The sequence below is a fragment of the Nonomuraea sp. NPDC049152 genome (assembly GCF_040648355.1).
Lineage (GTDB): Bacteria > Actinomycetota > Actinomycetes > Streptosporangiales > Streptosporangiaceae > Nonomuraea.
The window spans coordinates 113,735-169,212 of record NZ_JBEZDO010000022.1 but is presented as its reverse complement, the minus strand read 5'-3'; the positions used below and the strand labels follow the sequence as shown (position 1 = coordinate 169,212).

Annotated in this window: 54 protein-coding genes and 2 pseudogenes (2 of these 56 running past the window's edge); 36 read left to right on the top strand and 20 right to left on the bottom strand. The window is 70.8% G+C overall.

Annotation, left to right across the window (positions count from 1 at the left end; genetic code table 11):
* A protein-coding gene (locus AB0B45_RS33925; protein ID WP_358138898.1) for an alpha/beta hydrolase crosses the window boundary here: on the bottom strand, positions 1-489 show its 5' end (the start). Its footprint begins 1,332 nt before the window's first position; 489 of the gene's 1,821 nt are visible here — the first part of the coding sequence; it begins with the start codon at positions 487-489; its stop codon lies off the left edge, out of view.
* Positions 490-514: 25 nt separating this feature from the next.
* Between AB0B45_RS33925 and AB0B45_RS33920 the strand changes: the two genes are divergently transcribed.
* Both AB0B45_RS33920 and AB0B45_RS33915 read left to right on the top strand, forming a co-directional pair.
* The gene (locus tag AB0B45_RS33920; RefSeq protein WP_358138896.1) at positions 515-1,681 is read left to right on the top strand and encodes a pyridoxal phosphate-dependent aminotransferase; all 1,167 of its coding nucleotides are present in this window, start codon (positions 515-517) and stop codon (positions 1,679-1,681) included.
* A gap of 58 nt (positions 1,682-1,739) precedes the next feature.
* Entirely contained in the window at positions 1,740-3,203 is a 1,464-nt protein-coding gene (locus AB0B45_RS33915; protein WP_358138894.1) for a serine/threonine-protein kinase, read from the top strand.
* Here AB0B45_RS33915 and AB0B45_RS33910 read toward each other — a convergent pair.
* Positions 3,166-4,089, bottom strand: coding sequence for a LysR substrate-binding domain-containing protein (locus AB0B45_RS33910; protein WP_358138892.1), 924 nt, complete (start codon positions 4,087-4,089; stop codon positions 3,166-3,168). The genes AB0B45_RS33915 and AB0B45_RS33910 overlap by 38 nt on opposite strands.
* A 116-nt stretch (positions 4,090-4,205) precedes the next feature.
* On the opposite strand from AB0B45_RS33910, the gene AB0B45_RS33905 reads away from it, so the two are divergent.
* Both AB0B45_RS33905 and AB0B45_RS33900 read left to right on the top strand, forming a co-directional pair.
* Complete coding sequence (locus tag AB0B45_RS33905) at positions 4,206-4,757, top strand: peroxiredoxin (protein ID WP_358138890.1); 552 nt, start codon at positions 4,206-4,208, stop codon at positions 4,755-4,757.
* The gene (locus AB0B45_RS33900) at positions 4,754-5,290 is read left to right on the top strand and encodes a carboxymuconolactone decarboxylase family protein (RefSeq protein ID WP_358138888.1); all 537 of its coding nucleotides are present in this window, start codon (positions 4,754-4,756) and stop codon (positions 5,288-5,290) included. The genes AB0B45_RS33905 and AB0B45_RS33900 overlap by 4 nt, the downstream gene beginning before the upstream one ends.
* Before the next feature lie 13 nt (positions 5,291-5,303).
* Here the strand turns inward: AB0B45_RS33900 and AB0B45_RS33895 are convergent, their stop codons facing one another.
* Complete coding sequence (locus tag AB0B45_RS33895) at positions 5,304-5,978, bottom strand: TMEM175 family protein (RefSeq protein ID WP_358138886.1); 675 nt, start codon at positions 5,976-5,978, stop codon at positions 5,304-5,306.
* Between the two features lie 34 nt (positions 5,979-6,012).
* Positions 6,013-6,660: an alpha/beta hydrolase gene (locus AB0B45_RS33890; protein ID WP_358138884.1), complete on the bottom strand. Its 648-nt coding sequence runs from the start codon at positions 6,658-6,660 to the stop codon at positions 6,013-6,015.
* A gap of 461 nt (positions 6,661-7,121) precedes the next feature.
* On the opposite strand from AB0B45_RS33890, the gene AB0B45_RS33885 reads away from it, so the two are divergent.
* On the top strand, positions 7,122-7,601 hold the full coding sequence (locus tag AB0B45_RS33885; RefSeq protein WP_358138882.1) for an SRPBCC domain-containing protein: 480 nt from the start codon (positions 7,122-7,124) through the stop codon (positions 7,599-7,601).
* Here the strand turns inward: AB0B45_RS33885 and AB0B45_RS33880 are convergent.
* Complete coding sequence (locus tag AB0B45_RS33880; protein WP_358138880.1) at positions 7,565-10,687, bottom strand: BTAD domain-containing putative transcriptional regulator; 3,123 nt, start codon at positions 10,685-10,687, stop codon at positions 7,565-7,567. The two genes, AB0B45_RS33885 and AB0B45_RS33880, sit on opposite strands and share 37 nt — an antisense overlap.
* Positions 10,688-10,788: 101 nt before the next feature.
* Between AB0B45_RS33880 and AB0B45_RS33875 the strand changes: the two genes are divergently transcribed.
* Positions 10,789-11,688 carry a carbamate kinase gene (locus AB0B45_RS33875; RefSeq protein WP_358138878.1) on the top strand — a complete coding sequence of 300 codons (900 nt, stop codon included), beginning with the start codon at positions 10,789-10,791 and terminating at the stop codon, positions 11,686-11,688.
* Positions 11,689-12,780, top strand: a complete 1,092-nt coding sequence (locus AB0B45_RS33870) for a ring-opening amidohydrolase (protein ID WP_358138877.1) — start codon at positions 11,689-11,691, stop codon at positions 12,778-12,780.
* Positions 12,781-12,856: 76 nt separating this feature from the next.
* On the opposite strand, the gene AB0B45_RS33865 is transcribed toward AB0B45_RS33870, so the two are convergent.
* Entirely contained in the window at positions 12,857-13,291 is a 435-nt protein-coding gene (locus AB0B45_RS33865; RefSeq protein ID WP_358138875.1) for an RpiB/LacA/LacB family sugar-phosphate isomerase, read from the bottom strand.
* Between the two features lie 4 nt (positions 13,292-13,295).
* Entirely contained in the window at positions 13,296-14,159 is an 864-nt protein-coding gene (locus AB0B45_RS33860) for an NAD(+)/NADH kinase (RefSeq protein ID WP_358138873.1), read from the bottom strand.
* Between the two features lie 202 nt (positions 14,160-14,361).
* On the opposite strand from AB0B45_RS33860, the gene AB0B45_RS33855 reads away from it, so the two are divergent.
* The 10 genes from AB0B45_RS33855 (at position 14,362) to AB0B45_RS33810 (ending at position 22,452) form a co-directional block, all read left to right on the top strand.
* Entirely contained in the window at positions 14,362-14,910 is a 549-nt protein-coding gene (locus AB0B45_RS33855; protein ID WP_358138871.1) for an SseB family protein, read from the top strand.
* Between the two features lie 92 nt (positions 14,911-15,002).
* Positions 15,003-15,635: an A24 family peptidase gene (locus tag AB0B45_RS33850; protein WP_358138869.1), complete on the top strand. Its 633-nt coding sequence runs from the start codon at positions 15,003-15,005 to the stop codon at positions 15,633-15,635.
* A 43-nt stretch (positions 15,636-15,678) separates the two neighbouring features.
* Positions 15,679-16,860: a chorismate synthase gene (gene aroC / locus AB0B45_RS33845; protein ID WP_358138868.1), complete on the top strand. Its 1,182-nt coding sequence runs from the start codon at positions 15,679-15,681 to the stop codon at positions 16,858-16,860.
* Positions 16,857-17,357, top strand: coding sequence for a shikimate kinase (locus AB0B45_RS33840; RefSeq protein WP_358138866.1), 501 nt, complete (start codon positions 16,857-16,859; stop codon positions 17,355-17,357). The genes aroC and AB0B45_RS33840 overlap by 4 nt, the downstream gene beginning before the upstream one ends.
* Entirely contained in the window at positions 17,354-18,424 is a 1,071-nt protein-coding gene (gene aroB, locus AB0B45_RS33835) for a 3-dehydroquinate synthase (protein WP_358138864.1), read from the top strand. The genes AB0B45_RS33840 and aroB overlap by 4 nt, the downstream gene beginning before the upstream one ends.
* Entirely contained in the window at positions 18,421-18,852 is a 432-nt protein-coding gene (gene aroQ / locus AB0B45_RS33830) for a type II 3-dehydroquinate dehydratase (protein ID WP_358138862.1), read from the top strand. Before aroB ends, aroQ begins: the two co-directional genes overlap by 4 nt.
* A gap of 9 nt (positions 18,853-18,861) precedes the next feature.
* Positions 18,862-19,626, top strand: a complete 765-nt coding sequence (locus AB0B45_RS33825; RefSeq protein WP_358138860.1) for an SGNH/GDSL hydrolase family protein — start codon at positions 18,862-18,864, stop codon at positions 19,624-19,626.
* A 330-nt stretch (positions 19,627-19,956) separates the two neighbouring features.
* Positions 19,957-20,532, top strand: a complete 576-nt coding sequence (locus tag AB0B45_RS33820) for an NAD(P)H-dependent oxidoreductase (RefSeq protein WP_358138858.1) — start codon at positions 19,957-19,959, stop codon at positions 20,530-20,532.
* Positions 20,533-20,632: 100 nt separating this feature from the next.
* Positions 20,633-21,616, top strand: a complete 984-nt coding sequence (locus AB0B45_RS33815; protein ID WP_358138856.1) for an ATP-binding cassette domain-containing protein — start codon at positions 20,633-20,635, stop codon at positions 21,614-21,616.
* Entirely contained in the window at positions 21,613-22,452 is an 840-nt protein-coding gene (locus AB0B45_RS33810; protein ID WP_358138854.1) for an ABC transporter permease, read from the top strand. The genes AB0B45_RS33815 and AB0B45_RS33810 overlap by 4 nt, the downstream gene beginning before the upstream one ends.
* 205 nt (positions 22,453-22,657) lie before the next feature.
* On the opposite strand, the pseudogene AB0B45_RS33805 reads toward AB0B45_RS33810, so the two are convergent.
* Both AB0B45_RS33805 and AB0B45_RS33800 read right to left on the bottom strand, forming a co-directional pair.
* Positions 22,658-22,828: pseudogene (locus AB0B45_RS33805) on the bottom strand (DUF664 domain-containing protein); the annotation flags it as partial.
* Between the two features lie 36 nt (positions 22,829-22,864).
* The gene (locus AB0B45_RS33800; RefSeq protein WP_358138852.1) at positions 22,865-26,545 is read right to left on the bottom strand and encodes an AAA family ATPase; all 3,681 of its coding nucleotides are present in this window, start codon (positions 26,543-26,545) and stop codon (positions 22,865-22,867) included.
* A 22-nt stretch (positions 26,546-26,567) separates the two neighbouring features.
* On the opposite strand from AB0B45_RS33800, the gene AB0B45_RS33795 reads away from it, so the two are divergent.
* Positions 26,568-27,137 carry an MOSC N-terminal beta barrel domain-containing protein gene (locus tag AB0B45_RS33795; protein ID WP_358138850.1) on the top strand — a complete coding sequence of 190 codons (570 nt, stop codon included), beginning with the start codon at positions 26,568-26,570 and terminating at the stop codon, positions 27,135-27,137.
* A complete protein-coding gene (locus tag AB0B45_RS33790) occupies positions 27,138-27,470 on the top strand; it encodes an MOSC domain-containing protein (RefSeq protein ID WP_358138927.1) in 333 nt (110 codons plus the stop codon).
* A 40-nt stretch (positions 27,471-27,510) separates the two neighbouring features.
* Here the strand turns inward: AB0B45_RS33790 and AB0B45_RS33785 are convergent, their stop codons facing one another.
* Positions 27,511-29,472, bottom strand: a complete 1,962-nt coding sequence (locus tag AB0B45_RS33785; RefSeq protein ID WP_358138848.1) for an ATP-dependent DNA helicase — start codon at positions 29,470-29,472, stop codon at positions 27,511-27,513.
* A 322-nt stretch (positions 29,473-29,794) separates the two neighbouring features.
* On the opposite strand from AB0B45_RS33785, the gene AB0B45_RS33780 reads away from it, so the two are divergent.
* Positions 29,795-30,937, top strand: coding sequence for a hypothetical protein (locus AB0B45_RS33780; RefSeq protein ID WP_358138846.1), 1,143 nt, complete (start codon positions 29,795-29,797; stop codon positions 30,935-30,937).
* A 99-nt stretch (positions 30,938-31,036) separates the two neighbouring features.
* On the top strand, positions 31,037-32,605 hold the full coding sequence (locus AB0B45_RS33775; RefSeq protein WP_358138844.1) for a Na+/H+ antiporter: 1,569 nt from the start codon (positions 31,037-31,039) through the stop codon (positions 32,603-32,605).
* On the opposite strand, the gene AB0B45_RS33770 is transcribed toward AB0B45_RS33775, so the two are convergent.
* Positions 32,606-32,863 carry a UBP-type zinc finger domain-containing protein gene (locus AB0B45_RS33770; RefSeq protein WP_358138842.1) on the bottom strand — a complete coding sequence of 86 codons (258 nt, stop codon included), beginning with the start codon at positions 32,861-32,863 and terminating at the stop codon, positions 32,606-32,608.
* Positions 32,864-32,975: 112 nt separating this feature from the next.
* On the opposite strand from AB0B45_RS33770, the gene AB0B45_RS33765 reads away from it, so the two are divergent.
* From AB0B45_RS33765 to AB0B45_RS33735, 7 genes are all read left to right on the top strand, one after another.
* Complete coding sequence (locus AB0B45_RS33765; protein ID WP_358138840.1) at positions 32,976-33,752, top strand: ABC transporter ATP-binding protein; 777 nt, start codon at positions 32,976-32,978, stop codon at positions 33,750-33,752.
* 170 nt (positions 33,753-33,922) lie between these two features.
* Positions 33,923-34,672: an ABC transporter ATP-binding protein gene (locus AB0B45_RS33760; protein WP_358138838.1), complete on the top strand. Its 750-nt coding sequence runs from the start codon at positions 33,923-33,925 to the stop codon at positions 34,670-34,672.
* A complete protein-coding gene (locus AB0B45_RS33755) occupies positions 34,669-36,513 on the top strand; it encodes an AMP-binding protein (protein WP_358138837.1) in 1,845 nt (614 codons plus the stop codon). The genes AB0B45_RS33760 and AB0B45_RS33755 overlap by 4 nt, the downstream gene beginning before the upstream one ends.
* Positions 36,510-37,397, top strand: coding sequence for a branched-chain amino acid ABC transporter permease (locus AB0B45_RS33750; protein ID WP_358138835.1), 888 nt, complete (start codon positions 36,510-36,512; stop codon positions 37,395-37,397). Before AB0B45_RS33755 ends, AB0B45_RS33750 begins: the two co-directional genes overlap by 4 nt.
* A complete protein-coding gene (locus AB0B45_RS33745) occupies positions 37,394-38,578 on the top strand; it encodes a branched-chain amino acid ABC transporter permease (protein WP_358138833.1) in 1,185 nt (394 codons plus the stop codon). The genes AB0B45_RS33750 and AB0B45_RS33745 overlap by 4 nt, the downstream gene beginning before the upstream one ends.
* Before the next feature lie 48 nt (positions 38,579-38,626).
* Positions 38,627-39,886, top strand: coding sequence for an ABC transporter substrate-binding protein (locus tag AB0B45_RS33740; RefSeq protein WP_358138831.1), 1,260 nt, complete (start codon positions 38,627-38,629; stop codon positions 39,884-39,886).
* 39 nt (positions 39,887-39,925) lie between these two features.
* The gene (locus AB0B45_RS33735) at positions 39,926-40,312 is read left to right on the top strand and encodes a hypothetical protein (RefSeq protein WP_358138829.1); all 387 of its coding nucleotides are present in this window, start codon (positions 39,926-39,928) and stop codon (positions 40,310-40,312) included.
* On the opposite strand, the gene AB0B45_RS33730 is transcribed toward AB0B45_RS33735, so the two are convergent.
* Positions 40,309-41,217 carry a DUF3500 domain-containing protein gene (locus AB0B45_RS33730; protein ID WP_358138925.1) on the bottom strand — a complete coding sequence of 303 codons (909 nt, stop codon included), beginning with the start codon at positions 41,215-41,217 and terminating at the stop codon, positions 40,309-40,311. The genes AB0B45_RS33735 and AB0B45_RS33730 overlap by 4 nt on opposite strands.
* Positions 41,218-41,278: 61 nt before the next feature.
* Here AB0B45_RS33730 and AB0B45_RS33725 point away from each other — a divergent pair, with 61 nt between their 5' ends.
* Both AB0B45_RS33725 and AB0B45_RS33720 read left to right on the top strand, forming a co-directional pair.
* Positions 41,279-41,611, top strand: coding sequence for a DUF202 domain-containing protein (locus tag AB0B45_RS33725; RefSeq protein ID WP_358138827.1), 333 nt, complete (start codon positions 41,279-41,281; stop codon positions 41,609-41,611).
* A 2-nt stretch (positions 41,612-41,613) separates the two neighbouring features.
* On the top strand, positions 41,614-41,955 hold the full coding sequence (locus AB0B45_RS33720; protein WP_358138826.1) for a DUF202 domain-containing protein: 342 nt from the start codon (positions 41,614-41,616) through the stop codon (positions 41,953-41,955).
* On the opposite strand, the gene AB0B45_RS33715 is transcribed toward AB0B45_RS33720, so the two are convergent.
* The gene (locus tag AB0B45_RS33715; RefSeq protein WP_358138824.1) at positions 41,952-42,776 is read right to left on the bottom strand and encodes a hypothetical protein; all 825 of its coding nucleotides are present in this window, start codon (positions 42,774-42,776) and stop codon (positions 41,952-41,954) included. The genes AB0B45_RS33720 and AB0B45_RS33715 overlap by 4 nt on opposite strands.
* A gap of 132 nt (positions 42,777-42,908) precedes the next feature.
* On the opposite strand from AB0B45_RS33715, the gene AB0B45_RS33710 reads away from it, so the two are divergent.
* Complete coding sequence (locus tag AB0B45_RS33710) at positions 42,909-43,220, top strand: hypothetical protein (RefSeq protein WP_358138822.1); 312 nt, start codon at positions 42,909-42,911, stop codon at positions 43,218-43,220.
* 59 nt (positions 43,221-43,279) lie between these two features.
* Here the strand turns inward: AB0B45_RS33710 and AB0B45_RS33705 are convergent, their stop codons facing one another.
* The 3 genes from AB0B45_RS33705 to AB0B45_RS33695 are packed head-to-tail and all read right to left on the bottom strand — an operon-like array spanning position 43,280 to position 47,345.
* Positions 43,280-45,100 (bottom strand): ABC transporter ATP-binding protein, encoded by a 1,821-nt coding sequence (locus tag AB0B45_RS33705; protein ID WP_358138820.1) that lies wholly within the window; start codon positions 45,098-45,100, stop codon positions 43,280-43,282.
* Positions 45,097-46,863 (bottom strand): ABC transporter ATP-binding protein, encoded by a 1,767-nt coding sequence (locus AB0B45_RS33700; RefSeq protein ID WP_358138818.1) that lies wholly within the window; start codon positions 46,861-46,863, stop codon positions 45,097-45,099. Before AB0B45_RS33700 ends, AB0B45_RS33705 begins: the two co-directional genes overlap by 4 nt.
* Before the next feature lie 23 nt (positions 46,864-46,886).
* Positions 46,887-47,345: an anthrone oxygenase family protein gene (locus AB0B45_RS33695; protein WP_358138816.1), complete on the bottom strand. Its 459-nt coding sequence runs from the start codon at positions 47,343-47,345 to the stop codon at positions 46,887-46,889.
* A 234-nt stretch (positions 47,346-47,579) separates the two neighbouring features.
* Between AB0B45_RS33695 and AB0B45_RS33690 the strand changes: the two genes are divergently transcribed.
* Positions 47,580-48,878, top strand: a complete 1,299-nt coding sequence (locus AB0B45_RS33690) for a HAMP domain-containing sensor histidine kinase (RefSeq protein ID WP_358138814.1) — start codon at positions 47,580-47,582, stop codon at positions 48,876-48,878.
* 21 nt (positions 48,879-48,899) lie between these two features.
* Positions 48,900-50,321, top strand: a complete 1,422-nt coding sequence (locus tag AB0B45_RS33685; RefSeq protein ID WP_358138812.1) for a pyridoxal-dependent decarboxylase — start codon at positions 48,900-48,902, stop codon at positions 50,319-50,321.
* 23 nt (positions 50,322-50,344) lie between these two features.
* On the opposite strand, the gene AB0B45_RS33680 is transcribed toward AB0B45_RS33685, so the two are convergent.
* Positions 50,345-51,460: a ferritin-like domain-containing protein gene (locus AB0B45_RS33680; protein ID WP_358138810.1), complete on the bottom strand. Its 1,116-nt coding sequence runs from the start codon at positions 51,458-51,460 to the stop codon at positions 50,345-50,347.
* Positions 51,461-51,539: 79 nt separating this feature from the next.
* Here AB0B45_RS33680 and AB0B45_RS33675 point away from each other — a divergent pair, with 79 nt between their 5' ends.
* Positions 51,540-52,184, top strand: a complete 645-nt coding sequence (locus AB0B45_RS33675; protein ID WP_358138809.1) for a TetR/AcrR family transcriptional regulator C-terminal domain-containing protein — start codon at positions 51,540-51,542, stop codon at positions 52,182-52,184.
* A 47-nt stretch (positions 52,185-52,231) separates the two neighbouring features.
* On the opposite strand, the gene AB0B45_RS33670 is transcribed toward AB0B45_RS33675, so the two are convergent.
* On the bottom strand, positions 52,232-52,765 hold the full coding sequence (locus AB0B45_RS33670; RefSeq protein ID WP_358138807.1) for a lytic transglycosylase domain-containing protein: 534 nt from the start codon (positions 52,763-52,765) through the stop codon (positions 52,232-52,234).
* A 302-nt stretch (positions 52,766-53,067) separates the two neighbouring features.
* A pseudogene (locus AB0B45_RS33665) lies at positions 53,068-53,355 on the bottom strand (transglycosylase SLT domain-containing protein); the annotation flags it as partial.
* A 301-nt stretch (positions 53,356-53,656) separates the two neighbouring features.
* On the opposite strand from AB0B45_RS33665, the gene AB0B45_RS33660 reads away from it, so the two are divergent.
* Complete coding sequence (locus tag AB0B45_RS33660; RefSeq protein ID WP_358138805.1) at positions 53,657-54,142, top strand: glutathione peroxidase; 486 nt, start codon at positions 53,657-53,659, stop codon at positions 54,140-54,142.
* Positions 54,139-54,537: a YchJ family metal-binding protein gene (locus AB0B45_RS33655; RefSeq protein WP_358138803.1), complete on the top strand. Its 399-nt coding sequence runs from the start codon at positions 54,139-54,141 to the stop codon at positions 54,535-54,537. Before AB0B45_RS33660 ends, AB0B45_RS33655 begins: the two co-directional genes overlap by 4 nt.
* Here AB0B45_RS33655 and AB0B45_RS33650 read toward each other — a convergent pair.
* Positions 54,503-55,478, bottom strand: partial view of a LacI family DNA-binding transcriptional regulator gene (locus tag AB0B45_RS33650; RefSeq protein ID WP_358138802.1) — the 3' portion only. The gene runs 68 nt beyond the window's last position; 976 of the gene's 1,044 nt are visible here — the last part of the coding sequence; its start codon lies off the right edge, out of view — the gene reads right to left on this strand; it ends in the stop codon at positions 54,503-54,505. The two genes, AB0B45_RS33655 and AB0B45_RS33650, sit on opposite strands and share 35 nt — an antisense overlap.

Below are 55,478 nucleotides of genomic sequence, written 5' to 3'. Positions count from 1 at the left end.
CAGCATGGCCGAGACGGTCTCGGGACAGCCGAGCGTGGGCTTGGAGTACCTGCTGCCGCGCTGCTCCAGGGTGACGACGTCGCGGTCGGGGAAGATCGACGCCAGGTAGCCGGTGAGCTGGATGGAGGACGAGGCGGGACCGCCGCTCATGTACACGACGGGGTCGCCCGCGGGGTTGCTCGCCTTGTGGACGGCGAAGCCCACCCTGACGGTCTTCGCCTGGTCGCCGTCCCGCCGCTCGGGCGCCACCAGGAAGCCGCACCTGGTCCCGGCGGGCATCTCGACGGGGCACGCCCTCTCCTCGACCGGTACGGCTCCGGCCCCGGCTCCGGCGAATGGCCCGGAATCTGCCCCGGCGGCGGCCCCGGTGACGTCATCGGTGACGACTTCGGCGACCGCTTCGGTGACGGCTTGGGCGGCCGGGAGGGCGGCGGGGAGGGTGCTCGGGGAGGACACGAGCGCGAGAGCGAGAGCGACCCGGGTGATCACGCCTTGAGACTAATAGTGTGGCCTCGTGAGCGATCCCCTTGTTTCCCGAATGCGACAGTTCGGCACCACGATCTTCGCCGAGATGAGCGCGCTGGCCGTACGGACCGGATCGATCAACCTGGGGCAGGGATTCCCCGACACCGACGGCCCGCCCGCGATGCTCGAGCGCGCGGTGGAGGCCATCAGGTCGGGCGCCAACCAGTACCCGCCTGGACCCGGGGTGCCCGAGCTGCGGCAGGCCGTGGCCGAGCACCGGCGGCGGCACTACGACCTGGCCTACGACCCCGACGGCGAGGTGCTGGTCACCGTGGGCGCCACCGAGGCGATCGCGGCCTCGGTGCTGGCGCTTTGCGAGCCAGGGGACGAGGTGATCGCCTTCGAGCCCTACTACGACTCCTACGCCGCCTCCATCGCGCTGGCCGGGGCCAGGCTGGTCGCGGTCACCCTGCGACCCGTGCAGGGGCGTTTCACCTTCGACCCCGACGAGCTGCGCGCCGCCGTCACGCCGCGCACCAGGGCGATCCTGGTCAACTCGCCGCACAACCCGACGGGCACCGTGTTCACCGCCGAGGAGCTGGGCCTCATCGCCGAGCTGTGCCAGGAGCGCGACCTGGTCGCGATCACCGACGAGGTGTACGAGCACCTGACCTTCGACGGCGTCGAGCACATCCCCATGGCCACGCTGCCGGGCATGCGCGAGCGCACCGTGATGATCGCCTCCGCGGGCAAGACGTTCTCTGTGACGGGATGGAAGACCGGCTGGGTGTGCGCGCCGCCCGAGCTGGTGCGGGCCGTCCAGACCGTCAAGCAGTTCCTGACCTTCACCGCCAACGGGCCGTGGCAGCTCGCCGTGGCGTACGGCCTGCGCGAGGAGCTCGACTGGGTCGCCGATCTGCGCGCGGGGCTCGAGGGCAAGCGCGACAGGCTGATGAGCGGGCTGGCGGCGGCCGGGTTCGAGGTGCTGAAGCCTGCGGGCACCTACTTCGTGCAGACCGACATCAGGCCGCTGGGCTTCACCGACGGCCTGGAGCTGACCAGGCGGCTGCCCGAGCTGGCCGGGGTGGTGGCGATCCCGACCCAGGTCTTCTACGACCACCCCGACAGGGGCCGCCACTTCGTCAGGTTCGCCTTCTGCAAGAAGGACGAGGTCATCGACGAGGCGGTGACGAGGCTCAAACGGCTGGGAGCGTAGCCCCGCGCCCGGCGTCCACCCCGTCACGGGCCGGCCGTTCAACGCTTAAGGTGGTGCCGTGCCGCACCCCGAGGAGTTAGGCCCCTACCGGGTGACAGGGCTGCTCGGCCAGGGCGGGCAGGGGTCGGTCTACCTGGGCCTCGCGCCCGAGGGCGGTAGGGTCGCGATCAAGATGTTGCGCGATCCGGTCGACACCGCGGGCGACGCGCACCGGCGCTTCCTGCGCGAGGCGGACGCGGCCAGGCGGGTGGCGGTCTTCTGCACCGCCAAGGTCCTCGACGTCGGCGCGACCGAGGACGGCCAGCCGTACATCGTGAGCGAGTACATCCCCGGACGCTCGCTGCACGAGCTGGTCAGGTCGGAGGGCCCGCGCACGGGCAGCGGCCTGGTACGGCTGGCGGTGGCGACGCTGACCGCGCTGTCGGCCATCCACCGGGCGGGCATCGTCCACCGCGACTTCAAGCCGGGAAACGTGATCATGGGCCCTGAGGGGCCCGTCGTGATCGACTTCGGCATCGCCAGGGCCGCCGACCAGACGACCACGCACGGCGTGGCCGGAACTCCCGCCTTCATGGCCCCCGAGCAGTTCGACGGCGTGCCGCTCACGCCCGCCGCCGACATCTTCAGCTGGGCGGTCACGATGGCGTTCGCCGCGACGGGCCGCCTGCCGTTCCCCGGCTCGACCCCCGCCTCGCTGATGCACGCGATCATGACAGCCGAGCCCGACCTGGCGGACGTTCCCGACGACCTCCTTCCCGCGGTGGCGCGGTGCCTGGCCAAGGAGCCCTCCGCCAGGCCCGCCGCGGCCGACCTCCTGGCCGAGTTCACCGGCTTGGGCCCGGCGGCGCCCGGCCACGCGCTCCGGAACACCGACACGCTGCCGCCCGCCCGCACCCCCACGCCCACCCCCACGCCCACCCCCACGCCCACCCCCGTGCGCACGCCCACGCCCGCTTCCCAGGAAGGCGCCGTTGTCGCCGCGGACGAGGGGCCCGCCGCCGTCGCGGTCCTGGCGACGCTCACCGCCGTGGTCGCGGCCGTCTTCGCGCTCCAGGAGTGGCACGGCGCGCTCACCGGCGTCCAGGACGTCGTCCTGCCGTGGCGGGTCGCGGACAGCCTGTGCGACGCCCTGCTCGCGATCACCGCGCTGGCCTTCGCCGCCACTGTCTGGCGCGACGACAGGCCCGCGGCCGTGATCTGGATCAGCCTGCTGCCCGGCGCCCTGGTCGGCGTCGGCTTCGACCCCGCAGACCACCGCACGCTCGCCCTCGGAGCGCTCGGCCCCGCACTCGCCTGCGTGCCCGCCGCCGCGCTCGGCCTGATGGCGTGGGGCGAGGCCAGACCGAGGGCGCTGCTCGCCCTCGCCACTGCGGCGCTCATGGCGGCCGAGGCCGTCGCGGTCCTGCTCGGCGCGGGGCTCCACCTCGTCGCAGGGGCGGGTCACACGACGCTCGCGGCCTGGCTCGTCGTGGCGGGGCTGCAGGTCAGGAGACCACCTTCACCGGCAGCTTCCGCTGCCTGACCGCGCTCCGCACCGCCTTGGCCAGCTGCGCGTACTCCGCTGCCCGTGCCGAGCTCGCCCGGTAGGCCATGCCGATCGTCCTGCCGGGCGCGGGATCGGCGAACCTGCGCAGCGCCAGCCGTACCCTCTTGCCCGTCTCCACCGGCACCGCCGACTCCGGCAGCAGCGTCACCCCGAGCCCGCCCGCCACCAGCTGCACCAGCGTCGGCAGGCTGGTGGCGTAGGTGGTCGCGGTGGCCCGCGCGCCGACCTCCCTGCACACGTCGATCGCCTGCTCGCGCAGGCAGTGACCCTGGTTGAGCAGCACGATGTCGAGCCCCTTCAGCGCCGACCTGCGCAACGGCGCCTCCTCGCCCGCCAGCGGATGGCCCTCCGGTACGGCCAGCAGGAAGTCCTCGTCGTAGAGCGGCTCCTCCACCAGCCCGCTCGTCTCGGTCGGCAGCGCCAGCAGCACCAGGTCGAGCCTGCCCTCCCGCACCTCCTCGACGATCGTCTCGGTCTTGGCCTCGTGCACGGTGAGCTTCAGCCGCGGGAAGCGCCTGGCGAACATCGGCAGCAGCGCGGGCAGCACGTACGGCGCGACCGTCGGGATCACGCCCAGGTGCGCGGGCCCGCTGAACGGCTCGCGGCTCCGCGCCACCTCGCCGACCAGGTCGCCGACCGCGGCCAGCACCCGCGTGGCGTGCGCGGCCACCCGCTCTCCCGCCGGGGTCAGCAGCACCTTCCTCGTGGTCCTCTCGAGCAGCTGTGTGTCGAGGATCTCCTCCAGCGCGGACACCGACCCCGACAGCGCCGGCTGGCTCATCCTGAGCGCGGTGGCGGCCTCCCGGAAGTGGAGATGGTCGGCCACGGCAAGGAACGCCCGCAGCTGAGCGAGGGTGGGCATGGGCTCACTGATAGGAAACACCTCTCAGATTGGTCCGACTGCTCGATTTCTCGGATCAATGCTAGGTGCGGCAACCTGGGGGCGCTGACAACGACGTCCTACAAGGAGACATTCACGTGCTCACCGTTGGTGACAAGTTCCCCGAGTACGAGCTCACCGCCTGCGTCGACCTCGACCCCGAGAAGGCGTTCACGGAGATCGACCACAAGACCTACGAGGGCAAGTGGCGCGTGGTGTTCTTCTGGCCCAAGGACTTCACCTTCGTGTGCCCCACCGAGATCGCCGAGTTCGGCCGCCTCAACGAGGATTTCGCCGACCGTGACGCGCAGGTGCTCGGCGTCTCCGTCGACTCGGAGTTCGTCCACCACGCGTGGCGCAAGGACCACGAGGACCTGCGCGACCTGCCGTTCCCGATGCTGAGCGACATCAAGCGCGAGCTCTCGTCCGACCTCGGCATCCTCGGCGAGGACGGCGTCGCCCAGCGCGCCACCTTCATCGTGGACCCGAACAACGAGATCCAGTTCACCATGGTCACCGCGGGCTCGGTCGGCCGCAACGTCAAGGAGGTCCTGCGGGTCCTCGACGCCCTGCAGTCCGACGAGCTGTGCCCCTGCAACTGGAACAAGGGCGAGAAGGGCCTCGACGCGAAGGCCCTGCTGGGCGCATGAGCATCGACAGCCTGAAGTCGGCGCTGCCCGACTATGCCAAGGACACCAAGCTCAACCTGGGCTCGGTCACGACGACCTCGGCGCTGACCGACCAGCAGCTGTGGGGCGCGGTCCTCGCGTGCGCGCTGGCCACCAGGTCGGCCCGGGTCATCGCCGAGGTGTCGGAGGAGGCCGCCGGCATCCTGTCGGCCGAGGCGTTCAAGGCGGCCAAGGCCGCCGCCTCGATCATGGCGATGAACAACGTCTACTACCGCGCCACCCATCTGATCGGCGACGAGCAGTACGGCACGATGCCGGCCAGGCTGCGCATGACCGTCATCGGCAACCCGGGCGTCGACAAGGTCGACTTCGAGCTGTGGTGCCTCGCGGTCTCCGCGATCAACGGCTGCGGGCGCTGCCTGGAGTCGCACGAGCAGGTGCTGCGTGGCTCGGGCATGCCGCGCGAGCAGATCCAGGAGGCGCTGCGGATCGCCGCCGTCGTCAACGCGACGGCCGCGACCCTGGAGGCCGAGGCCGCCCTCGCGACGGCCTGACCCGTCCTCCTCGTCAGGGCGTCCCTCCGTGGAGGGACGCCCTTTCGCCTTCGCGGCCTCTCCACACGCGCATGCCGTACAGGATGGCCACGACGACCAGCGGGGTGGCCAGCCACAGCAGGGTGGTGTTGTCGCCGAGCGGGGAGGCCAGCATCGCGCTGAGCGCCCACAGGATGCCGATGCCCCAGTTGATCGCGGCCGCGGTGCCCATGCGGGCGGTGTTGGCGCCCACGGCGTACAGGCCCTGCTTCAGGGTCAGCGTGTAGAGCAGGCCCTGGCACAGCATGAGCACGGCCTCGGTGCCGCCGAACATCGCCAGCGCGATGGAGCGGGCGTCGGGCGGCAGCGATCCCGAGTAGAGCAGGCCGGTCGTGTACGGCAGGAAGGCCGAGAACAGCAGCAGCGGGATGTGCACCGCCAGGACGGTCTGCGACACCCGCGCGAGCTGGTCGAAGAGCGTGTGATGGGCGCGCCAGTTGAACCACAGCATCAGGAAGGCCAACGCGAACCCGGCGAAGGCGCCGGAGTGCTCGCTCAGGAAGTGCCCGAGGTCGGCAAGCTGCTCAGGCTCCTCGGGGCGCGGGATCTCCAGGGCGAGCAGGGTGATGGCGATCGCGAAGATCGCGTCGGTGAACATGCCGACCCGCTCCGCGCTCAGCCCGGGGCGCGGGCTGTCGTCAACAGTCATGAACAATCTCCTCTTGAGGGGAGGAGATAGTTTGTCAGCCCTCCAGGAACCCCTCGACCGCCGCCGTGAACTCCTTGGGCGCGTCGGAGTGGATCAGGTGCCCCACGTCGATGGTGACGAGCTTCGCGCCGGGGATCAGGCGGGCGAGCGGCGCCGCGTCGACGTGGCTGGACGGCCCGCCCGACAGCACCAGCGTGGGCGCGGTGACGCGCTTCAGCCCCTCGGCCCACGCGGGGTCGGGGGAGACGATCTGGCGCTCGGTCTCGACCATCATGGGGGAGTCGTCCTCCAGCGGCGGCCTGTCGATCGACAGCGGCGCCGGCGGGTCCTCCAGTACCAGGACCGAGACCAGGTCGGGGTAGTTCATCGCCAGGTGGTAGGCGACCGCGCCGCCGAGCGAGTGCCCGATCAGCACCGTCTGCTCCACGCCGAGCGCCCTGAGCAGGGCCACGATGTCCTCGGCCATGTCGGGCAGCTCGTAGGTGGCCGGATGCTCGCTCGCGCCGTGGCCGCGCAGGTCGGGCGCGATCACGTGAAAGCGCTCGGCGAAGCGGCGGGTGTAGAGGTTCCAGTGGTTGTGGTCGGCGGTGCGGCCGTGCAGCAGGACCATCGTGGGGGAGGCGGGATCGCCCTCCTCGCGGTAGGCGAGGTCGATGCCGTTGACGTGTGCGGTGCGAATCACGTCCGTGAGGCTACCTTTGTCCGGAGATGACCGTCAGGCGACGACTCCCCGGTTTCACTGACAGCGTCCCGCGATTCGCCGGCGAGAGGCCCGGGCGACGTGGCGGATCGTGCGGCGGAGGCGGCGGAGCGGCGCGGAGACCTTCGCGTCAGCAGGCAGATCGCGGTCAATCCCGCAAGAGCGAGCACTGCTTGGATCAGCAAGATCCAGGCGATCATGAAGGTCTCCCGGCCGGTGCGACGGACATTGCGTAAGAGTATTTACAGTACGGAGGCCGACCAGGGAAGGGATAAATGCCTCAATAAACCCCCAAAGCGGTATCTTTACCCGCAGCAGAGGTGTTGTTCATCTGCCGGCAAGGCCACCGGATCCCGCCTGAAGGACAGCGGAAGGGAATCGTAAGGTCGGCAGGGCACGGTGGATCTCGTCGAAGCTATCCACGAAACCCTGAGAGGGCAGCCATGACGAGGACCGCCGAATACGAGATCGTCCGCCGGCTCGCCGCGCCCCCCGCGGACGTGTACGCCGCCTGGACCCAGCCGGAGCGCTTCGCCCGCTGGTTCGGCCCGCGCATCTTCACCACCCCGGCCGACCGGGTCGTGCTCGACGTCCGTCCCGGTGGCGCCTGGCGCGCGACGCTGGTCGGCGAGGAGGGCTTCGAGGTCACGTTGCACGGGGTCTACCGCGAGGTGGCGGGACCGGGGCGGCTGGTCTTCACCACCGGCGACCCCGACAACCCCGGTGAAGGGCCCGCCTCGGTGGCGACGCTCACGCTGGACGAGCACGAGGGCGGTACGGCCATGCGATTCCACCAGTTCGGGGTCAACACCGACGAGGAGCACGCCGAGCAGGCCAAGCAGGGCTGGCTGGAGTTCTTCGACCGGCTGGACGAGCACCTGGCGGGTCAGGCCACGTCGTCGAAGGTCAGCTCGCGGCCGTGAGCGTGGGCGGCGGCGAACGCCTCCTCGCCGAGCGCCGCCACGGCCCTGCCGGTGATCCGCCGCAACTCCTCCTCCTCCGAAGGGGTGGCGGGGGTGCGGTACGACAGCCTGGCCGCGGCGGCCAGCCCCAGCAGCCTGGCGCACTCCTCCGGCGGCGACGCGGCGGCCAGGCCCTCGACGGTGAACGCCGTCGTCCGGGGGTCGCCGATCCGCCTGGCCGCGGCGAACGCCTCCATGAACAGCTCGCGCGCGCTCGCGGCGTCACCGCGCAGCTCGTGCACGAAGCCCAGTTCGGCCAGGGTCGTAGGAAGGAACAGCGGCGGCTCGCCGTCCCTCGGGACGCCGTCGAGCAGGCGGTCGAGGTGCTCCCGCGCCAGATCGAGCCTTCCGGCCCGACGGGCGGAGAAGCCGTACCCCATCCTGGCGAAGATCTGCCCTTCCCTGTAGCCCTGCCCCGTGGCCAGGTGGAGCGCCTGGCCGCAGCGTTCCATTGCGGTGGCGTAGTCGCCGGTGTTCATGGCCATCCAGCCCAGCCACGACAGCCGCCGCACCGCCTCGGGCCACAGACCGAGCTCCTCGGCCATGCGCAGGTCCTCGGTGAACAGGCGGACGGCGTGTTCGTGGTCGCCGCGGATCTCGGCCAGCCCGCCGAGCCACTCGGTGGCCTGCAGCAGGCCCCAGCGGTCGCCGAGCTCGCGGAAGAGCCGGTCGCTCTCGCCGCCGTCGCGCTCCAGGGACTCCAGATCGCGCAGGGTGAAGGCGTCGCGGGCGTGCCTGCTCAGCGCGGCGGCCACGCCCCACCGGTCGCCGAGCTCGCGGAAGGTCGCGAGGGCGCTGTCGACCAGCGGTCGCGAGGACACCAGATCGGCCATGCTCAGCGCGACGAACCACTGTGCCATGGCACGGTCGCCCGGATCCGCGATGTCCAGGGCCGGCTCCCAGTCGACGTCGTCGCCGAGCAGCAGCGAGAAGCCCGCGTGCCAGGCCCGCGCCCTGGCCAGGTCGGCGTCCACCGACCCGCCGCCGCGCGCATCGACTCCGGCGTGCGCTTCGGGTCCGGCGTGCGCTTCGGGCCCGCCCGAAGGGTCAGGCGCGGCGGCCAGGGCGGTCTCCAGCGCGCGGCGGCCTTCGCCGAGCCTGCCGCGCAGGAACCAGTACCAGGCCATGGCGTTCGCCAGCCGCAGGGCGCCGGCCCGCGGCGCCGCGTCGAGGGCGGCCCGCAGGTTCGCGGCCTCCGCGTCCAGCCACAGCATCCAGCGCCCCTGCTCGGGCCCCCGCAGGTACGGCTCGGCCTGAACGGCGAGCGCCACGTAGTAGCCGGCATGCGCCTGCCGTACCCGCTCTGTCTCGCCCGCGTCGTCCAGCCGGTGCAGACAGTAGGCCGTCACCGACTCCAGCAGCCGGTAACGGACCCCCGCGGACCCTTCCACGAGCACCACCAGCGAGCGGTCGACCAGCCGCGCCAGGGTGTCGAGCACGTCGATCCCCGCTTCGGCGCACACCGCCTCGGCCGCGTCCAGCGTGCATCCGTCGGCGTGTACGGCCAGGCGGCGCAGCACGACGCGCTCGGAGTCGGTGAGCAGCGTCCAGCTCCAGTCGATCATCGCCGTCAACGTCTGCTGGCGCGCGGGAGCCCCCCGATGGAAGCCCGCCAGGAGCCGGAACCTGTCGTCCAGCCTGGCCACGAGCTCGTGGATGCCGAGCGACCTGACGCGGGTCGCGGCCAGTTCGAGCGCCAGCGGAAGGCCGTCCAACCTGCGGCACAGCTGCGCGACGGCCTCGGCGTTCCCCGCGTCGAGCGCGAATCCGCGAGCCGACGCGGTCGCCCTGGCCATGAACAACCGCACGGCGTCGGCCTTGGCGACCGTGAGCAGCTCGGACCCCTCGGGCAGCCGCAGCGGGGGCACGCTCCACAGCACCTCACCCGCCACGTTCAGCGGCTCGCGGCTGGTCACGAGGACCCGCAGCCCCTGCGCGGAACGCAGCAGCGCCTCGGCCAGCCGGGCGGCCTGCTCGACGACGTGTTCGCAGTTGTCGAGCACCAGCAGCATCCGCCTGTCCCGTAACGCCTCGGTGAGGCGCTCCATGGCGCCGGCCGAGTCGGCCCGGATGCCGAGCGCGGCGAGCACGGCATCGGCCAGTGACGGCGTGTGCCGGTCGTAGGGCGCCAGTTCGACCAGCCACGCGCCGTCGGGGTGCGCCCCGGCCAGCCGTCGCGCGACCTCCAGCGCCAGGCTCGTCTTCCCCACGCCTCCCGAACCGGTGAGCGTGACCAGCCTGCCCGCCTCCAGCAGCGCGCGGACCTCGGCCACGGCCTCGTCGCGGCCGATCAGGCCGCCGAGTGCGGCAGGCAGGTTGGTCGCAGGGCGCTCGGCTCTGCCGCTGAGCGCGGGATCCTGCCGCAGGATCGCCTCGTACAGCCGGGCCAGCTCGGGCGAAGGATCGAGGCCGAGTTCGTCGGCGAGCCGCTCCCTCAGCTCGCCGTAGCAGGCCAGCGCCTCACTCTGCCGCCCGGCTCGGTAGAGCGCCTTCATGTGGACGGCGCGCAACCGCTCTCTCAGCGGGTGCTCGGCCACGAGCGCGGCCACCTCGACGGGCTCGCCCGCCGCCAGCCGTACCTCAGACAGCTCCTCGATCGCGGCGAGCCGCGCCTCCTCCAGGCGGGCGATCACCGGGCGGAGGAACTCAGCGTCGGCGAAGTCCGCGTAGGCGGGCCCGCGCCACAGCTCCAGCGCCTCGGCCGGCTGGGCCTTGTCCACCAGCCGCGTGAAACGGGCGGCGTCCACGCTCTCCAGGTCGATCCGCAGCGCGTAGCCGGGCGCGCGGGAGACCACCAGGTCCCTCCCGCCGGGCTCGGCGTCCTCGAGAGCGCGGCGCAGCTGCGAGACCCGCACCTGGAGGGCCGCCGCGGGGTTGGCGGGCGGTTCGTCGCCCCACAGGTCGTCGACCAGCCGGTCGGTGGACACGACCCGGCCCTCGTGGGCCAGCAGGTCGGCCAGCAGCGCGCGCACCTTCAGCCCGGGGATCGGCACGATCTCGCCCGCGTCGGTCCACACCGTCACCGGGCCCAGCACACCAAAGCGCATACGACAGACCTTATGGCCAACGGTCCCCGCCATGCCGAGGGGCGCATCATGGGCAAAGGTTGCCAATGAACGCCCTCCGCGGCCTGGGTAGCGTCGCGACCGTGGGTGAACGGGTACTCATCGCGCTCGGCGGCAACGCCATGACGGCCCCCGACGGCAGCGCCTCGCCACGCGACCAGCAGGCTGCGGTCGAGGCGGCGATCCTGCAGGTCAGGGCGCTCATCGAGACGGGCCGCGAGGTGGTGCTGACCCACGGCAACGGCCCGCAGGTGGGCAACCTGCTGCTGAAGAACCAGCTGGCCGCCTCGGTCGTGCCGCCGGTGCCGCTCGACTGGTGCGGCGCGCAGACGCAGGCCACCATCGGCACGCTCATCATGAACGCGCTCGGCGGCAGGGCCGCCACCGTCGTCACCCGCACCCTGGTCGACGCCCGCGACCCCGCCTTCGAGGACCCGGTCAAACCGATCGGGCGCTATTTCACCGAGGTGGAGGCGCGCAGGTTCGAGAAGCTCGGGCAGAGCTGGCGGCGCTTCGAACGCGGCTGGCGGCGCGTGGTCGCCTCGCCCGAGCCGCTGGAGATCCTCGACGCGGCCGCCGCGACCGCGCTGATGGCCGCCGGGTTCACCGTCGTGGCCGCGGGCGGCGGCGGAGTGCCCGTCGTACGGCAGGCCGACGGCTCGTTGACGGGCGTGGAGGCGGTCGTCGACAAGGACCTGGCGGCGGCGCTGCTCGCGCGCGCCGTACGGGCGGAGGCTCTGATCATCGCGACCGACGTGCCGAACGCCGTCGTCGGATACGGCGGGCCCGACCCGCGGCCCATCGGCCGGATCTCCGCCGATGAGCTGCGTGTCCTGCACGCCGCCGGGCACTTCGCCGGGGGCAGCATGGGACCGAAGGTGGAAGCGGCCCTGCGCTTCGTCGCAGGCGGGGGCAGGCAGGCCGTGATCACCTCGCTGGAGCACATCGCGAACGCCGATGTCGGTACGAGAGTGGAGAGATAGATGCCGGAACCGATAGAAGTGCGCAAGGTCGCCATCGAGAGCGTGACCGACGCCTCAGGGCTGGAGAAGCTCATCGACGAGGGGGTCATCGAGGCGCACAGAGTGCTCGCGGTGATCGGCAAGACCGAGGGCAACGGCGGCGTCAACGACTACACCCGCATCCTGGCCGACACGGCCTTCCGCGGGGTCCTGGCCAGGAAGGGGCATCCCGCGCCTGAGAGCGTGCCGCTGGTGTGGTCGGGCGGCACCGACGGCGTGCTCAGCCCGCACGCCACGATCTTCGCCACCACCGCCGACGCGCCCGCCACGGACGAGCCGAGGGTGTCGGTCGGCGTGGCGATGAGCGACGTCATCCTGCCGGAGGACATCGGCCGCCCGGCCATGGTCGAGAAGGTCGCCGCGGGAGTGCGCGAGGCCATGAAGGTCGCGGGGATCGACGACCCGCGGGATGTCCACTACGTGCAGACCAAGACCCCGCTTCTCACGCTGGCCACCATCACCGACGCCAAGAGCCGCGGCAAGGACACCGCCATCGAGGAGACGGGCCCCTCCATGGACCTGTCGAACTCCACCACCGCGCTCGGCATCGCCGTCGCGCTCGGCGAGATCGAGATGCCGTCAGCCGACCAGATCCACCGCGACCTGTCCCTCTACAGCAGCGTCGCCTCCTGCTCCAGCGGCGTCGAGCTGGACAGGGCGCAGATCGTCGTCGTCGGCAACGTGCGCGGGATCGGCGGACGCTACCGCATCGGGCACAGCGTCATGAAGGACGCCCTCGACGCCGACGGCATCTGGGAGGCCATCCGCGAGTCCGGCATCCCGCTGCCCGACCGGCCGCACCCCTCCGACCTGGGCGACCGCCTCGTCAACGTCTTCATGAAGTGCGAGGCCGACCCCTCGGGGCGGGTGCGCGGACGGCGCAACATCATGCTCGACGACTCCGACGTGCACTGGCACCGCCAGATCAAGGCCACGGTCGGCGGCGTCGCCGCCTCCGTCACCGGCGACCCGGCCGTGTTCGTCTCCGTCGCCGCCGTCCACCAGGGCCCCTCGGGCGGCGGCCCCGTCGCCGCGATCGCCGACCTGTCCTGATCAGGGCCTGTCCTGATCATCGGCAAGCCCTGATCGCGTACGGCCCGGCCGCCGGGATGCCCGGCGGCCGGGCCTGCTAGCGCGCTTCGAGGTGGTCGACGTTGGCCACGTCGGAAGGGTCGGCGCTGGGCGAGCCGGCGAACCACGCGTCGAGGATCTCGACCAGCAGCGGCTCGGAGACCACGCGCAGGCTCAGCGCCAGCACGTTCGCGTCGTTCCACTTGCGCGCGCCGTCCGCGGTGTAGGCGTCGGCGCACAGGGCGGCTCTGACGCCGCGCACCTTGTTGGCCGCGATCGAGGCGCCGGTGCCCGTCCAGCAGCACACCACCGCCTGCTCGGCCCGCCCCTCCGCCACGTCGCGCGCCGCCGCCTCGCTGGCCCACGCCCAGTCGTCGCGCTCGGCGGCGTTGAGCGCGCCGTGCGCGATCACCTCGTGGCCGCGCTCGCGCAGCTCGTCCACCACCTTCGCGGCCACGCCGTCGAGGCTGTCGGCCGCCACCGCGATGCGCATGGCTTCAGTCCACTTCCGCGCTGCCGTTGACCCTGAGCTTGCGGCGGGCCCGTTCGTAGAAGGTCGTCGTGCCGAGCCGTACCACCCATGCGGCGCCCGGCAGGGCGGACACGGTCACGCAGTCGCCGGGGGCCAGGTGACCCATCACCATGCCGTCGACCTCCACGGCCAGCGTGCCGCTCGTGGGCAGCAGCTCCAGCGTGACCTTCTCGTTCGCCGACAGCATCACCGCCCTGTTGAAGGCCGAGTGCGCCGCCGCCGGGATCACCAGGAACCCCTCCACCAGGGGCGAGACGATCGGCCCTCCCGCGGAGAAGCTGTAGGCGGTCGAGCCCGTCGAGGTGGCCATGATGACCGCGTCGGCCGCGTAGCGCACGAACGAGTGCCCCTCGACGGCCACGGCCACCGCGGCGATCCCGTCGCCGGGGATCCGCACCAGCGCGATGTCGTTGAAGGCGGTGACCTCCTGCTCGTCCTTCAACCTCGTCCGCACCGCCATGCGCGGCTCCACGGTGTAGCGGTGCTCGTCGATCGCCGACAGGGCCTCGGGCAGCTCGTCCACGTCGATCTCGGCGAGGAAGCCGAGCTTGCCCAGGTTCACGCCGAGGATCGGGGTCTGCAGCCCCGCGATCAGCCGCATCGTGCGCAGCATCGTGCCGTCGCCGCCCAGGCTGACCAGCAGGTCCGAGCGTTTGCACAGCTCGTCGGGCTCGACCGCGATCGCGCTGCAGTGGATGCGGTCCACCTCGTCGGGCAGACCGAGCACCGTCACCCCCCGCGACGTGGCCCAGGAGAGGATCGTCTCGATCGCCGTCTCGGAGTCGCGTCGCGGGTGCAGAACCAGACCAACCGTCCCGATCATGCCCATGCGTTTCACTGTACGCGGCCGTACTCGGGGGGCGTCCACCCAGACCACACGTGATCCACCGGACAGTGACTCCTCCCCGCGCACCAGGGTCGACTTGGTGACGCGGCGACGGTGGCTGGGCGGGCGGCCATGCGTCCGTCTTGATCCGCGGCGGCCGTCCCATCGTGGGTCTCACCACGACCGGGCGGTAGTCTCGACGGTTGTGCCGAGCATTCCCCAGCCCCTGGTCCCAGGTGACGACGGCAGCGCCGACGCCTCCGTCGCCGCCGCGCTGGCCGCCTTCTCCGTGGGTACGGCCGACGCCACCGCCGTCCTGTCGGCGCTGAGCGGCGCCAGGCTGCTGGTGCCCGTGGTGGCGCTGCTGACCGAGTCCGAGGTCGGGGCGCACGGGCTCCAGCAGGAGAAGGAGAGCGAGATGGCCCTCCCCAAGCTCGTCGGCAAGGACGGCAGGGAAGCGGTGATCGCCTTCACCGGGGTCGAGGCGCTCACCAGATGGCGGCCTGACGCGCGGCCCATCCAGGCGACGACGCTGCAGGTGTGCCAGGCGGCCGTCCACGAGAACGCGGCCGCGGTCGTGGTCGACGTCGCGGGGCCCGTGCCGTTCGTCATCGAGGGCGGCGTGCTGGAGGCGATGGCCGCCGTCGAGTCGGGAACGCTCGACAGCGTGGGTCCCTCGGTGACGGTGGCCCGCTTCGCGGAGGAGGAGCCCGCTCCCAAACGCCGCCGCTTTCCCTGGTCGCGCCGCTCCTGAGCGGGGTTGTCCGAGGACGGGCGCCGTCGGGTGCGGTAGCCGTACGGGGCAAAGACCTGACAGCGGCCGCCGCCCACGGGGAGGATGGGTGGGTGGTGGTCTGGGCCGCGATGGCGGGGTTCGTCGCGGGCGTTCTCGTGCGCGCGCTCGCCGCGGGTTTCGAGGTCGACCCCGTGGACACCCGCGCCGAGGCGAGGCGGGCCGCCAGGGGCCTGCTCAGGCGGCCGAAACTCGGCGTCCCGACGATCGAGCTGGCCACGGCGGCGGTGTTCGCGCTGCTCACCTGGCGGATGGAGGCGGCCTACCTGCCCGCGCTCCTCTACGCCGCGACGGCGGGCGCCGCGCTCTCCGTGATCGACTGGCGGACCCGGCGGCTGCCCGACGTGATCACCCTGCCCTCCTACCCGGTCCTCGCCCTCCTCCTGCTCCCCACGGGCCGGCTGCCCGAGGCGCTGCTCGGCGGCCTCGCCCTGTTCGTCCTGTACGGCGTGCTGTGGTTCGTCAGGCCCACCGCCATGGGGCTGGGAGACGTCAAGCTCGCCGGGCTCATCGGCATGGTCGCCTGCTCGGTGAGCTGGAACGCGTGGATCGCCGCGGCGCTCGCGGGCCAGTTGCTGGGCGCGCTCTACGCCATAGCCCTCCTTGTCACGAAAAAAGCGGAAAAGTCGACAGAGTTTCCTTTCGGGCCTTTCATGATCGTCGGAGCGCTCTGTCTCGCCTGGTGAGCCATGGCGATCCCACCGCTCCGCACATGGAAGACTTGTCAGCATGTTGCGCTGGTTGACCGCCGGAGAGTCCCACGGCCCCGAACTCGTCGCCATCCTCGAAGGACTGCCCGCGGGCGTGGAGGTGACCACGGCCGCCATCGACGAGGCGCTGCGCCGTCGCCGCCTCGGCTACGGCCGCGGCGCGCGGATGAAGTTCGAGGAGGACAAGGTCTCCATCGTCGGCGGCCTGCGCCACGGTCACACCCTCGGCAGCCCCATCGCCATCCGCGTCGGCAACACCGAGTGGCCCAAGTGGGAGAAGGTCATGGCGGCCGACCCGGTCGACCCCGCCGAGCTGGAAGGCCTGGCCCGCAACGCGCCGCGCTCCCGTCCCAGGCCGGGTCACGCCGACCTGGCCGGCATGCAGAAGTACGGCTTCGACGACGCCCGCCCCGTGCTCGACAGGGCCAGCGCCCGCGAGACCGCCGCCAGGGTCGCGCTCGGCGAGGTCGCCAAGCGCTTCCTCAAGCAGGCCCTCGGCGTCGAGATCTTCAGCCACGTCGTGTCGATCGGCGCCGCCCTGTCACCCGGCAACGTCTTCCCCGTCCCCGGCGACCTCGAGGCCATCGACGCCGACCCCGTGCGCTGCATCGACCCCGAGGGCAGCGCCGCCATGATCGCCGAGATCGACAAGGCCCACAAGGAGGGCGACACGCTCGGCGGCGTCGTCGAGGTCCTGGCCTACGGCCTGCCTCCGGGCCTCGGCAGCTACACGCACTGGGATCGCCGCCTCGACGCCCGCCTGGCCGCCGCCCTCATGGGCATCCAGGCGATCAAGGGCGTGGGCGTGGGCGACGGGTTCGAGACCGCCAGGCGTCCGGGCTCCCGCGCCCACGACGAGATCGAATACACCACCGACGACGGCGTCAAGCGCATCACCAACCGCGCAGGCGGCGTCGAGGGCGGCATGACCAACGGCGAGGTCCTGCGCGTCAGCGCCGCGATGAAGCCGATCTCCACCGTCCCGAGGGCGCTGGCCACGATCGACGTCAAGACCGGCGAGGCGGCCAAGGCCCACCACGAGCGCTCCGACGTCTGCGCGGTGCCCGCCGCCGGCATCGTGGCCGAGGCCATGGTGGCGCTGGTGCTGGCCGACGCGGCCCTCGAGAAGTTCGGCGGCGACTCCGTCGAGGAAGTCGCCCGCAACCTGTCCGGCTACCTCTCATCCATGGTGATCAAATGACCAAGGCCGTGCTGATCGGCCCTCCGGGGTCGGGCAAGACGACGCTCGGGCGCCTGCTCGCGCAGCGGCTCGGCGTCGCCTTCCGTGACACCGACACCGACGTCGAATCGGTCGCGGGCAAGCCCGTGAGCGACATCTTCATCGAGGACGGCGAGGCTCGCTTCCGCGAGCTCGAGCACGAGGCCGTCCGCGTCGCCCTGGGCGAGCACGACGGCGTCCTGTCGCTCGGCGGCGGCGCGATCCTGCACGAGGGCACCCAGGCGCTGCTCGAGGGGCACCACGTCGTCTACCTCGAGGTGGGCCTCGCCGACGCCGTCCAGCGGGTCGGCCTCGGATCGGCCCGCCCGCTGCTGGTCCTCAATCCGCGCAGCCAGCTGAAGAAGCTCATGGACGAGCGCCGCCCCGTCTACGAGCGGCTCGCCGTGCTCACCGTGGTGACCGACAAACGCGACCCCGAGGAGCTCGTCGAGGAGATCGTGAAGGGGCTGCCGGCATGAGCGCCACCCGCATCACCGTGCGCGGCGACAGCCCCTACGACGTCGTCATCGGCACCGGCGTGCTGGGCGAGCTGCCCGGTTTGCTCGGCGAGGGCGTCCGCACCGTCGCCGTCGTCCACCCCTCCACGCTGCCCGAGATCTCCCGCCCCGTGTGCGGGGCGCTGCAGGAGGCCGGCTACGACGTGGTCTCGCTGCCCGTCCCCGACGGCGAGGCGGCCAAGTCCGTCGAGGTCGCCGCCCAGCTGTGGTCGGCTTTCGGCCGCTACGGCATCAGCCGCTCCGACGCCGTCGTCGGCGTTGGCGGCGGCGCCACCACCGACCTGGCGGGCTTCGTCGCCGCCACCTGGCTGCGCGGCGTCAAGGTCGTCATGGTGCCCACCACGCTCCTGGCCATGGTCGACGCCGCGGTCGGCGGCAAGAACGGCATCGACACCCCCGAGGGCAAGAACCTCGTCGGCACCTTCCTGCCGCCCGCGGGCGTGCTCTGCGACCTGGCGACCCTGCCGTCCATGCCGCGCGACGACTACGTCGCGGGCCTCGCGGAGATCATCAAGGGCGGCTTCATCGCCGACCCGACCATTCTCATGCTGGTCGAGGACGACCCCGACGCGGCCACCAGGCCGGAGGGCGAGCACACCCGCCAGCTGATCGAACGCAAGATCCAGGTCAAGGCCGACGTCGTCGGCGCCGACCTGCGCGAGGCGGGCCTGCGCGAGATCCTCAACTACGGCCACACCCTCGCCCACGCCATCGAGCGCGCCGAGCAGTACCAGATCCGTCACGGCGAGGCCGTCGCCATCGGCATGGTCTACGCCGCCGAGCTGTCCCGCCTGGCGGGCCGCGCCGACCTGGTGGAGCGCACCCGCTCCATCCTCACCTCGGTGGGCCTGCCCACCGCCTACCGCAAGGACGCGTGGCCCGAGCTGCGCGACCACATGCGGCTCGACAAGAAGAACCGCGGCGCCAAGCAGCGCTTCGTCGTCCTCGACGGACTGGCCAAGCCGGGCCGGCTCGAGGACCCTGCCGAGGAGCTGCTGGAGGCCGCCTACCGCGAGGTGGCGCGATGATCTACGTGCTCAACGGCCCCAACCTGGCGCGCCTCGGCACTCGCGAGCCCGACGTCTACGGCGCGGAGACCTTCGAGGACCTGCGCGCCCTCTGCGTCGCGACCGGGCGCGAGCTCGGCCTCCACGTCGAGGTGCGGCAGACCGACGACGAGGCCGAGCTGGTCGGCTGGATCCACGAGGCGGCCGACGGCAAGATCCCCGTCGTGCTCAACCCGGCCGCCTTCACCCACTACTCCTACGCGCTGCGCGACGCCCTCGCCCAGCGGACCGCGCCGCTGATCGAGGTGCACATCTCCAACCCGGCCGCGCGCGAGGAGTTCAGGCACACCTCGGTCGTGGCCGCCGTCGCCACCGGCACCATCGCCGGGTTCGGGCTCCAGTCCTACGTCCTGGCGCTGCGGGCGATGGCCGACCTGATCAACAAGTAAGGCTCCACCATGACGCGTTACCGTTCGTACGTCGCGCTCGGCGACAGCTTCACCGAAGGACTCAACGACCCGGGCGCCGACGGACGCTTCCGCGGCTGGGCCGACCGGGTCGCCGAACGGCTGGCGCAGCTGGAGCCCGACTTCCACTACGCGAACCTCGCCGTGCGGGGCAAGCTCATCGACCAGATCGTCGCCGAGCAGGTCCCGCTGGCCGTCGCGATGAAGCCCGACCTGATCAGCTTCTGCGCGGGCGGCAACGACCTGCTCAGGCCGGGCAGCGACCCCGACAGGATGGCCAAGAGGCTCGCGGGCGCCGTCGCGGCCCTGCGCGCGACGGGCGCCGAGGTGCTGCTGTTCACGGGCGTGGACCCGCGCGACACGCCGCTGATGCGGCGCATGCGCGGCAAGTTCGCGATCTTCTACCTGCACCTGCGCTCCATCGCCGACCTGTACGGCTGCCGCGTCGTCGACCAGTGGTCGATGCAGGCCATCCGCGACTGGCGGGCGTGGAGCGAGGACCGGCTGCACCTGAACGAGGACGGGCACCGGCTGGTGGCCGCCAGGGTGCTCGACATGCTGGACGTGCCGTGCGACGACCCGTGGCGCAGGGACTGGCCGGCCCGCACGGTCGACCCCAGGATCAAGCGGCGCGAGGACGCCCGCTGGGTGCGGGAGTTCCTGGTCCCCTGGGTGAACCGCCGCCTCCGCGGCACCTCCTCCGGCGACGGACTCGACCCCAAACGCCCCGACCTGAAGCGCTGGGACCTTCGCTAACCCTCCCCTTCCGGGCCCAACCCGCCACCCCCGCCAGGGTGGTCCTCCCACGCCCGCCTTCCCGTCCCGCGCCCGCCTTCTTCTCACACCCTCCGCCCGCCCGCCACCCCCTTCCGCGCTCGCCCTCCCCGTGGCGCGACGCGTCTCCTTCGTTTGGCTTCATCTCCCGGGCGCCCGCCTCGTCCAGTGCCTCCGCCAGATCGAGCCCGACCTTTCGATCTCACCGCGCCTGCTCCCGCTGGATCGGACCTCCTTCGCCGGGCAGGAGAGCCCTCCGCTAGATCCCATCTAGCGATGATCTAGCGCCTCCTTCATGAAAGGAGATGCGGGATGCAGGCTTCGGGCCCGCTGCGGATGGCGGTGATCATCGGCAGCACGCGTGAGGGCAGGGTGGGTGACAGCATCGGCCGCTGGTTCGCCTCCCGCGCCGCGCTCCGCGACGACCTCGACATCACGGTCCTCGACCTGGCCTGCTACACCTTCCCTCCCGCTTTCCCCTCCGTGGCCACACCCGCCATGCGGGCGTTCGCAGGCTCGGTGGCCGCGGCGGAGGCCTTCGTCGTGGTCACACCCGAGTACAACCGCAGCTTCCCCGCCTCCCTCAAGCAGGCGATCGACTTCGCCTACGACGAGTGGCAGGCCAAACCGGTCGGATTCCTTTCCTACGGGTCCGGTTCCTGCGGCCTGTACGCCATGGAGCAGCTACGAACCGTGTTCATCGGCCTGCATGCCGTAACCGTGCGTGACGCGGTCGGTGTCGACCTGCTCGATGGCGGCGTGGACGACCGTGGCATGCCGTACGACACCGACGAACGCGAGCAGTCGGTCACCACCATGCTCGATCAGCTTCTGTGGTGGGGTCTCGCCCTGCGCGCCGCCCGCGCCACCCGCCCTTTCGCCTCGTGAAGACCCTCATGAAGACCCTCATGAAGACCCTTGTGAGGAACCTCCTGAGGAACCTCGTACAGAACCTCCGCAAGAACCTCGTGCAGAAAGCGACGCCATCATGACAGAGCTAGCCATCGAAACATCCGGCCTGGTCAAGACGTTCGGCGACAACCGTGCCGTCGACGGCCTCGACCTGGCCGTCCCCGCCGGCATCGTGTACGGCGTGCTCGGCCCCAACGGAGCCGGCAAGACCACCGCCGTCCGCATGCTCGCCACGCTCCTGCGTCCCGACGGCGGCCACGCCACGGTCTTCGGTCACGACGTCAGGCGCGAGGCCGACGCCGTACGCACCAGAGTGAGCCTCACCGGCCAGTACGCCTCGGTCGACGAGGACCTGACCGGCATGGAGAACCTCGTCCTGCTCGCCCGCCTGCTCGGCCATCGCAAGCCTTCGGCGCGCGACAGAGCACGGGAGCTGCTGGAGGCGTTCGGCCTCACCGCCGCCGCCGACCGCCTGGTCAAGAACTACTCGGGAGGCATGCGCCGCAGGCTCGACATCGCCGCCAGCATCCTCAACACCCCTGACCTGCTCTTCCTCGACGAGCCCACGACCGGGCTCGATCCGCGCAGCCGTAACCAGGTCTGGGACATCATCCGCATCGTCGTCGCCCACGGCACCACCGTGCTCCTGACCACCCAGTACCTCGAAGAGGCCGACAGGCTCGCCGGCCGCATCGCGGTCATCGACCACGGCAAGGTCATCGCCGAGGGCACCCCCGGCCAGCTGAAGTCCTCCATCGGCGCGGGCGCGGTCCACGTAAGGCTGCACGACGCGGCCCAGCGTCTCGAGGCCGAAAGGCTGCTGTCCTCCGCGCTCGCCACGCACGTCTATCTCGAGGCCGACCCCGTCGCGCTGACCGCGCGCGTCGCCGGAGCCGACGACGGCGAGCGCGCCGCCGCCGAGCAGGCCTCGCTGGCCCTGGCCGAACTGGCCCGCGCCGGCATCGTCGTCGACGACTTCTCCCTCGGCCAGCCCAGCCTGGACGAGGTCTTCCTCGCCCTCACCGACCGTCCCGCCACCGAGAAGGAGATCGCAGCATGAGCACCGACACCTCCACCGCCTACGTTCCCGTGGCCGAGACGCTCGGCACCGTGCTCGCTCCTGCCGCCCGCCCGCGCCGCCCGAGCGCCCTGTCGTCGTCGATGACGTTCGGCTGGCGGGCGATGTTGAAGATCAAGCACGTGCCCGAGCAGCTCTTCGACGTCACCGCGTTCCCGATCATGATGACGCTGATGTTCACGTTCCTGTTCGGCGGCGCCCTCGCGGGCTCGCCGGGGCAGTACCTGCAGTTCGTGTTGCCCGGCATCATGGTGCAGAGCGTCGTGATGATCACGATGTACACCGGCGTCGAGGTCAACAAGGACATCGAACGAGGCGTGTTCGACCGCTTCAGAACCCTGCCCATGTGGCGGCCCGCGCCCATGGTCGGCTACCTGCTGGGCGACATGCTCCGCTATGTGATGGCCTCGACCGTCATCCTCATCGTCGGGCTGATTCTCGGCTTCCGCCCCGGAGGCGGCATCGCGGGGGCCGTGGCGGGGATCGCGGTGCTGGTCGGCTTCTCGTTCGCGTTCTCGTGGTTCTGGACGATGCTCGGCCTGCTGCTGCGCAGCGAGAAGTCGGTGATGGGGTGGAGCATGCTGGTGCTGTTCCCGCTCACGTTCCTCAGCAACGTCTTCGTCAACCCCGACACGATGCCGAGCTGGCTGCAGGTGTTCGTCGTCCACATCAACCCGATCAGCCACCTGACGGCCGCCGTCCGCTCCCTGATGGGCGGGACCGCCGACTTCGGCGAGCTGGGCTGGGTGCTGGTGGCGAGCCTCCTGCTCGTCGCGGTCTTCGGCTCCCTGACGATGCGCCTGTACAACCGCAAGTAGTGCCGCTCGGTCGGCATGTCAGCCGCCGACCGGTAACAGCTCCACATCGTCGACAACTGACGGGCGTCGCTTGGACACCCGACCTCGCGAAAGCCGTGCGCCGGTGCGGGGTTGACCGAATCATCGCAACCCCATCGGCGGGGACCCCTCCGGGCGCACCCGGAGCGAGGGGCACAGGGGGAGGGGCCAGGTCCCTCCCCCTCAGCACTCTCCCGTTGATCCGCTCGCGCAGGAAGTCGGCGTGGCTGTTGTGCCTGGCGTACCCCTCCACCATGTGCAGCAGCACCTCCCGCAGCGAGTCACCGGTGGCGGGGTCGTGCCCCTCCAGATCGAGATCGGGAGCCTCGGCGACGAACCGATCGGCGAACGCGACCTCGGCACCGCGTCACCTACGCACCGCCGCATTCCGCACTCACAACCGCCACGTGATGTCGTGGCCAGGGTCGTAGCGGCACGTCGTGCCCGTCGAGACGGCGGCGCGCAGGTGAGCGGCGAGCTCGGGATGGAGGGTGTCGAGCTTCCGCAGCACGTCGCGGATCCTCGCGGTGACCGTCTTGCGGGCCCGTTCCGCCTCATCACCGAGTCTGCGGGCCCGCCCTCCGAGCCCCGCCGCGGCGCGCAGCTCGGCCAGCAGCGCCTCGCGCTCCCTGTCGAGGGCCGCCGCCCGCTCGTCGTCGCCCAACTCCAGCGCGCGATCGGTCTCCTCGTCGAGTCTGGCCAGGTCGCGACGGAAACGAGCCTTGGCCTCCTCGTCGAGCATCGCGTCGCCGCCCATCTGGCGCGCGGCTACCACCACCTCGCCACCCTCGGGAGCGAGCAGGTGTACGGCAGGCAGATCGGTGCCCGGCCGGCTCAGCAGGTGATGGAGATCCCGAAGCCCCTTGGCGTCAGGAACGTGAACGGTGCGCCCCCCGAACGACAGAGACCACACCGACCCCTGCCTCGTGAAGACGTGGCCAGGACCTACCACCCCGAGCCGCGCGAACGCCTTCCGCCCGTCCGCCCCGGAAACCGCCACCCCCGAGCCGGCCAACCCGTGAGCCCCATCCGAAGACGCGGCGGGCTGCCCGTCGGCGGCCTTCTGTTCGCGCCCCAGGCCTCGGGTCTGCTGTCCGTCTTCCCGCGGCGCCGGCCCGCTGCCCGGCTTCCGGGTATGAAGCCGGTCCGCTTCCACCTGGCCCACGACAGGCGCAGACGGATCGCCGTCCATCGAGCGGCCCCGGCCTTCGTCAGGCTCCACGCCCCGGGCGTCGCCGGGTTGGACGGCCCGACGCTCTTCCGGCTCGCGGGGAAGGGCGCCATCGGGTTGGACGGCCTGACGCTCTTCCGGCTCGATGGGCCGGCCGTCACCAGGTTGGTCGGCCGGGCGCTCACCCGGCGTCATCGCCTCAGTGGTACCGCGCCGATGGACCCGGAGCGGACCCGGCTCCATCGCCGGAGTGGGACCGGGTCGGTGGGCTCGGAGGTCGCCCGGCTCGCTGGGCTGAGCGTTGTTCGCTTGCCGTTCCGTGCCAACGGCTGGTCCTGCGGTCCGGTCGCGGGAGGCTTGCCGTACCCGATCAAGGCGGTCGGGGATGTGACGCATGTCCAGCGTGGCGGCCTCGGCGGCCAGATCGTTCAACAAGCGGTCGGCGGTCTCCACGTCGCCGGGGTGGGCGCGGGCCAGCAGGGCCGCGCCCAGGTGCAGGCGGGCCTCCACCGACCAGAGCCGAGCGTGTAGCTGGTCGGCCGAGCGCGTGGCGGCGGTGAAGGCGGAGATCGCCGCGTCCCACCGCTCCTCGGCCGCCTCCACGAGGCCCTGCCAGAGGATCATGGGCCCGCTGACGTCCCAGCCGTAGAGGGAAACGGCCCACTCGCTCAGATGCGGCTCCAGGAGCTCCCTCGCCCTCGCGCACAACTCGGGATCACGGGAGGCCGCCGCCACCTCGGCCAGGTAGCGCAGCCACAGTGGCCGGATCGACCCGTCGGAAGGCTCGTCACCGGCACGCGGCCACGCCGTCACGGCCCGCCCGCGCCGCAGGTCGGTCAGCCCCTCCAGCATGGAGGCGTAGGGGTGGCGGCCGGCGCGCAGGCGTTCGTGCAGGGGTCGCAGCTCCTCGAACCGCCCCTGCGCCAGCAGCAGCGCCCAGCGGTGGTGGTCGAGCATGTAGCCGAAATGGGCGTGGTCGTGGTCGCTGCTGACCTCGACGACCTCCTCCAGGAGCGACTCGGCCGCGGCGAAGTTGCCGGACAGGAGCTCGATGATGCTCAGGTCGATCGAGGTGGACAGGCCGACGTGCGCGCGGTCGCTGCGTCTGCCCATCGCGATGTAGTGGTGGAACTGGTCGAGGAAGCGGGGGTCGCCGAGCTCCAGCAGCGCCACCCAGTGGAGCGCGGTGGTGAAGTGTTCCATTTCGACGTCGTTGCCGCGGCGGGCGAGCGCGCGCAGCTCCTCGGTCAGCTCCACCCGCTGCTTGGCGGTGCCGGGGCCCCAGATGGTGTCGTGGAGCGCCCACAGACCGAACGTCAACGCCTCGTCGTCGTCGCTGTTCCGCGCGACGAAGGTGATGCGGACCGCGAGGTCCTGGGCGAGCCGGTCGGCGTCGTCCGGATCGGGGGCAGGGTCGGGGACGAACGTGGCGTGCGCGTCGCGGAGCAGCGCCAGGCTGGTGCGGGCGTCCTCGTTACCGCACGTGCCGTAATAGGTCAGCGCGGCGCGGGCCAGCAGCCCGGGGTCGTCGAGCCGGCGGGCGGCCGTGATCGCCCGGTCGAAGACCCGCGCGGACTCCTTCAGCTCGCCGCCATGGTGCAGCTCCCTGCCGAACGCCAGGCCTATCTTGATCACCTGCTCGGGCGGCCCCTTCTCGGCCAGCTCCATCGCCCTGCCCCAGTGGGTCAGCGACTCCTCCCTGGCCAGCCGGTGCAAGGCCTGCTTGGCCGCGGCCACCAGCAGCTCGCACGCGAGCACGGGATCGAGGGCGTCACCCGCGAGGTAGGCGTGGCGGGCCAGATCCCCCGGAAGCACCTCCGCCCTGCCGCGCAGCGCGTGGACGGTGGCGGCATGCCTGGCGCGCAGGTCGGCCTCGTCGACCGAGTCGTGAAGCGTCTCCCTGACCAGGTCGTGGGCGAAGGCGAACACGCCGCCCCCACGGGAGACGACGAGCCTGGCGGCGGCGGCCTGCGCCAGCAACCTGTCGACATGGGCGGCCGGAGCCGCTGCGACAGCCGCCAGCACCTGCCGGTGGAACTCCCGGCCGAGCACCGCGGCGTCGGTCAGCAACGTGACCACCGTGGTGGGCAGGAGCGACAGGCGCCGCCACAGCGTGTCGCGCACGCCTGGAGGGATCGCCGCCACCGAGCCGTTGCTGCGCCACAATCTGGCGGTCTGTTCGACGAAGAACGGATTGCCGCCCGTGCGCAGGTAGATCTCCTCGACCACGTCGTCGTCGGGCTCGTGGCCGATGGTGCGGGTGATGAGCGCGGCCACCTGCGCCCTGTCGAGCCCGGTGAGCGTGATCATCGTGGCGCGTGCCGACAGCGAGGTCAGCTGCGGCCGCAACGGATGCTCGCCCTGCTCGACCTCCACGTCGCGGTAGGTGCCGAGCAGCAGGAGCCGCTCGAACCAGGTGTGCTGTGCCGCGAACTCCAGCAGCCGCAGCGACGCCCCGTCGGCCCAGTGGAGGTCGTCGAGGACCACCACCACAGGACGCGTCTGCGACAGCGTCACCAGCGCGGTGGTCACGGCGTCGTAGACCTGGAAGGCGTCGCCCACCTCGGCTCTGACACCGTCGCCGAGCAGCGCGGCCAGGCTGCCGCCCGCGGCCTCCTCGACGGCGGGCCATTCTCCGGTACGGCGCAGCGCCCGGATGACCTGCACCCACGGCCAGTAGCCTGGGGCGGCCTCGGAATCCCAGCAGGACCCGCTCAGCACCACCGCGCCCTCTCGCCTGGCCTGCTCGGCCGCGCTGGTCACCAGCGTGGTCTTGCCGATGCCCGCCTCGCCCGTCACCAGCACCAGGCCGCCATGGCTGGCGGTCACCCTGCTGATCTCGGCACGCAGCAGCTCGGCAGGGTGCTCCCTGCCGATGAGCGCCTGACCGTCGTGGATTCGCATCGTGCTCAGAAGGTAGCGGTTGGTGCCGACAAAAACGGGAGTCCGATCCGAGGGTGCGGCGGGTGGAAAGGTAAGAGAGCGCTCTCTCGATGGTTACAGTGGGGTCGTGCTGATCACGCAGATCCGTATATATCCCATCAAATCCATTACAGGGCGGGCGGTTGACGCGGCGTATGTCCACCCGTGGGGCTTGGACGGCGATCGCCGATGGGCAGTCGTCGATCATCAAGGTGACAACCTCTGGCTCGGCGAGTACCCCCGTCTGCTGGCCGTCACCGCCGTCGAGCGATCCGACGGCGGCCTGCTGCTCTCCGCGGAGGGTCTGCCCGACCTGGTGGTGCCCCCGGCGCGGGGAGAGAGCGTTCCCGTGGGGTTCTCGGGGCTGGACCGGGCCGTGCTCGCCGCCGACGAGGCCCACGCCTGGTTCACCGGACTGCTCGGCGTGCCCGCCAGGCTGGTGTGGCTCGACGATCCCGCACGCCGTTCGATCGACCCGGCGCACGGGGGGCTGCCGGGGGAGGTGGTGACGTTCGCTTGGGACGCGCCGCTGCTGCTCACCTCGGCGGCCTCCGCGCGCAGGCTCGACGAATAGATCGAGGAGGGCGCCCGCGAGCGGGGCGAGCCGCCGCCTGGCCCGCTGTCGCCGCTGCGGTTCAGGCCGAGCGTGGTCATCGACGGGAGCGTGCCGTTCGAGGAGGACGGCTGGCGGGAGGTTCGGATCGGCGGTGTCGACTTCCGGGTGTCGGAGCTCTGCGACCGGTGCGCGGTGACGATCATCGACCCCGTCACCCGGTCGAAGGGCAAGGAGCCGCTCCGGACGCTCGCCCGCCACCGCAGGTGGGACGGCAAGACGTGGTTCGGCATCCGCCTGGTCCCGCGCACCCGCGGCGAGATCCACGTCGGCGACCCCGTGACGGCCCGCTGAGCCCGAGAGGGCGGAATGCCGAGAACGCCCAGTGGGCCCGTCAGGTGGACAGGCGCTTGAGGGCGGTCCTGACCACCGCCGGGTCGCTGGTCCGCCAGAACGGGGGCAGCGAGTTGAGCAGGAACCCGCTGTACCGCGCCGTCGCCAGCCGAGGGTCGAGCACCGCCACCACCCCCTTGTCGTCCTGCGCCCGCAGCAACCGTCCAGCCCCCTGCGCCAGCAGCAGCGCCGCGTGGTTGGCCGCCACCGCCATGAACCCGTTGCCGCCCTTGGCCATCACGTGTCGCTGCCGCGCCGACGTCAGCGGATCGTCAGGCCTGGGGAACGGCACCCTGTCGATGATCACCAGCCGCAGCGACGGCCCTGGCACGTCGACACCCTGCCACAGCGACAGCGTGCCGAACAGGCAGGTCGCCTCGTCCTCGGCGAACTGCTTGACCAGCAGCATCGTCGAATCGTCGCCCTGGCACAGCAGCGGCACGTCGAGCCGGTCGCGCAGAGCCTCCGTCGCCGCCTTGGCCGCCCGCATCGAGGAGAACAAGCCGAGCGTGCGCCCGCCCGCCGCCTCGATCAGCTCGGCGATCTCGTCGACGTACGCCTGGGGCAGCCCGTCGCGCCCCGGCTGGGGCAGGTGCTTGGCGACGTAGAGAATGCCGGCGCGCGGATGGTCGAACGGCGAGCCGACGTCGATGCCCGTCCACCCCTTGTCGCCGAGCCCCCACTGGGCCGCCAGCCCGTCGAAGGTCCCGCCGAGCGCCAGCGTGGCCGAGGTCAGCACGACCGTGCGCTCGCCGAACAGCTTGTCGCGCAGCATCCCTCCCACGCTCAGCGGCGCCACGCGCAGCGTCGCGGGGCGCCTGTCGGTGCCGGCGTCGAGCCACACCACCTCGGCCCTGTCGACCTCCGAGGCGTGCCCGTAGGCCTCCAGCATGCGCACGGCCGTGTCGTGCACCTCGTCGAGCGCGGTGAAGGCCGCCTTGCGCTGGCCCGCCTTGTCGGGATCGTCCTTGTCGGCCCCTCGCGGCCCCATCGCACTGACGCACCTGGCCGCGCTGTCGCGCACCAGCGCGAGCGTGAGCCCCAGCACCTCGGGCAGGTCGTCGATACGGCCGGGTGGCGCGGCGTCGAGCAGCGCCTTGAGATCCTCGCCCGCCTCCATCAACTGGTCGGCGATCGGCTGCTCGATGAGCCGCCCCACCCGTCGCACGGCCAGCGAGACCGAAGCCTCCGACAGCTCGTCGGTCACCACCGAGGTCACCCTGTCGACCAGCTCGTGCGCCTCGTCGACGACGACGACCTCGTGCTCGGGCAGGATCGACATGCCCTCCATCGCGTCGATGGCCAGCAGCGCGTGGTTGGTGACGACCACGTCGACCTCGCCGGCGCGCGCCTTGGCCAGCTCGGCGAAACACTCGGCGCCGCTCGGGCAGCGCTGCGCCCCCAGGCACTCCTTGGCGCTCACCGAATACTGCCGCCACGCCTGCTCGTTGACGCCGGGGACCAGCTCGTCGCGGTCGCCCGTCGTGGTCTCCTCGGCCCACTCCTGGATGCGCTGGACCATCCGGCCGGTCACGCTGACCTCGCGCGGGTCGAACAGCTGGTCCTGCTCCTCCTCGGGCCATCCGGCCGTCACCTTGTAGCGGCACAGGTAGTTGCGCCGGCCCTTGAGGATGGCGAACGTCGGCTCGTGCGGCAGGTCCTTGCCGAGCGTCTCGGCCAGGCGCGGAAGGTCGCGGTCGACGAGCTGTCGCTGCAGGGCGATCGTGGCGGTGGAGACCACCACGGGGGAGTCGGACTCCATCGCGTGGCGGATCGAGGGCACCAGGTAGGCGAGGGACTTGCCCGTGCCCGTGCCGGCCTGGACGGCGAGGTGCTCCTCGTTGTCGATGGCCTGCTGCACGGCCTTGACCATGGTGATCTGCCCTGGCCTGTCGCTCCCTCCCAGGGCGCCTACGGCGATGGACAGCAGCTCTTCGACTGGTGGGAGTGTGGAGTCCGGCACGGCAGAAACCGTACCTGGTCGCGGCGACAGAAATCGCAGCCTTGCGACCGGGCCACGTCGAGTCGGCCGTGAGCCACCCTCAAGAGTCGCCCAAAGGGTCGCAAAACCCCGGTCACCTCTCCGTACGGAGGTGAACACATCCTGGCGTTCCAGGCACCCTGGTGCTTGCGGCGTGGCACACTTGCGGGCGTAACCCGCCAGGTCAAAGAAGATCTTCCTGCTGTGCCGCCCGGGGTTCACGGTGGGTGTGGAAAGCCCGTTTCGGTAGGGTTTCTCAAGGTTGAGTGGACGAATAAAGGCTGGTTAAAGCAGTATGTCTGCCATGTCGGAAGTTGTCCCGTTGCCGTCGTTCGGCGAAGTGTTCTTCGATGCACGAGGTCAGGAGCGGTGTCTCCGGGTCACGTGGCACGAGGGAACCCTGGTGCTCAGCCTGTGGCGAGGGGAGATGTGCACCGGTAGTTTCCGGATGCCGATGGACGACGTCGGGCGGCTGCTCGACACCCTCGACGACGGCTACGCGGAGGCCACGGGCGAGGAGCCCGCCGCGCCCGCCGTCCAGCCTGTCGCGGAGCCAGGGGAGTACCCGGGCACGGGCCAGTACCACCGCCCGCCGCCCTTCGAGCACGAGCCGCTGCGCGCCCCCGACGACAGGCCGACGGCGACGCTGTCGCCCAACGACGTGCTCGTGGCCCGCGGCGCGCCCGCCCCGCAGGACAAGCTGGTCGCCTCCTACGGCGACCAGCGCGAGACGGCCATCCCCGCCGACGGCAGGCCCCGCCTGGCCGAGCAGCCTCCCGTGGGAGCCGAGCCGATGGCCGCGGCAGGCCCCGGCTATCCGATGCCCGACTACCAGCTGCCCGCCGAGCGCGAAGGCGCCAGGGGGCCGCAGTCCACCGACCCGCTGGGCTTCCCGAGGCAGTCGGCGACGCCGTACTCGACCCACTCCGAGCCGTTCGCCGCGCAAAGCACCCAGCCAGACCCGTTCGGGGCGCAGGGAGCCCAGCACGACCCGTTCGCGACGCAGCCGGGAACCCAGGGATATCCGCAGCCCAGGCAGGACGCCTACGCCCAGGATCCGTACGCCCAGACGGGGCGGCAGCCCGCCCAGCCGTATACCGACCCCTTCGCGCCGCCGCCGCAGCGGGCGCAGAGCGCCCCAGGCTCGGCCGGGCTCGGCACGCCCATGCACGGCATTCCGGGAGCGGGCCGCAGGACGGCTCCCGAGCCCTACCCCCAGCCCGAGCCGTACGGCCAGCAGGACCAGTACGGCCAGCCGTCCTACCAGCAGCAGGCGCCGATGAACCCCTCGGACCCGCTGGGTCTTGGACCGGAGGCCTACCAGAACCAGCAGCCCGATCCCGCCATCCACCGCCCCTACGTCGGCGACCAGATGTACGTCACGGGCGAACGCCTGCGCCCCGAGCAGCAGCATCGTGACGACAGGACCGACCGCAGGGAGTGGTGATCGCCTGCCCGAGATGTCCGCGGGCACCGTCCGTGTGAGAAACTAGCCGCCGGGTCAGACCCGATCGGATACGCCCGTTTCTCGGCACAGGGGGAGCACGTGTACGCGTCAACGGGTCTGTACTGGCTGCTGGTGGCCAGTGGCGCGATCTTCGTCGCGTGGGTCGCCAGGCGAAGGGGCTGGCCCGCGCCGCTGCTCCTGGTGCTCGTCGGCCTGGCGGTCTCGCCGCTCGTGCCCTCGATCGAGCTGCAGCCCGAGCTCATCCTCTACGTGTTCCTGCCGCCGCTGCTCTACTCGGCGGCCCTGGACAGCTCCTACCTCACGCTGCGCGAGAACAAGAGAGCGATCGGCCTGCTGTCGGTCGGCCTCGTGCTGTTCACCACCTTGGTCGTCGGCGGCGTGGTGCACCTGATGCTGCCCGACCTGCCGCTCGCCGCCGCGTTCGCGCTGGGCGCGATCGTGGCGCCGCCCGACGCCGTCGCCGCGGTCGCGGTGGGACGCCGGCTGGGGCTGCCACGCAGGTCGCTGACGATCCTCATCGGCGAGAGCCTGTTCAACGACGCGACGGCGCTGACCGCCTACCGGGTGGCGATCGGGGCCGCGGCCGGCCACGGCATCAGCCTGCTGGAGGGCTTCGGCGAGTTCCTCTACACCGCGATCGGCGGCGTGGTGATCGGCGTCGTGGTCGCCCTGGTGTCGGGCTGGCTCCTGGAGCGGGCGCGCGATCCGCTGGTCGAGAACACGGTCATGCTGCTGATCCCGTTCGCCACCTATCTGGGCGCCGAGTCGGTGCACGCCTCCGGCGTGATCGCGGTGGTGATCGTCGGCCTCTACCTCGGCCACCGGATGCACCGCACAGGCGCAGGCACCCGCCTGGTGCTCGACTCGGTGTGGAAGGTCACCGACTTCCTGCTGGAGTCGATCGTCTTCGCGCTGATCGGCCTGCAACTGGTGCCCGTGCTGAGCGGGCTGGTCGGACGCAGCCCATGGGAGGTCGCGGGCTACGTCCTGGGCATCTTCGTGGTGACCGTACTGGCGAGGTTCGTCTGGGTCTTCCCCGCCACCTACCTGCCGCTGATGGTGCGCAGGACCTCGGAGAAGCCGCCGTGGCAGAACGTCGTGGTCGTCGGCTGGGCGGGCATGCGCGGCGTCGTGTCGATGGCCGCCGCCTTCGCCATCCCCGACGGCTTCCCCGAACGCAACCTGCTGCTGTTCCTGACCTTCAGCACCGTGATCCTCACCCTGCTGGTGCAGGGCCTGACGTTCCCCACCCTGATCAGGAAGCTGCGCGTCACGAGCGAGCGTGAACGATACGAGGACAACCTGGCGGAGGCCGCGGCCCAGCAGGCGGCGGTTGAGGCAGGCCTGGCCAGGCTGGAGGAGATCCTCAGGGAGGAGGAGACGGACGAGGTCCACGTGGAGGTCATCGACATGCTGCGCGCCAAGTCGGAGCGCAGGGCGCTCAACGCGTGGGAGCGGCTGGGCGGAGGCACGGGGCAGGGCGGCACCGAGACGCCGAGCCGTCTCTACCGGCGGCTGCGCAGGGAGATGCTCGCCGCGGAGCGCGAGGTGTTCGTACGGCTCCGCGACGAGCGGCGGCTCGACGACGAGGTGCTCCGCCGCGTCATGGCGGAACTCGACTTCGAAGAGGCGATCCTGGAGCGCTAGCTAGCCCATCGTGTTGTCCACGAAACACCACTTCCAATGTTCACCGGGCTCGAAGGACTGCATCACCGGATGCCCTATCGCACGGAAGTGCGCGGTGGCGTGCTTGTTGGGCGATGAGTCGCAGCAGCCGATATGACCGCAATCCAGGCAGCGACGCAGGTGCACCCATCGCGCCCCCATCGCCAGACATTCCTCACAACCGTCGGGCGTGCGCGCGGGTGGGTCGTCGGCCTCGAGAAGATGCTCACAAATTGCCATGACAAGAAGCTTAGGACCAGAACACGGTTCCAATTTGGTCGCACCTATTGATCGGGCGGTTGGTGCAGGCGACTCTTTCTCTCATCGGGGGGTCCCCACCTAGGAGGCCCGCGTGCTTGAGGTTCGCAATCTCGAGGTCGTCTACGACGATGTGATGCTCGTGCTGCGCGGAGTGAGCCTCGCCGTGCCGCCCGGGTCGATCGTCGCGCTCCTCGGGGCGAACGGCGCGGGCAAGACCACGCTCCTGCGCGCCCTGTCAGGACTGCTCGACGTGCACGACGGTGAGATCACCAAGGGCTCGGTCACGCTCGACGGCCGCCCGATCCACACCATGAAACCCGCCCAGATCGTACGGCTCGGCATCAGCCAGGTCATGGAGGGGCGGCGCATCCTCGGTGAGCTCACCGTCGAGGAGAACCTCAAGGTGGGCGGCCACACCTCGCCGACCTCGCACCTGGACAGGGTCTACGCCCTGTTCCCCGTGCTGAAGGAGCGGCGCAGGAGCGTGTCCGGCTACCTGTCCGGCGGCGAGCAGCAGATGCTGGCGGTCGGCAGGGCGCTGATGGCCGGGCCTCGCTACCTGCTGCTCGACGAGCCCAGCCTGGGGCTCGCGCCCGCACTGGTGGGTCAGATCCGCGACCTGGTCATCGAGATCAACCGGCAGGGGACCACGGTCCTGCTGGTCGAGCAGAACGCGACGATGGCGCTGTCGATCGCGGCCCACGGGTACGTGATGGAGACCGGCAAGATCGTGATGGACAAGCCGGCGGGGGAACTGCTGGCCGACGAGGACATCAAGGAGTTCTACCTGGGTCTGGGCGCCGAGGGAGCCGCCAGGTCCTTCAGGGACGTCAAGCACTACAAGAGACGGAAGCGGTGGCTCTCATGACCGCCCCCACCCCCGACCCGAGCCCCCCGGACGACCGACCAACCACCCCCTCCGTCGATCCCCCCGATCTGAGGTCGGGTGAGGTGGGACTGTCGGGGGATCCCCCTGAAGACGCCGGTCGCGCTCTCGCGGGCGAAGCTGATCGAGGGTCGGGGGGAGACGTCCTCGAGGTGCGGGATATCCGGTTGTCGTTCGCCGGGGTGAAGGCGATCGACGGTGTCTCGTTCGACGTCCGCCCCAAGGAGCTGTTCGCCGTCATCGGCCCCAACGGCGCGGGCAAGACCTCCATCTTCAACGTCCTGTCCGGCGTCTACCGCCCCCAGCGCGGCTCGGTCACCTTCCAGGGCGAGGACCTTCTCGCCAAACGCCCCCACGACATCGCCGCCATGGGCATGGCCCGCACCTTCCAGAACGTCGAGCTGTTCCACAACCTCACCGTCCTCGACAACCTGATGCTCGGGCGCCACTGCCACTTCCGCTACGGCGCGCTACCCGCGATCCTCTGGTTCGGCAGGGCCCGCAGGGAGGAGCTGGCCGCCAGGGCCAGGGTCGAGGACATCGTCGACTTCCTGGAGCTGGAGGCCTGGCGCAGGCACCCGGTGCGGCTGCTGCCGTACGGGATCCAGAAACGGGTGGAGCTCGGGCGCGCGCTGGCGATGGAGCCGAGGCTGCTGCTGCTGGACGAGCCGGTCGCCGGGATGAACCTGGAGGAGACCGAGGACATGGCCAGGTTCGTCCTGGACATCCGCGACGAGCTGGGCGTCCCCATCGTGCTCGTCGATCACGACATGGGTCTGGTGATGGACCTGGCCGACCGGGTGCTCGTGCTGGACTTCGGCCGTCCCGTCGCGCTCGGCACGCCCGCGCAGGTGCAGCAGGACCCGAAGGTCATCGAGGCGTACCTGGGAGGCGCCGCATGACTATGACCGCCACGAGGACGGAGACGATCGTCACGAGGGTGCGTCGCAGGGCGCGGGAGAGTCCGGACGCCGTCGCGATGCGCCACAAGGACTTCGGCATCTGGAAGGAGGTCGGCTGGTGCTCCTACTGGGCGAACGTGGAACTGGTCGCGCACGCGCTGCTCGCGCTCGGTGTCGAGCCGGGCGACCGGGTGGCGGTGCACTCGGAGAACCGGCCCGAGTGGCTCTACGCCGACCTCGGGATCGTCACGGTCAGGGGCATCACGGTCGGCCTCTACCCGACCAACCCGCCGGCCGAGGTGGCCTACCTGCTGTCGAACTCCGGCGCGAAGATCCTTGTCGCCGAGGATCAGGAGCAGGTGGACAAGGCGCTGGCCGTCCTCGACGAGTGCCCTGACCTGGAGCGGATCGTCTACCTGGAGCCGCGCGGCATCAGGGGCCGCTATACGGATCCGCGCCTGATGTCGTGGCCGGAGCTGCTGGCGCTCGGCGCCGAGCACAGGGCGCTGTGCCCGGACGCGCTGGAGGACAGGATGGCCACGGCCGAGCCGGGCGACGTGGTGACGCTCATCTACACCTCGGGCACGACCGGACCGCCGAAGGGCGTGATGCTCACGGTGGCCAACGTGGAGTTCGCGGTCAGGACGCTGGTCGAGAACGGCGGTTTCACCTCGCCGCCGCCGTCCGAGCGCGATCTGGTCGTCTCCTACCTGCCGCTCTGCCACGTCGCCGAGCGCGCCTTCACCGTCTGGTTCAACGCGGCCGCGGGCGTGCAGGTCAACTTCGCCGAGTCCATCGACACGGTCCAGCCGAACCTGCGCGAGGTGCAGCCGACGATCCTGTTCGGCGTGCCGCGTATCTGGGAGAAGGTCCTGGCGCAGGTCAACATCAAGATCGACTCAGCGTCGCCGCTGAAGCGCGCCGTCACCCGGTTCTGGCTGCGCGTGGCCGACCGCATCGGCGACACGCTGGTGCGCACCGGCGGCGTCCACACACCGAGCACGCGCTTGCTCTACGGCCTCGGCTGGCTGCTGTGCTACCGCTCGCTGCGCGAACGTCTCGGGATGCGCCGTGTCCGCTATGCCGCCTCCGGCGCCGCGCCGATCGCGCCCGCGGTGCTCAAGTTCTACATGGGCATCGGCGTCGCCATGCACGAGGTGTACGGCATGAGCGAGAACACCGCGATCGCCACCGGCAACAGGCCAGGCCGGATCAGGCTCGGCACGGTCGGCGAGCCGCAGCCCGGCACCGAGCTGCGGATCGACGAGGTGACGGGGGAGATCCTCACCCGCCATCCGGGCACGTTCGCCGGGTACTGGGGCAATCCCCGCGCCACCGCCGACGTGCTGGACGAGGACGGCTGGCTGCACACCGGCGACGTCGGCGAGTGGGTGGAGGGCACGCACGTGCGCATCACCGACAGGATGAAGGACATCCTGATCACCGCGGGCGGCAAGAACATCGCGCCCAGCGAGGTGGAGAACGCGCTGAAGGCCTCGCCGTACGTGAAGGAGGCGGTGGTCATCGGCGACCGGCGGCCCTATCTGGTGGCGCTGATCGGGATCGAGCTGGACACGGTGGGGGAGTGGGCGCGCAGGCGCGGCCTGTCCTACACCACCTACCGGGACCTGTCGGACAAACCCGAGGTCCGCGAGCTGGTGCAGGGCATCGTCGACGACGTCAACGCGCGCTTCGCCAGGGTCGAGCAGGTGAGGCGGTTCGCCTTCCTGCCCAAGGAGCTCGACCACGAGGACGGCGAGCTGACCGCCACCCAGAAGGTCAAGCGCGGCGCGATAGCCAGGCTCTTCGAGGAGCAGGTCGAAGGGATGTACCGCGGGTGAAGGGCGTGCTGGAGTCGGTCATCAGGGGCCTGGGCAACGGGTCGGTGTACGCGCTGCTCGCCCTCGGCTTCGTGATCATCTACAAGGCGACGCGGGTGATCAGCTTCGCGCAGCCCTCCCTGATGCTGGCGGGCGCGGTCGCGGTCAGCTACCTGGCCGAGGTCACCGGGTTCTACTCCGCTGTGCTGCTGGCCGCGCTGCTGATCGCCGGGGTCGCGCTGGCGATCGAGCGGATCGCGATCAGGCCGATGGTGGGCAGGCCCGTCTTCGTCGTCGCGATCATCACCCTTGGCATCGACGTCGTGGTCCGGGTGGTCGTCAACGCCTTCATCGGCAGGGACGTGCGGCAGATGGGCGACCCGTGGGGCTTCACGCAGGTCTCGCTCGGCCCGCTGGTCGTGCAGACCAGGTGGCTGGCCATGCTCGCGGTCACGGCCGTGCTCGTGGGGCTGCTGTTCGCCTTCTTCCGCTTCACCAGGTACGGCCTGGCCATGCGCGCCGCCGCCTTCGACCAGGAGACGGCGCTCGCCCAAGGGGTGTCGGTGGGCATGGTGTTCGCGCTGTCGTGGGGGTTCGCGGGCTTCCTGGCGGCGATCGCCGGGATGTTCGTCGGGACCGGTCAGGGCGTGGAGCAGCTCACCTGGATCATCGCGCTCAAGGCGCTGCCCGCGATCATCGTGGGCGGGCTCGACTCCCTCGGCGGCGCGGTCGTCGGCGGGCTGGCGATCGGCGTGGTCGAGTCGCTGTTCCAGAGCTACCAGGGCGAGCTCGCGCCGTGGCTGGGGCAGAACTTCGCGGTGGTCACGCCGTACGTCGTGATGCTGGTCGTGCTCCTGGTCAGACCCTACGGCCTGTTCGGCACCAGAGAGGTGGAGCGGGTATGAGCGAGCGCGAGACGCCGACGAAGGAGCGGCTCCCGCCGGAGTCCAGGGCCCTCGACATACCGACCGGACGGTCTCGCCGGCCGCGCGGGCGGCCGCTGCTCTACACCGCCTACAACCAGGACATGGCGCTGCTCGACACCAGGGCCAAGAAGGTCTGGACCGCGGTGCTCGTGCTGGCAGCCTTCGGCCTGTCGGTCGTGCTCGCCGACCGCTCGCTGGAGGTGCTGGCGGGCGCGTACGTGCTGGCGATCGGCGCGATCGGGCTCAACATCGTCACCGGCTACGCGGGCCAGGTCTCGCTCGGCCACGCCTTCTTCGTCGCGATCGGCGCCTACACCGGCGCAGCGCTGTCCGCGCCTCCCGGGGGCAGGACGATCGGGCTCGGCCTCGCCGAGATCTGGATCTGGCTGCCAGTCGCGGGCCTGGCCGCCGCCCTGGCGGGCGTGCTGGTCGCGCCGCTGGCCACCAGGCTGCGCGGCCTCTACCTCGCCGTCGTCACGCTCGGCCTGGTCTTCCTCGGCGAGCACGTCTTCAAGGAGTGGGACGCCCTCACAGGCGGCCCAGGCGTCGGCCGCTCGGCCGCGGTGCCGCAGCTGTTCGGCGTGCGCCTGGACCAGGACGGCCCGCTCGGCACCCGCGAGCAGCTGCTCTACCTGCTGATGCTGACCGCGCTCGTGCTCTTCGCGCTGGCCGCCCGCAACCTGGCCCGCTCCCGCATCGGCAGGGCCTTCATGGCCATCCGCGACCGCGACATCGCCGCCGAGGTCATGGGCGTGCCGCTCACCCGCTACAAGGTGCTGGCCTTCGGCATCTCCTCCTTCTACGCCGGATGCGCGGGAGCGCTGCTCTACAGCATCACCGGCTTCGTCGAGCCCGGCTCCTTCAGCCTGCTGCTTTCGGTGCAGTTCATCGCGATGGTGCTGATCGGCGGCGTCGCCACGGTGTCGGGCGCGATCGCGGGGGCGCTGTTCATCTCGCTGCTGCAGCCGCTGACCAGGTCGCTGCCCGCGCTGGTGCCGTTCGTCAGCGGCGACACCACCGTGACGCCCAACGTCTTCCAGGTCGAGACCGTCCTGTACGGCCTGCTGATCATCCTGTTCCTCGTCTTCGAGCCGCGCGGCCTGTTCGGGATCTGGATCCGCGTGCGCGCCTACTGGAAAGCCTGGCCGTTCTCCTACTAGAGAGGGAAAACTGTGAAGAGTCGCTATGTCGTGACTGGTCTCGCGGTAGTGGCCCTTCTGTCCGCTTGCGGCGTCATCCGGGGGGACGACGAGGGCAGCAAGGGCGGCGGCGCCGTGGCAACGGGCGTCACCAGCGAACCGTGTCCCAAGGCGGTCGACAAGAACAAGGGTTGCATCTACCTCGGCACCATCTCCGACCTCACCCAGGGGCCCTTCGCGGCGCTGGCCGTCCCCATCACCGACGCCCAGAAGGCCTTCTGGAAGCGGGTGAACACCGCGGGAGGCATCGGCGGCAGGTACGAAGTCGACGTCGAGACCTACGTCAGGGACAACAAGTACAACCCCGAGACCCACCGGCAGGTCTACAACGAGATCAAGGACAAGGTCCTCGGCCTGGCGCAGACCCTCGGCTCGCCGACGACCGCCGCGATCCTCGACGACCTCAAGGCCAACAGCGTCGTGTCCGCGCCCGCCTCGTGGACCTCGGCATGGGAGTTCGAGGACGTCATCGTCGAGACGGGGTCAAACTACTGCATCGAGGCGATGAACTCGGTCGACTACGCGATGGAGGCCTACAAGCCCAAGAGCGTCATGGCCGTGCACCTGGCCGGCGACTACGGCGCCGACGCCGCGGCGGGCGCGAAGATCGCCGCCGAGCGGAACAAGCTGGAGTTCACCGCCGTCGAGACCCCGCCGGGCGCCACCGAGCAGGGCCGCGCGATCACCGAGATCACCAAGAACAAGCCCGACCTGGTGATCCTGACGACCGGGCCGGCCGACGCGGCGGCCATCATCGGCCAGTCCGCGGCGGCTGGATACAAGGGCCGCTTCATCGGCACCGGGCCGACGTGGAACCCCGCCCTGCTCAAGTCGCCCGCCGCGCCCGCGCTGAAGGCGCTGTACGAGCAGTCGGCTCCCGGCAAGCCGTACGGCTCGGACACCCCTGGACACAAGGCCATGCGCGACGCGCTGCCCGGCGTGACCCCGAACGACGGCTACACCTCCGGCTGGGCATGGTCCTACCCGCTCAAGGCGGCGCTGGACAAGATGGTCGCGAGTGGCGACGTCAGCCGCAAGGGCCTGCTGGCCGCGGTGAAGACGCTCTCGACCGTCGACTACGAGGGCATGCTGCCGGCCGAGGCGGGCAACTTCTCCGGCGACGCCAACGCCGCCACCTTCCGCCAGACGCTGATCAACAAGGTGGACGAGTCTGCGCCCACCGGCGTCGCGATCGTCAAGGACTTCTTCACGGGCCCGACCGCGCAGGGGTACACGATGGACGGCCCCTGCTTCAACAAACTGTCGTGATCACCGCAAGGGGCGCGGCCGTTGGCTACTGTCGTAGACATGCGACTCGTTTCCAGCAGGATCGTGCCCCTTGCCGCCTTCGCCGTGGTCGTCTTCGCCAGCGGATGCAGCGAGATCAACGCGACCGTCGACAAGGCTCAGGCCTGCCTGGAGGCCCCCAAGATAGTCTCGGAGACCGTCGCCAAGATCAGTGGCCTGGTCAACGACCCCGCGGCGATGGAGAAGGAGCTCGACGCGGCCTCGAAGAAGCTGGGCGAGGTGGCCGACAAGGCGTCCAACACCACGCTCAAGGAGGCCACCGACGACCTGGCCGCCAGCCTGGGCAAGCTCGACGTCAACAGCGCCAACGAGGCGGTCGACGCCGTACAGCAGGTCGGCAACGACACCGCCGCCTACCTGACCAAGCTGAAGGAGGCCTGCAGCTAGGCCTCGCCCGACAGGTGGGCGGCCAGCGGCCCTGCGCCGAACTCGGCGCCGGGCCGCCTGATGACGCTGTGCGCGTGGTCGGCGGCGTCCTGCGTGTTGTCGTACTCGATCAGCAGCCCGGGACCCTGGATCCGGTAGTAGTGGCCGGCGCCCGCCGAGATGGGCCCCGCCCAGGCGAAGGAGAAGGCGGCGGTGTCGTGCGGGTCCCGCAGCGAGGGGGCCAGCCGCTCCAGGTAGACGTCGAGCAGCCTGCCCAGCAGGTCGCGCTGGGCGGAGGCGAGCGAGCCGCCCCGCACGCCGGGCGGTTCCAGCGCCGCGGTCACCGCGGAGGTGCCGGTGAGGATGTCGGACGGCGCGACGTCCGCGATCACCGCCTGATCGCGCAGCGCGGGGGACAGCTCGCTCACCAGCGCCCTGGCCAGCTCCTCCTCCAGCGGCAGCGGCCTGACCACGGCAGTCTCGCCGTGCCGGACGCCGGCCGGGTGGGCGCCGAGGAACAGCGGGGCCACCTCCACCCGCCCGTTCGCGATCGTCGCCGTGATGGACACGTGGTGGCCCTCGAAGCGCCAGCTCCACTCCTCCGCCCCCGGCCTGCCGAAGATCGCCAGGTGGTAGTCGTCGCTGTGGCGGCCCCTGCGCCCTCCCTCGTCGAGATCGAGCACCTCCTCCAGCGCCATGATCGTCACCACCTGTGCGAAGGCGTGCCGCGACAGCGCCGTGGCCAGCAGCCGGTGCGCGGCCTTGCGCGCCTCCCGGCTCAGCCCCAGCAGCGACGCCCCCGGCCTGGGCGCGGGCACGTAGGTCCAGCGTCGCCGCAGCGGGTCGCCGAACTCGTAGGCGGCCTTCTGCCGCTGCTCGGGAGTCAGACAGGCAAGGAACTGGGTCGCGATCTCCGCCATGAGCATGACCACAGGATCTCCTATCCCGGCTTCTCTAGGGGAAATGGGGTCGATTTAGCGTGGTCACATGAACGGCACCGAGCCTGACCCCCGATTCACTCTCGCCAACGAGAGGACCTTCCTCACCTGGTTGAGCACATCCCTGGCGCTGTGCGCGGGCGGTGTGGCGATGGCCGCCGTCTCCGACGACATCTTCGTGCCGTGGGTGCGCACCGCGATGGCCGTCCTGCTGGTCCTGCTCGCCGCGCTCGCCGCGGGCATGGCCTACCCGCGCTGGCGCAACATCCAGCGCGCGCTGCGCAACCAGGCGCCGCTGCCGCCGCCCGCCCTGGCCGCCGTCTTCGGGTACGGCGTGGCCGCCGTCGCCGTCGTGGCGCTCGTCCTCATCCTGATGGCCTGACCATGTCGGCCGAGATCTGGGACCCCGGGCTGCAGAGCGAGCGCACCCGCCTGGCATGGGTGCGCACCGCCGTCGCCCTGTCCACGGGCGGCCTGGGCGCGGCGGGGCTGGCCGCCCGCGCGGGGCTCGGCCCGCTGCTCATCGCGGGCTTCGCGCTGGCCGCGCTGTGCGGAGGGGTCCTGCTGGTGCGCACCGCCTCACGCTTCCGCCACGTCCAGCGCGCCCTGCACAACGGCGACCCGCTCGACAGCAGGCCCGACGCGCTGCTGGCCTGGGCCGGCACCCTCTGCGTGGTGACCGGCTCGGTCTCCTTCGTCGTCATCATGAGCCTGGCCCACGGCTAGAACGCGAGCAGCCCCGCCTCCACCACCGCGCGCCCGAAGGGCCTGGCCAGCTCGGCCAGGCGCGAGCATCCCTCCTCGCCCAGCGCGGCGTAGGCGGGCATGGCCGACGCGTCGGTCCTGCTCTCGATGTGGCCGCGCAGCCTGGCGCCCTCCTCCGTCAGGCCGTCGGCGAGCAGGCCGCGCGCCCTGAGCGAGTCGGACGCCTCGGCCCACGCCTCCTCGGGCCAGCCGCGCGACGCCTTGAGGAAGACCTCCGGCACCTCACCCGACGCCGCGTGCAGGACCAGCGCCTCGACCGGCGACAGCCCCTCCGACACCAGCGACGCCACGTGCCCGTCGCCCCTGAACTCCCGCAGCAGCGTCTGCGCGTGGAACAGGTCGAGCAGCGGCTCGCCGGGCCAGGGGAGCGCGGCATGCGCGGCGAACAGCGGGCGGCCGTGCAGGTGCTCGGCCGCCGCCTCCGCCGCCCTCCTTGCCAGCGTGAGCGTCTCGGTCAGCTCGCCGGCCTTGTCGACGCCGCCCCTGCGCAGGGCCGTCCCTGCCGCCTCCAGCCTGGCCGCCAGCACCTCGGCGGGGCTCGTCACCTCCCACGCGGTGGGGAGCGCTCGCCGTACGAGATCGGGGTTGAAGTTGTAGAAGGTCGCGATGACCAGCTCGGCGGAAGCGGCGCCGAAGGCGGCTCCACGGGAGGCGAAGTAGCCCGAGCGCCCGTGCAGGCCGAGCGCGGCGTACAGCTCGCGCGCCTCGGGTACGAAGTAGATCATGCCGTGCACCGGCTCAAGACGGCGCCATGCGCGCCTGGCCACGCGGGTATCGACCATCGACTGTCTCCTCGCCTCCGAACCAACCGGTCGGTATGGCAACCTACGGCGCGTTTCTCACCTCGTCAACGGCTTGCGGGGGCGGCAGGGGGAGGCGGACACTCGAAGGAGACCAGCTCGGAGGTGATCCTTGTGCACGAAGGCTATGACGCACGGGAGACGTGGCCGTTCGAGTGCCAGTGCTGCTGGCACGTCTGGCAGGAGGAGTACCTCGTCAGGCACCTCACCGACAGCCACGGCAACGAGGTCGAGGTCTGGCTGAGATCCGGTGTGGCCGTCCAGCCGCCGACCTCCGACAGGAGTTGCCCGAAGTGCGGGGCGGTCCAGATCACGACCTTCCCTCCCGGCTACCACGCCAGACAGCAGGAACCGCCCGTCCCCGTCCCACGCGAGGTCCCTCCGGAGACGTCGCTGAAGTTCACCTGGCGCGCGGCGATCATGTAGCCGCCCGGTCCCGGGCGCACGGCACCGGCGGGAGCCGATGACGCGCGCCCGCGGAGGGGTCAGGCCAGGCTGTCCAGCCAGGCCTGGTGCAGGCCAGCGAAACGGCCCGACGAGGCGATGAGCGCGTCGGGCGGCCCGTCCTCGACGATCGTGCCGCGATCCATCACCAGCACCCTGTCGGCGATCTCCACCGTCGACAGGCGGTGCGCGATGATGAGCGCGGTCCTGTCGGCCAGGATCGTGCGCAGCGCCCGCTGCACCAGCCGCTCGCTCGGCACGTCCAGCGACGAGGTGGCCTCGTCGAGGATGAGCACAGCGGGGTCGGCGAGGAAGGCGCGGGCGAAGGCCACCAGCTGCCGCTGGCCCGCCGACATCCGGCCGCCGCGCTTGCCGACCTCGGTGTCGTAGCCCTCGGGCAGCCCCGAGACGAACTCGTGCGCCCCGATCGCCTTGGCCGCGTCGACGACCTCCTTGAAGGAGGCGTCAGGCCTGCCGAAGCGGATGTTCTCGGTGACCGTACCGGAGAACAGGAAGTTCTCCTGCGTCACCATCACCACGGCCTTGCGCAGCGTCGTCTCGTCCAGGTCGCGCAGGTCGACCCCGTCGAGCAGCACCCGTCCCGCCGTCGGGTCGTAGAAGCGGGAGATGAGCTTGGCCAGCGTGGTCTTGCCCGCGCCGGTCGCGCCGACCAGCGCCACGCTCTGCCCGGCGGGGATGGTCAGGTCGAGGCGCGGCATGATCGGTCTGTCCGGCACGTAGGAGAACTCCGCGCTCTCGAAGCGGACCTGCCCGCGCGCCTTCGGCAGCTCCGCGCCCGCCGGAGGCTCGGGAACCGACGGCTCCTCCTCCAGCACGCCCGACAGCTTCTCCAGCGCCGCGCCCGCCGACTGCAGCGTGTTGTAGAACTGGCTGATCTCCTGCATCGGCTCGTAGAACTGGCGCAGGTAGAGCAGGAACGCGGCCAGCACGCCGACCGTGACCTCGTCGTGGAAGGCCAGCCAGCCGCCGTAGATCAGCACGCCGGCGATCGTGAGGTTGCCGATGAGCTTGATGCCGGGCATGAACATCGCGATCAGCTGCATCGCGCGGGCGTTGGCGTCGCGGTAGTCGGTGTTGAGCTGCCCGAAGATCTCCTGGTTGCGCGGCTCGCGGCGGAAGGCCTGCACGGCCTTGATGCCGGTCATCGACTCCACGAAGTGCACGATGACCAGGGCCACCGTCTCTCTGGTGCGCCGATAGGTGATCGCCGACTGGCGGCGGAACCACCGGGTGAACAGCAGCAGGATCGGCAGCGGCACCAGCGCCACCAGACCGAGGTGCACGTCGAGGATCAGCAGCAGCGCCGCGGTGCCGAACATCGTCAGCACCGCGGTGACCAGGCCGTCGAAGCCCGACTGCAGCAGCTCGGCGATCGCCTCGATGTCGGAGGTCAGCCGCGAGATCACCCTGCCCGAGGTGTACTTCTCGTGGAAGGCGAGCGAGAGCCGCTGGAAGTGGTCGAAGACCCTGCGCCGCAGCTCCAGCAGGATGTCCTGGCCGATCCGGCCCGACAGCTTCAGGAACGCCTGCCTGGTCAGCGCCTGGGTGACGGCCGCCGCCAGGATGACGGCGATCACCGTGAGCAGCGTGACAGGGCCCTGCCCGCGAAGCATCGGCGGGATGCCGGAGTCGATGCCGACCTTCACCAGGTAGGGGATGGCCAGGCCGGCGCCGCTGGAGCAGATGATGATCGCGGTGAGCAGCGCGATCGCCCTGCGGTGCGGCCTCAGCAGATCGGTCAGCAGGCCGCGCGAGCGGGTCCGCAGCAGCAGCGAGACCTTCTCCGGCAGGTCGTCCTTATTCTCCGAGGCGACGCCGCGCCAGTCGGTGGTGGCCGTCATCGCAGGGCTCCTTCCTCGGACAGGTCGGCGTCCTGCGCCAGCAGCGAGCGGTACTCGGGCACCTCGGCCAGCAGGTCCTGGTGCCTGCCGACATGGGTGATCGTGCCGTCGCGCAGCAGCGCCACCTTGTCGGCGAGCAACACGGTCGAGGCGCGGTGCGCGACCACGATGCCCGTCGCGTCACGCAGCACGTGGCGCAGCGCCTCCTCGACCAGCGCCTCGGTCTCCACGTCCAGCGCCGACAGCGTGTCGTCGAGGACGAGGATCTTCGGCTTGGACAGGACGGCTCTCGCCAGCGCCAGGCGCTGCCGCTGACCGCCCGACAGCGACATGCCCTGCTCGCCGATGCGGGTGTCGAGGCCCCACGGCAGGTCGTGGACGAACGTCGCCTGCGCCACCTCGAGCGCCTCGCGCAGGTCGTCGTCGGAGGCGTCGCGGTGGCCGAGCGTGAGATTCTCGCGCACGCTCATCGAGAACAGCGTGGGCTCCTCGAACGCGGTGGCCACCACCTCCCTCAGCGTGCTCAGCTTCAGGTCGCGCACGTCGTGGCCGTCGATGGTGACCCTTCCCGAGGTCACGTCGATCAGCCGGGGGACGAGCGCGGTCAGCGTGGTCTTGCCCGAACCCGTCGCGCCCACGACGGCCACCGTCTCGCCCGGCCGTACGTCCAGCCAGACGTCGTGGAGCACCGGCCGGTCGGCGCCGGGGAAGCGGAAGCCCACGCCTTCCAGCCGCAGATGGCCGCGCGGGTGCTCGATCGTCTCCGTGCCGTCCTCGATGGAGGGGACGGTGTCCATGACCTCCATGACACGGTCGGCGGAGGTCATCGACTCCTGCGCCATCGCCAGGATGTAGCCGAGGCTCGCGATCGGCCAGACCAGCTGCAGCACCAGCGTGGTGAACGCGACGAGGGAGCCCTGCGAGAGCGAGCCGGAACCCACCGCCAGCGCACCCAGCAGCAGGACCAGGGCGAGCGTGAGGTTCGGGATCACCTCGAGGAAGGTGAAGAAGCGGGCCGAGAGCCCCACCTTGTCGATCGAGGTGGCGTAGACCTTGCGCGCGGAGTCGTCGAAGGTGTCGAAGACGTGGTGGCGGCGGCCGAACGCCTTGATCGTGCGGATCCCGATCGCCGACTCCTCGACGAGCGTGGCGAGGTCGCCCTGCTCGTCCTGGACCTGGCGGGAGATCTTGATGTACTTCTTCTCGAAGCGCAGCGACACCCAGACGATGGGGATGGCGGAGGCGGCAACCAGCAGGCCGAGGGGCCAGTACATGTTCAGCAGCACGATCGTCACCGTGGTCAGCTGAATGACGTTCATGACCAGGAAGAGCATGCCGAAACCGAGGAAGCGGCGGATGGTCGACAGGTCGGTCGTGGCGCGCGAGAGCAGCTGGCCCGACTGCCACTCGTTGTGGAAGCCCATCGGCAGGCGCTGCAGGTGCTCGTAGAGGTCGTCGCGGATCTCGGTCTCGAGGCCGAGGACGGGCTTGGTCTGCACCCATCGCCTGAGAAAGATCATCAAGGCTTCCGCGACGCCGACACCCACGGCCAGGAGCCCCAGAGGGAGCAGGTCGGCCGTCTGCCTGGCGTCGATCACCTCCTTGCCCACAAGGGGAAAGGTGATGCTGGCGGCGATTCCGAGGATGGCCACCAGCCAGATGAACACCAGCTTGCCGACGTGGGGGCGTAGGTAGGACCGCATACGCCACAGGGAGTTGGAGGAGAGCAGGGGACGGCTGGGAACGTTCGTATCGGGAGGCATCGGTTCTAGATTAAACCTTGGGATCAATCCATTTTCTCGCTCCTGGAACGCACCATCGCGGCCACGAGGCAGGCGGTCGCGGCGGTCGACAAGACGGCCCTGACGAGGTTCCACGCCACCCACGGGCCCTCGAACTGCTCTCTCGTGACGGTCCCCGCGGCGAGCCCGTCGTTGAGCGGGACGTTGATCGCCGAGGTGGTCACAAAACCGATCAGGTAAAGAGCCAATCCCGCCAGGATCCACAGGACGGCAGGTCTGGCGCGGCGGTGACGGACCAGTGCCCAGATGGGCAGGACCACCGCGGCCAGGAAAGGCACGAGGAAGGCCGGATTGATGATGGCGGTGTTGATCTGGTTCATGACGGTGACGAAGGCGCGGTCGTCGACGGCCGCGAGACCCGGCATGACCGCGATGGAGAAGCCGTAGTAGGTGCCGGCGACCAGTCCGGTCGCGAGTGCGGAGAGACTCAAGATGATTCGCATGCACGTATTCAACTGGCCGGCACGGGCCCACTGCCATCGCTGAGACGCTCAGCCGCATGTCCGGGCGTATCACCGGGTCCGAGGACCTCGACAGCACGACCGCGGTGAGCCTTCCCGGGTTTGACCCGAGCGCGACGGTGTCCATGCCACACCCAGACCCGCACGTGATGCCCCGTCGGTGACGGTGGAAAGGTGCAGTTCAGTAGATTGCGTCCGCGATCGATCAGAGCCCGCATGACGGCCGCCACCGTGGCCGGCTTCGGTGTCATCCTGCTCGTCGGCGTCGTGGCGCTCTGCCTGACCGTCCCCTCCTGGGTGCGCGCCCAGCAGGTCGACCGCGCGGACCAGGCCAGCAGGCAGGTCACCCTCCTCGTCGACGACGCGCCGATGCGCGGCCCGATCCCGCCGCAGCACGACGTGCCGCTCCTGCAGGTCGTGGACGCCGACGGCAGGGTGGTGGCGGCCGGCGCCGCGCTGAAGGGCCGGCCCCCGCTCACCACCGCGCGGCCCGAGGCCGGCGACACCAGGGTGCAGACGCGGGTGTGCGGCAAGGGCGGAGAGGCGTGCATGATCGTCGTCGGCACCAGCAACAGGTCGACTCCCTACGGCCCGGTCATCGCCTACGCCGCGGTCACGGAGTCGATCGCGCTGAACGCTCCCTTCATGGCCGCGATCTTCACCCTCGCCGCGAGCCTCCTGCTCGCGCTCATGGCATGGGCCACATGGATCGGCGTCGGTAGGGTCCTCGCCCCCGTCGAACGCATCAGATCGGGCCTGGAGCAGATCAGCGCCACCGACCTCAGCGACCGCATGCCGGTGCCCGATACCGGCGACGAGGTGGCCGAGCTCGCGATCACCGTCAACGACACGCTGACGCGCCTGGAGGACGCGGTCGACCGCCACCGCCGCTTCGTCTCCGACGCCTCCCACGAACTGCGCACGCCGCTGACCGCGATGCTGGTACGGCTGGAGGGCACGCCCGAGGGCGAGGACTGCGACAGGACCCTGCAGGAGGTGCTCGGCGACGCCAGGCGACTGTCGGCGATCGTCCAGGACCTGCTGCTCATGGCGCGCCTCGACGCGGGCGTGCGACCGCCCGACGAGGTCCTCGACCTCGGCAAACTGGTGGCCGACGAGATCGACAGGCGCCCGTCCCGCCTGCCGTTCACGACCTCGATCGAGCCGGGCCTCATGGTGCGCGGCAACAGGCTCCGGCTCGACAGGCTGCTCACCAACCTGCTGTCCAACGCCGACCGGTACGGCGAGAGCGCCGTCCACGTCACCGTCACGCGCGACGGCTCCGACGCCGTCGTCGAGGTCGCGGACGACGGTCCCGGCATCCCCGCCGAACAGCGCGAGGCGGTCTTCCGGCGGTTCACCAGGCTCGACTCCGCCCGCTCGCGCGACACCGGCGGCACCGGCCTCGGCCTGCCCATCGCCCGCGACATCGCCATCGCGCACGGTGGCACGCTCCGGGCGGCCGACGCCCGCGTCAGAGGCGCCCGCCTCGTGCTGCGCCTCCCTCTGAGGTGACATGTCATGCACAATCCCGACATGAGTGATCCACTGTTCGAGCGTGACGCCGCCCCCGCGGCCCTTGACCTCGTCGCCCGCGCCGCCGCCCCCTTCCTCGGCACGCTGACCGACCGCCCCGTCCACGACCACGCGGCCGACCATCTCATGGACCTTCTCGACGGGCCGCTCCCCGAGAAGGGCGAGGGCACGCTCGCGGCCGTCGAGGAGCTGCTGGCCGTGGGAACCCGGGCCTCCACCCAGACCTCCGGCCCGCGCTTCTTCCATTTCGTCGTCGGCGGCGCCACCCCTGCCGCGCAGGCGGGCGACTGGGTGACCGCGCTGCTCGACCAGGCCAGCGGCCTGCACCTGACCTCTCCGCTGGCCGCGAGGGCGGAGAAGGTCGTGCTGGCCTGGCTGAAGGACCTGTGCGGGCTGCCCGAGCCGTACGGGGGAGTGCTGACGCCGAGCGCGACCTTCGCCAACCTGACCGGCCTGACGTGCGCGCGGCAGTGGTGGGGCGAGAGGCACGGCGCCGACATCACCTCGCAGGGCCTGGCGGGTCTGCCGCGGATGCCGGTGCTGGCGAGCGGCTACATCCATCCCAGCAGCCGCAAGGCGCTGCAGATCCTCGGCGTCGGCCGCGACGGCGTGACGGTGTGCGCCCGCGACGACGCGGGCAGGGTCGACCTGGCCGCGATGGAACGGGCGCTGTCCGAGCTCGACGGCCCCGCCGTGATCGTCGGGAACGCGGGCGAGGTCAACACCGGCGACTTCGACCCCATCGCCGACCTGGCCGACCTCGCGGAGCGGTACGGCGCATGGCTGCACGTGGACGGCGCCTTCGGCCTGTTCGCTGCCGCCTCGCCGCGCCTGCGCCACCTCGTGGCGGGCGTCGAGCGCGCCCACTCCGTCGCCGCCGACGGCCACAAGTGGCTGAACGTCCCCTACGAGAGCGGCTTCGCCTTCGTCCACGACGAGGACCTGATGTTCAGGTCGTTCGGCGCGTGGGGCGCCCACTACCTGCCCGCCGACGTCAACTACAACAACCTCGGCCCCGAGTCCTCCCGCAGGGCGCGGGCCTTGCCCATCTGGGCGACCCTGCGCGCGTACGGCAGGCAGGGCTACGCCCAGCTCGTCGACCGCCACCACGACCTGGCCCTGCGCCTGGGCGAGGCCGTGGAGAAGGCCCCCGACCTGGAACTGCTGGCCCCCGTGACGCTCTGCGTGGTGTGCTTCCGCTACGCGCCGCAGGGCGTGGCCGACGGCGAGCTGAACGAGCTGAACCGCCGCATCGGCGAGGAGCTGATCGCCGACGGCCGCTACTACGCGGGCACGACCACCTACAGGGGGATGACCGCCCTCCGCCCCGCGATCGTCAACTGGCGCACGACGGAGGAGGACATCGACGGCCTGGTGGAGGTGCTGAGAGAGGTCATCGCCCGCGTCCACCCTGCCGGGTAGCCGGGGTCAGGAGGCGGGGAGGGTCAGGAGGTGGAGCCCATGGCGATGGTCTCGGCGACCTCGGCGTGGCGCTCGGCCTCCTCGGCGGCGAAGCGCTCGGCGTCGAGCTTGTCGGCGATGTCCTCGTCCTGCTTCATGAGCGCCTCGAGCGACTGACCCGCCATCTCGAGCACGCCCATGTCCGCGTACGCCTGCTGCAGGCGCGGCGACCACAGGCCGATGTCCTTGACGCACGGCACGATCCTGCTGAACAGCAGCGACCTGAACAGCCGCAGGTACTCCGACCGGTCGACGGCCTCCATCGCCTCGGCCACCTCGGCCTGCGACAGGCCGAGCGTCTCCCACGTCTCCCTGCCGCGCAGCCGGTCGCGCATCAGGTAGCAGCCCTCGATGACGAAGTCCTCGCGCTCGCGCAGCTCGCTCTCCGACAGGTTCTTGTAGTAGTCGCGCAGCGCCATCCGGCCGAACGCGACGTGCCTGGCCTCGTCCTGCATGACGTAGGCCAGGATCTGCTTGGGCAGCGGCTTGGTGGTGATGTCGCGCATGACGCCGAACGCCGCCAGCGCGAGCCCTTCGATCAGCACCTGCATCCCCAGGTACGGCATGTCCCACCTGGAGTCGGAGAGCGTGGAGTCGAGCAGCGCCTTGAGGTGCTCGTTGATCGGGTAGGCCAGCCCCACCTTCTCCTGCAGGAAGCGCGCGTAGGTCTCGGCGTGCCTGGCCTCGTCCATCGTCTGGGTGGCGGCGTAGAACTTGGAGTCGAGGTCGGGCACCGACTCCACGATCCGGGCCGAGCAGATCATGGCGCCCTGCTCGCCGTGCAGGAACTGGGAGAACTGCCACGAGGCCCCGTGCCTGCGCACCTCCGCACGGGTCTTGGCGTCCATGCGCTCCCACAGCGGCGTGCCGTAGATGGCGATGGTGTTGTCGGGGATGCCGAGCACGTCGTAAGGATCGACCTCGAGGCCCCAGTCGATCCTCTTCACAGAGTCCCACTGCTTGTCCTTGCCCTTCTGGTACAGGGCGAGCATGCGGTCCCTGCCGTCGTCGTACTCCCATGTGAAGCGGCTGGACCCGGCCATATCCACGTTCCACGTGGAGAGCTCTGCGGGGATCGTGTAGAGATCGTGCGTCGACATGCGGCCTCCAGGGGGACGTACACCGTACGTATGCCTCGAGAGTTGCACGTACGGTGTACGTGCGTCAATAGAATGAGCTATGCCCAGTGAGCCGCTCTCCCGCGCGCGCATCGTCGCCGCCGCGATCGACCTCATCGAGCGTGAGGGCGCGGACGCGGTGTCCATGCGCAGGATCGCCTCCGACCTGAACGTCGGCGTCATGTCGCTCTACAACCACGTGCCGAACAAGGCCTCGCTGCTCGACGGCGTCGCCGAGTCGGTGCTGTCGCAGATCGAGTTCACCGACGACCCGGGGGCCCACTGGACCGACAGGGTGCGCATGCAGGCCAGGGCCTTCCGGCAGATCGCCCACCACTACCCGCGCTCCACGATGCTGGTGGTCAGCCGACAGCTCCACTCCAACGCGGGACTGTTCCCCGTCGAGCGGGCGCTGACCACGCTGCGCCAGGCGGGCTTCGACGGCGCCGACGCGGTGCGCATGCTGCGCCTGTTCATCGCCTACGTGATCGGCTCGCTGCTGCGCGAGGTGGGCGTCACGCCGACCTTCGCGCCCGTCCCCGGCGCGGCCCCGGTCGGCGACGTGGACCCGGAGCTGTTCCCCCAGGTCAGCGAGCTGGCATCACTGCTGGGCTCGTGCGATCACGAGGAGGAGTTCGATTTCGGCCTCGAACTGCTCATCCAGTCCATCGCCGTCCATCTGGAAAGGAAAGGCACCCGGGGCTGAGCCCGGGTGCCCTCCCGAGGCAGGCGCCACTTCCCCTCGGCGGCTGCCTAGTACCAGTTGTGCGACCTGAAGTGACCCCAGGCGCCACACGGCCTGCCGTAACGGCCCTCGATGTACTTCAGGCCCCAGAGGATCTGGGTGGTGGGATTGTCCCGCCAGTCGCTTCCGACGCCCGACATCTTGCCCGCCGGCAGTGCCTGCGGGATGCCATACGCCCCTGAGCTGGGGTTGTGAGCCCGGTGGTTCCAGTTGCTCTCCCTGGTCCAGAGGCTGTCCAGGCACTGGAACTCACGCATCGACCACGCCCTCTGCACCACGAGGTCGAGCGCGATCCGCTTGTTCGTGTCCTTGCCCGGCAGCATGGGCCGCGCCTTCGGCTTGGCCTTGGTCTCCCACGTGGCCTGATGGATCACGTGGGGCAACGCCTGTACCGTCCAGGTCCGCTGGTGGACCCTTCCTGGCGACCAGGTCTGCTGGTGGATCGTCCCGGGCGACTCCGTGTCGGCCAGGGCGATCGTGGATGTCCCGCCGGTGAACGCGGCCGAGGCGATCACCAGAGCGAGAGCGCGTTTGCTGTCCAACTTGATCCTTGCTGTCCGGTCGCGTGCGGGCGGGCTCCTGTGAAGCAGGGGTCCTGCCGACCCGCGCCCGTGGCTCGGACGAGGATGGTCCCGCGCGGCCTTTCGAGTCCTTTCCCGTCCGATCTACCTGGACGGCCCGGAAGGCGCCGCGACGATGTCTCTAGGCGGTTTCTAATACGCCGTGTCGCCACAGGTGCGTGACCTGAGACCGGGGAAGAGGAGGAATTTGCCGCTGAGCGGCGTCGCCTTGAGTCGGCCCGGCGACGAGCTGACCATGATTATTCGAACAGCGGACGCGGAGATCAGTACCAGCCGCGTGACTGGAAGTGAGACCAGGCTGCGCACGGCGAGCCGTATCTCTGCTTGATGTAGGAAAGGCCCCATTTGATCTGCGTCCTGGGGTTCGTGCGCCAGTCGCGGCCGGCGCTGGCCATCTTGTGTCCAGGGAGCGCCTGCGGGATGCCGTAGGCCCCCGAGCCGTTGCCGGCCCTGTGGTTCCAGCCGCTCTCCCGGGCCCAGAGTCGCTCCAGGCAGGCGTAGTGCGCCCTGCCCCAGCCCTTGCCCGCCACCATGGTCCTGGCGATCGCCTTGTTCCTCACACTGCTGACACTGCCGGTGCTGCTGTCCGCGTGCGCGGCCGTCGCGGTTCCCGCTCCCGACACCACGAACGTGGCGGTCAGGAGCAAGGCACTGGTACGGCGGAGCGTAGGCATGCGGTTTTCCCTTCGAAGGGTTCGGGGGACTGCGTCACCCTGCCGCAGGGAAGTCGTTTGTCGCTAATTGACCATGAAAAGGTAGATCGTTGGTAAAGATCGTGATCTATGGTTGTTCAGGGCTTTTGCCAGGAAAAAGTGGACTCTGTCACATTTCCGGGGGGAGTAGGGTCGGATCATGAATCTCCGTGACATCCCGGTCCGCACGCTCGCGGACGTCCCGGCCACGCTGGCCGAGCTCGCCGGCGACAAGGCCCTGCTCATCGTGAACGTGGCCTCCAGGTGCGGCCTGACCCCGCAGTACACCGGCCTGGTCGAGCTTCAGCAGGAGTATGGCCCGCGCGGCTTCACCGTGGTCGGCGTGCCGTGCAACCAGTTCATGGGCCAGGAACCCGGCTCGGCGGAGGAGATCCAGGAGTTCTGCTCCACCACCTACGGCGTCGACTTCCCGCTGCTGGAGAAGTCCGAGGTGAACGGCGAGGGCCGCCACCCGCTCTACGACGAGCTGACCGGCACGCCCGACGCCGATGGCGCGGCCGGCGACATCCAGTGGAACTTCGAGAAGTTTCTGGTCGACCGCGAAGGGTCGGTCGTGGCCAGGTTCAGGCCCGGCGTCGAGCCTTCCGACCCCGCCGTCGTCACGGCGATCGAAAAGCTCCTGTGAGTGGAGAGTCCTGCCCGTGCGCGCTGCCCGCGGCCTACGAGCAGTGCTGCGGGCGGCTGCACCGCGGCGAGGCGGCGGCCGAGACGGCCGAGCAGCTCATGCGCTCGCGCTTCAGCGCCTTCGCCGTGGGCGACGCCGCCTACCTGCTCCGCAGCTGGCATCCCTCGACCAGGCCGGCGGAGGTGACGTTCGAGCCCTTCCTGCGGTGGAAGAAGCTGTCGATCGTGAGCACCAGCGGTGGCGGCGCGGGCGACGCCGAGGGGACCGTCGAGTTCCGCGCCCGCTACAGCCAGGCGGGCAAGGCGGGGGAGATGCGCGAGGTCAGCAGGTTCACCAGGCGCGAGGGCGCCTGGGTCTACCTCACGGGCGAGGCCCGCAGCTCCCGCGCACGATGAGCTCGGTGGGCAGCAGCACACCGCGCGGGCGGCGGGCGCCGGCCCTGAGCACCAGCTCGGCCGCCCGGTAGCCGAGGTCCTGGCCGGGCTGGGCGATGACGGTCAGCGGGGGCGAGCACAACTCGGCCCATGGCACGTCGTCGTACATCACCAGCGACAGGTCGCCGGGGATGCGCAGGCCGAGTTCGCGCGAGGCGAGCACGGCGGCCTCGCCCAGCCGGTTGCCGCCCGCGAGCAGCGCCGTGACGTCGCGGTGGCGCTGCAGCAGGCCAGAGGCGGCGGCATAGGCCGAGTCGCGGCCGCCGCCGGCGAACACGATCAGCTCCTCGTCGGCCAGCTCGCCCAGCGCCTCCCTGAAGGCGGCCACGCGTCGGGGATGCCCCGGGCCGCCGAGGTAGGCGATGCGGCGGTGGCCGAGGCCCTTGAGGTACTGCACCGCCGTGCGGACGCCCGAGCGGTCGTCGGCCAGCACGGTCGGGATGGCGCCGTCAGGCTTTGGCGGTGTCCTGACCCCGTCGAGCAGCAGGAGCTCGTCAAGAGGGTCGTCGTCGCCTGGCTCCTCCTCGGGCTGCTCGCCGACGAACACGACCGTCATGCCCGCCCTGATGGCGGGGCCCCACGCCTCGGCGTCGCCCGAGGGTACCGCGATCACCCTGTCGACGCTCTGCTCCAGGAGCATGCCGATGAGCTCGGCCTCCTGCTCGGGGTCGTCGCCCGTCGAGCCGACCACGACGGGCTCGCCCGCCGAGCGGGCGCACGCGAGCACGCCCTCGGCGAGCCTGCCGTACAGGGTGTCGGTCAGGTCGGGCACGAGCAGGCCGATGCCGCCCGTGCGCTGCTGGCGCAGGTTCCGCCCCAGCGCGCTGGGGCGGTAGTCGAGATGCGCGGCCACCGCGAGCACCCGCTCGCGGGTCTCGGCGCTGGCCGATCCACCGGACAGC

Excerpts from the sequence above, each read along its gene's own strand:
- AB0B45_RS33910 (WP_358138892.1), bottom strand. The coding sequence starts at position 4,089 with ATGCCCACCCTCGCTCAGCTGCGGGCGTTCCTTGCCGTGGCCGACCAT.
- AB0B45_RS33900 (WP_358138888.1), top strand. The coding sequence starts at position 4,754 with ATGAGCATCGACAGCCTGAAGTCGGCGCTGCCCGACTATGCCAAGGAC.
- AB0B45_RS33895 (WP_358138886.1), bottom strand. The coding sequence starts at position 5,978 with ATGACTGTTGACGACAGCCCGCGCCCCGGGCTGAGCGCGGAGCGGGTC.
- AB0B45_RS33885 (WP_358138882.1), top strand. The coding sequence starts at position 7,122 with ATGACGAGGACCGCCGAATACGAGATCGTCCGCCGGCTCGCCGCGCCC.
- AB0B45_RS33880 (WP_358138880.1), bottom strand. The coding sequence starts at position 10,687 with ATGCGCTTTGGTGTGCTGGGCCCGGTGACGGTGTGGACCGACGCGGGC.
- AB0B45_RS33870 (WP_358138877.1), top strand. The coding sequence starts at position 11,689 with ATGCCGGAACCGATAGAAGTGCGCAAGGTCGCCATCGAGAGCGTGACC.
- AB0B45_RS33865 (WP_358138875.1), bottom strand. The coding sequence starts at position 13,291 with ATGCGCATCGCGGTGGCGGCCGACAGCCTCGACGGCGTGGCCGCGAAG.
- AB0B45_RS33860 (WP_358138873.1), bottom strand. The coding sequence starts at position 14,159 with ATGGGCATGATCGGGACGGTTGGTCTGGTTCTGCACCCGCGACGCGAC.
- aroC (WP_358138868.1), top strand. The coding sequence starts at position 15,679 with ATGTTGCGCTGGTTGACCGCCGGAGAGTCCCACGGCCCCGAACTCGTC.
- AB0B45_RS33840 (WP_358138866.1), top strand. The coding sequence starts at position 16,857 with ATGACCAAGGCCGTGCTGATCGGCCCTCCGGGGTCGGGCAAGACGACG.
- aroB (WP_358138864.1), top strand. The coding sequence starts at position 17,354 with ATGAGCGCCACCCGCATCACCGTGCGCGGCGACAGCCCCTACGACGTC.
- aroQ (WP_358138862.1), top strand. The coding sequence starts at position 18,421 with ATGATCTACGTGCTCAACGGCCCCAACCTGGCGCGCCTCGGCACTCGC.
- AB0B45_RS33825 (WP_358138860.1), top strand. The coding sequence starts at position 18,862 with ATGACGCGTTACCGTTCGTACGTCGCGCTCGGCGACAGCTTCACCGAA.
- AB0B45_RS33820 (WP_358138858.1), top strand. The coding sequence starts at position 19,957 with ATGCAGGCTTCGGGCCCGCTGCGGATGGCGGTGATCATCGGCAGCACG.
- AB0B45_RS33815 (WP_358138856.1), top strand. The coding sequence starts at position 20,633 with ATGACAGAGCTAGCCATCGAAACATCCGGCCTGGTCAAGACGTTCGGC.
- AB0B45_RS33810 (WP_358138854.1), top strand. The coding sequence starts at position 21,613 with ATGAGCACCGACACCTCCACCGCCTACGTTCCCGTGGCCGAGACGCTC.
- AB0B45_RS33800 (WP_358138852.1), bottom strand. The coding sequence starts at position 26,545 with ATGCGAATCCACGACGGTCAGGCGCTCATCGGCAGGGAGCACCCTGCC.
- AB0B45_RS33780 (WP_358138846.1), top strand. The coding sequence starts at position 29,795 with ATGTCGGAAGTTGTCCCGTTGCCGTCGTTCGGCGAAGTGTTCTTCGAT.
- AB0B45_RS33770 (WP_358138842.1), bottom strand. The coding sequence starts at position 32,863 with ATGGCAATTTGTGAGCATCTTCTCGAGGCCGACGACCCACCCGCGCGC.
- AB0B45_RS33755 (WP_358138837.1), top strand. The coding sequence starts at position 34,669 with ATGACTATGACCGCCACGAGGACGGAGACGATCGTCACGAGGGTGCGT.
- AB0B45_RS33745 (WP_358138833.1), top strand. The coding sequence starts at position 37,394 with ATGAGCGAGCGCGAGACGCCGACGAAGGAGCGGCTCCCGCCGGAGTCC.
- AB0B45_RS33735 (WP_358138829.1), top strand. The coding sequence starts at position 39,926 with ATGCGACTCGTTTCCAGCAGGATCGTGCCCCTTGCCGCCTTCGCCGTG.
- AB0B45_RS33730 (WP_358138925.1), bottom strand. The coding sequence starts at position 41,217 with ATGCTCATGGCGGAGATCGCGACCCAGTTCCTTGCCTGTCTGACTCCC.
- AB0B45_RS33725 (WP_358138827.1), top strand. The coding sequence starts at position 41,279 with ATGAACGGCACCGAGCCTGACCCCCGATTCACTCTCGCCAACGAGAGG.
- AB0B45_RS33720 (WP_358138826.1), top strand. The coding sequence starts at position 41,614 with ATGTCGGCCGAGATCTGGGACCCCGGGCTGCAGAGCGAGCGCACCCGC.
- AB0B45_RS33715 (WP_358138824.1), bottom strand. The coding sequence starts at position 42,776 with ATGGTCGATACCCGCGTGGCCAGGCGCGCATGGCGCCGTCTTGAGCCG.
- AB0B45_RS33705 (WP_358138820.1), bottom strand. The coding sequence starts at position 45,100 with ATGACGGCCACCACCGACTGGCGCGGCGTCGCCTCGGAGAATAAGGAC.
- AB0B45_RS33700 (WP_358138818.1), bottom strand. The coding sequence starts at position 46,863 with ATGCCTCCCGATACGAACGTTCCCAGCCGTCCCCTGCTCTCCTCCAAC.
- AB0B45_RS33695 (WP_358138816.1), bottom strand. The coding sequence starts at position 47,345 with ATGCGAATCATCTTGAGTCTCTCCGCACTCGCGACCGGACTGGTCGCC.
- AB0B45_RS33690 (WP_358138814.1), top strand. The coding sequence starts at position 47,580 with ATGACGGCCGCCACCGTGGCCGGCTTCGGTGTCATCCTGCTCGTCGGC.
- AB0B45_RS33685 (WP_358138812.1), top strand. The coding sequence starts at position 48,900 with ATGAGTGATCCACTGTTCGAGCGTGACGCCGCCCCCGCGGCCCTTGAC.
- AB0B45_RS33680 (WP_358138810.1), bottom strand. The coding sequence starts at position 51,460 with ATGTCGACGCACGATCTCTACACGATCCCCGCAGAGCTCTCCACGTGG.
- AB0B45_RS33675 (WP_358138809.1), top strand. The coding sequence starts at position 51,540 with ATGCCCAGTGAGCCGCTCTCCCGCGCGCGCATCGTCGCCGCCGCGATC.
- AB0B45_RS33660 (WP_358138805.1), top strand. The coding sequence starts at position 53,657 with ATGAATCTCCGTGACATCCCGGTCCGCACGCTCGCGGACGTCCCGGCC.